This window comes from Amphritea opalescens (assembly GCF_003957515.1).
Classification (GTDB): Bacteria; Pseudomonadota; Gammaproteobacteria; order Pseudomonadales; family Balneatricaceae; genus Amphritea; species Amphritea opalescens.
On sequence record NZ_RQXW01000006.1, the window covers coordinates 1 to 57671 of the forward strand.

At 44.7% G+C, this 57671-nt stretch carries 61 protein-coding genes and 4 pseudogenes; 21 read left to right on the forward strand and 44 right to left on the reverse strand.

Annotated elements, in window-relative coordinates; all coding sequences use genetic code 11:
- Nucleotides 1-585 (forward strand): annotated as a pseudogene (locus tag EH243_RS07940) (IS5 family transposase); the annotation flags it as partial.
- A 132-nt stretch (nt 586-717) separates the two neighbouring features.
- Here the strand turns inward: EH243_RS07940 and EH243_RS07945 are convergent.
- From EH243_RS07945 to EH243_RS07980, 9 genes are all read right to left on the reverse strand, one after another.
- Nucleotides 718-1383, reverse strand: coding sequence for a DUF4336 domain-containing protein (locus tag EH243_RS07945; RefSeq protein ID WP_126158124.1), 666 nt, complete (start codon nt 1381-1383; stop codon nt 718-720).
- Between the two features lie 121 nt (nt 1384-1504).
- Nucleotides 1505-1693 carry a hypothetical protein gene (locus EH243_RS07950; protein ID WP_126158125.1) on the reverse strand — a complete coding sequence of 63 codons (189 nt, stop codon included), beginning with the start codon at nt 1691-1693 and terminating at the stop codon, nt 1505-1507.
- A gap of 75 nt (nt 1694-1768) precedes the next feature.
- Entirely contained in the window at nt 1769-1912 is a 144-nt protein-coding gene (locus EH243_RS18515) for a hypothetical protein (RefSeq protein ID WP_164549069.1), read from the reverse strand.
- Nucleotides 1909-2403, reverse strand: coding sequence for an alpha/beta fold hydrolase (locus EH243_RS07955; RefSeq protein WP_126158126.1), 495 nt, complete (start codon nt 2401-2403; stop codon nt 1909-1911). Before EH243_RS07955 ends, EH243_RS18515 begins: the two co-directional genes overlap by 4 nt.
- A 20-nt stretch (nt 2404-2423) precedes the next feature.
- Nucleotides 2424-3146, reverse strand: coding sequence for a DNA alkylation repair protein (locus EH243_RS07960; RefSeq protein WP_277600706.1), 723 nt, complete (start codon nt 3144-3146; stop codon nt 2424-2426).
- Nucleotides 3147-3198: 52 nt separating this feature from the next.
- The gene (locus tag EH243_RS07965; protein ID WP_126158128.1) at nt 3199-3843 is read right to left on the reverse strand and encodes an SDR family oxidoreductase; all 645 of its coding nucleotides are present in this window, start codon (nt 3841-3843) and stop codon (nt 3199-3201) included.
- Nucleotides 3844-3922: 79 nt separating this feature from the next.
- Complete coding sequence (locus tag EH243_RS07970; RefSeq protein WP_126158129.1) at nt 3923-4663, reverse strand: SDR family oxidoreductase; 741 nt, start codon at nt 4661-4663, stop codon at nt 3923-3925.
- Between the two features lie 10 nt (nt 4664-4673).
- Entirely contained in the window at nt 4674-5585 is a 912-nt protein-coding gene (locus EH243_RS07975) for a haloalkane dehalogenase (RefSeq protein ID WP_126158130.1), read from the reverse strand.
- Between the two features lie 66 nt (nt 5586-5651).
- The gene (locus tag EH243_RS07980; protein WP_126158131.1) at nt 5652-6032 is read right to left on the reverse strand and encodes a hypothetical protein; all 381 of its coding nucleotides are present in this window, start codon (nt 6030-6032) and stop codon (nt 5652-5654) included.
- Between the two features lie 153 nt (nt 6033-6185).
- Here EH243_RS07980 and EH243_RS07985 point away from each other — a divergent pair, with 153 nt between their 5' ends.
- Both EH243_RS07985 and EH243_RS07990 read left to right on the forward strand, forming a co-directional pair.
- The gene (locus EH243_RS07985; RefSeq protein WP_126158132.1) at nt 6186-6788 is read left to right on the forward strand and encodes a TetR/AcrR family transcriptional regulator; all 603 of its coding nucleotides are present in this window, start codon (nt 6186-6188) and stop codon (nt 6786-6788) included.
- A 199-nt stretch (nt 6789-6987) separates the two neighbouring features.
- Nucleotides 6988-7493, forward strand: a pseudogene (locus EH243_RS07990) (IS5 family transposase); the annotation flags it as partial.
- 262 nt (nt 7494-7755) lie between these two features.
- Here the strand turns inward: EH243_RS07990 and EH243_RS07995 are convergent.
- Together EH243_RS07995 and EH243_RS08000 are read right to left on the reverse strand one after the other, a co-directional pair.
- Entirely contained in the window at nt 7756-8313 is a 558-nt protein-coding gene (locus EH243_RS07995; RefSeq protein WP_126158133.1) for a carboxymuconolactone decarboxylase family protein, read from the reverse strand.
- 67 nt (nt 8314-8380) lie between these two features.
- Nucleotides 8381-9022 carry a DsbA family oxidoreductase gene (locus EH243_RS08000; protein ID WP_126158134.1) on the reverse strand — a complete coding sequence of 214 codons (642 nt, stop codon included), beginning with the start codon at nt 9020-9022 and terminating at the stop codon, nt 8381-8383.
- A 241-nt stretch (nt 9023-9263) separates the two neighbouring features.
- On the opposite strand from EH243_RS08000, the gene EH243_RS08005 reads away from it, so the two are divergent.
- Nucleotides 9264-10217 (forward strand): LysR family transcriptional regulator, encoded by a 954-nt coding sequence (locus tag EH243_RS08005; protein WP_126158135.1) that lies wholly within the window; start codon nt 9264-9266, stop codon nt 10215-10217.
- Between the two features lie 113 nt (nt 10218-10330).
- Here the strand turns inward: EH243_RS08005 and EH243_RS08010 are convergent, their stop codons facing one another.
- The 6 genes from EH243_RS08010 to EH243_RS08035 all read right to left on the reverse strand — a co-directional run bounded on the left by EH243_RS08010 (nt 10331) and on the right by EH243_RS08035 (nt 13830).
- A complete protein-coding gene (locus EH243_RS08010; protein WP_126158136.1) occupies nt 10331-10732 on the reverse strand; it encodes an SMI1/KNR4 family protein in 402 nt (133 codons plus the stop codon).
- A 51-nt stretch (nt 10733-10783) separates the two neighbouring features.
- Nucleotides 10784-11257, reverse strand: a complete 474-nt coding sequence (locus EH243_RS08015; protein ID WP_126158137.1) for a peroxiredoxin — start codon at nt 11255-11257, stop codon at nt 10784-10786.
- A 204-nt stretch (nt 11258-11461) separates the two neighbouring features.
- A complete protein-coding gene (locus EH243_RS08020; protein ID WP_126158138.1) occupies nt 11462-11704 on the reverse strand; it encodes a hypothetical protein in 243 nt (80 codons plus the stop codon).
- 95 nt (nt 11705-11799) lie between these two features.
- Entirely contained in the window at nt 11800-12120 is a 321-nt protein-coding gene (locus EH243_RS08025; RefSeq protein WP_126158139.1) for an AzlD domain-containing protein, read from the reverse strand.
- Nucleotides 12113-12868 (reverse strand): AzlC family ABC transporter permease, encoded by a 756-nt coding sequence (locus EH243_RS08030; RefSeq protein ID WP_241235023.1) that lies wholly within the window; start codon nt 12866-12868, stop codon nt 12113-12115. Before EH243_RS08030 ends, EH243_RS08025 begins: the two co-directional genes overlap by 8 nt.
- Complete coding sequence (locus EH243_RS08035) at nt 12865-13830, reverse strand: bifunctional helix-turn-helix transcriptional regulator/GNAT family N-acetyltransferase (RefSeq protein ID WP_126158140.1); 966 nt, start codon at nt 13828-13830, stop codon at nt 12865-12867. The genes EH243_RS08030 and EH243_RS08035 overlap by 4 nt, the downstream gene beginning before the upstream one ends.
- 646 nt (nt 13831-14476) lie before the next feature.
- On the opposite strand from EH243_RS08035, the gene EH243_RS18520 reads away from it, so the two are divergent.
- Both EH243_RS18520 and EH243_RS18875 read left to right on the forward strand, forming a co-directional pair.
- A complete protein-coding gene (locus EH243_RS18520) occupies nt 14477-14644 on the forward strand; it encodes a hypothetical protein (RefSeq protein ID WP_164549070.1) in 168 nt (55 codons plus the stop codon).
- Nucleotides 14645-15113: 469 nt separating this feature from the next.
- The gene (locus tag EH243_RS18875; protein ID WP_126158320.1) at nt 15114-15368 is read left to right on the forward strand and encodes an EAL domain-containing protein; all 255 of its coding nucleotides are present in this window, start codon (nt 15114-15116) and stop codon (nt 15366-15368) included.
- Between the two features lie 217 nt (nt 15369-15585).
- On the opposite strand, the gene EH243_RS08045 is transcribed toward EH243_RS18875, so the two are convergent.
- The 5 genes from EH243_RS08045 to EH243_RS08065 all read right to left on the reverse strand — a co-directional run bounded on the left by EH243_RS08045 (nt 15586) and on the right by EH243_RS08065 (nt 19872).
- Nucleotides 15586-15999, reverse strand: coding sequence for a c-type cytochrome (locus tag EH243_RS08045; RefSeq protein WP_206441555.1), 414 nt, complete (start codon nt 15997-15999; stop codon nt 15586-15588).
- Between the two features lie 40 nt (nt 16000-16039).
- Nucleotides 16040-16612: a c-type cytochrome gene (locus EH243_RS08050; RefSeq protein WP_126158142.1), complete on the reverse strand. Its 573-nt coding sequence runs from the start codon at nt 16610-16612 to the stop codon at nt 16040-16042.
- A gap of 74 nt (nt 16613-16686) precedes the next feature.
- Nucleotides 16687-16986 (reverse strand): hypothetical protein, encoded by a 300-nt coding sequence (locus EH243_RS18585; RefSeq protein ID WP_206441557.1) that lies wholly within the window; start codon nt 16984-16986, stop codon nt 16687-16689.
- A 49-nt stretch (nt 16987-17035) separates the two neighbouring features.
- Nucleotides 17036-17899, reverse strand: a complete 864-nt coding sequence (locus EH243_RS08060) for a copper resistance protein B (protein WP_164549071.1) — start codon at nt 17897-17899, stop codon at nt 17036-17038.
- Nucleotides 17896-19872 (reverse strand): copper resistance system multicopper oxidase, encoded by a 1977-nt coding sequence (locus tag EH243_RS08065; protein WP_206441559.1) that lies wholly within the window; start codon nt 19870-19872, stop codon nt 17896-17898. The genes EH243_RS08060 and EH243_RS08065 overlap by 4 nt, the downstream gene beginning before the upstream one ends.
- Before the next feature lie 208 nt (nt 19873-20080).
- Here EH243_RS08065 and EH243_RS08070 point away from each other — a divergent pair, with 208 nt between their 5' ends.
- A complete protein-coding gene (locus EH243_RS08070) occupies nt 20081-20773 on the forward strand; it encodes a heavy metal response regulator transcription factor (RefSeq protein WP_126158143.1) in 693 nt (230 codons plus the stop codon).
- Nucleotides 20760-22148, forward strand: coding sequence for a heavy metal sensor histidine kinase (locus EH243_RS08075; protein ID WP_206441561.1), 1389 nt, complete (start codon nt 20760-20762; stop codon nt 22146-22148). The genes EH243_RS08070 and EH243_RS08075 overlap by 14 nt, the downstream gene beginning before the upstream one ends.
- A gap of 653 nt (nt 22149-22801) precedes the next feature.
- Here EH243_RS08075 and EH243_RS08085 read toward each other — a convergent pair.
- On the reverse strand, nt 22802-23914 hold the full coding sequence (locus EH243_RS08085; protein ID WP_126158145.1) for a GlxA family transcriptional regulator: 1113 nt from the start codon (nt 23912-23914) through the stop codon (nt 22802-22804).
- Nucleotides 23915-23976: 62 nt separating this feature from the next.
- Here EH243_RS08085 and EH243_RS08090 point away from each other — a divergent pair, with 62 nt between their 5' ends.
- The gene (locus EH243_RS08090) at nt 23977-25050 is read left to right on the forward strand and encodes a LysR substrate-binding domain-containing protein (RefSeq protein WP_241235029.1); all 1074 of its coding nucleotides are present in this window, start codon (nt 23977-23979) and stop codon (nt 25048-25050) included.
- On the opposite strand, the gene EH243_RS08095 is transcribed toward EH243_RS08090, so the two are convergent.
- From EH243_RS08095 to EH243_RS08115, 5 genes are all read right to left on the reverse strand, one after another.
- Nucleotides 25000-26259 carry an MFS transporter gene (locus EH243_RS08095; protein ID WP_126158146.1) on the reverse strand — a complete coding sequence of 420 codons (1260 nt, stop codon included), beginning with the start codon at nt 26257-26259 and terminating at the stop codon, nt 25000-25002. The two genes, EH243_RS08090 and EH243_RS08095, sit on opposite strands and share 51 nt — an antisense overlap.
- Nucleotides 26260-26273: 14 nt before the next feature.
- Nucleotides 26274-26819 (reverse strand): ACT domain-containing protein, encoded by a 546-nt coding sequence (locus EH243_RS08100; RefSeq protein ID WP_126158147.1) that lies wholly within the window; start codon nt 26817-26819, stop codon nt 26274-26276.
- A 180-nt stretch (nt 26820-26999) separates the two neighbouring features.
- Complete coding sequence (locus tag EH243_RS08105; protein WP_126158148.1) at nt 27000-27767, reverse strand: creatininase; 768 nt, start codon at nt 27765-27767, stop codon at nt 27000-27002.
- Complete coding sequence (locus EH243_RS08110) at nt 27767-29365, reverse strand: BCCT family transporter (RefSeq protein ID WP_126158149.1); 1599 nt, start codon at nt 29363-29365, stop codon at nt 27767-27769. The genes EH243_RS08105 and EH243_RS08110 overlap by 1 nt, the downstream gene beginning before the upstream one ends.
- Nucleotides 29366-29531: 166 nt before the next feature.
- Entirely contained in the window at nt 29532-30737 is a 1206-nt protein-coding gene (locus EH243_RS08115; protein ID WP_241235024.1) for a M24 family metallopeptidase, read from the reverse strand.
- Between the two features lie 753 nt (nt 30738-31490).
- Between EH243_RS08115 and EH243_RS08120 the strand changes: the two are divergent.
- Nucleotides 31491-32246, forward strand: a pseudogene (locus tag EH243_RS08120) (IS5 family transposase); the annotation flags it as partial.
- A 181-nt stretch (nt 32247-32427) separates the two neighbouring features.
- Here the strand turns inward: EH243_RS08120 and EH243_RS08125 are convergent.
- The 7 genes and pseudogenes from EH243_RS08125 to EH243_RS08150 form a co-directional block, all read right to left on the reverse strand.
- Nucleotides 32428-33747 (reverse strand): cytochrome c, encoded by a 1320-nt coding sequence (locus EH243_RS08125; protein WP_206441563.1) that lies wholly within the window; start codon nt 33745-33747, stop codon nt 32428-32430.
- Nucleotides 33744-35513, reverse strand: coding sequence for a GMC family oxidoreductase (locus tag EH243_RS08130; RefSeq protein ID WP_126158151.1), 1770 nt, complete (start codon nt 35511-35513; stop codon nt 33744-33746). Before EH243_RS08130 ends, EH243_RS08125 begins: the two co-directional genes overlap by 4 nt.
- 3 nt (nt 35514-35516) lie before the next feature.
- Nucleotides 35517-36218 (reverse strand): gluconate 2-dehydrogenase subunit 3 family protein, encoded by a 702-nt coding sequence (locus EH243_RS08135; protein WP_126158152.1) that lies wholly within the window; start codon nt 36216-36218, stop codon nt 35517-35519.
- Nucleotides 36219-37013: 795 nt separating this feature from the next.
- Entirely contained in the window at nt 37014-37370 is a 357-nt protein-coding gene (locus EH243_RS08140; RefSeq protein ID WP_126158153.1) for a hypothetical protein, read from the reverse strand.
- 104 nt (nt 37371-37474) lie between these two features.
- Nucleotides 37475-37683, reverse strand: a pseudogene (locus EH243_RS18685) (IS5/IS1182 family transposase); the annotation flags it as partial.
- A gap of 645 nt (nt 37684-38328) precedes the next feature.
- A complete protein-coding gene (locus tag EH243_RS18770; RefSeq protein WP_277600704.1) occupies nt 38329-38454 on the reverse strand; it encodes a hypothetical protein in 126 nt (41 codons plus the stop codon).
- Between the two features lie 534 nt (nt 38455-38988).
- Nucleotides 38989-39225, reverse strand: a complete 237-nt coding sequence (locus EH243_RS08150) for a hypothetical protein (RefSeq protein ID WP_126158154.1) — start codon at nt 39223-39225, stop codon at nt 38989-38991.
- 77 nt (nt 39226-39302) lie between these two features.
- Here EH243_RS08150 and EH243_RS08155 point away from each other — a divergent pair, with 77 nt between their 5' ends.
- A complete protein-coding gene (locus EH243_RS08155; RefSeq protein WP_126158155.1) occupies nt 39303-40280 on the forward strand; it encodes a ChaN family lipoprotein in 978 nt (325 codons plus the stop codon).
- A gap of 3 nt (nt 40281-40283) precedes the next feature.
- Here the strand turns inward: EH243_RS08155 and EH243_RS08160 are convergent, their stop codons facing one another.
- Nucleotides 40284-40565 (reverse strand): peptidylprolyl isomerase, encoded by a 282-nt coding sequence (locus EH243_RS08160; protein WP_126158156.1) that lies wholly within the window; start codon nt 40563-40565, stop codon nt 40284-40286.
- 112 nt (nt 40566-40677) lie between these two features.
- On the opposite strand from EH243_RS08160, the gene EH243_RS08165 reads away from it, so the two are divergent.
- Nucleotides 40678-41580: a LysR family transcriptional regulator gene (locus EH243_RS08165; RefSeq protein WP_126158157.1), complete on the forward strand. Its 903-nt coding sequence runs from the start codon at nt 40678-40680 to the stop codon at nt 41578-41580.
- 121 nt (nt 41581-41701) lie between these two features.
- Nucleotides 41702-42298, forward strand: coding sequence for a LysE family translocator (locus EH243_RS08170; RefSeq protein ID WP_126158158.1), 597 nt, complete (start codon nt 41702-41704; stop codon nt 42296-42298).
- 104 nt (nt 42299-42402) lie between these two features.
- Here EH243_RS08170 and EH243_RS08175 read toward each other — a convergent pair whose 3' ends face one another.
- Complete coding sequence (locus EH243_RS08175; protein WP_241235025.1) at nt 42403-43008, reverse strand: LysR substrate-binding domain-containing protein; 606 nt, start codon at nt 43006-43008, stop codon at nt 42403-42405.
- Nucleotides 42950-43318 (reverse strand): LysR family transcriptional regulator, encoded by a 369-nt coding sequence (locus tag EH243_RS18690; RefSeq protein WP_241235026.1) that lies wholly within the window; start codon nt 43316-43318, stop codon nt 42950-42952. Before EH243_RS18690 ends, EH243_RS08175 begins: the two co-directional genes overlap by 59 nt.
- Before the next feature lie 99 nt (nt 43319-43417).
- Between EH243_RS18690 and EH243_RS08180 the strand changes: the two genes are divergently transcribed.
- Genes EH243_RS08180 through EH243_RS08190 form a run of 3 tightly spaced genes read left to right on the forward strand, consistent with a single transcriptional unit; the run spans nt 43418 to nt 45182 of the window.
- The gene (locus EH243_RS08180) at nt 43418-44002 is read left to right on the forward strand and encodes a flavodoxin family protein (RefSeq protein WP_126158159.1); all 585 of its coding nucleotides are present in this window, start codon (nt 43418-43420) and stop codon (nt 44000-44002) included.
- A 50-nt stretch (nt 44003-44052) separates the two neighbouring features.
- The gene (locus EH243_RS08185) at nt 44053-44619 is read left to right on the forward strand and encodes a cytochrome b (protein WP_126158160.1); all 567 of its coding nucleotides are present in this window, start codon (nt 44053-44055) and stop codon (nt 44617-44619) included.
- Nucleotides 44616-45182: a YceI family protein gene (locus tag EH243_RS08190; RefSeq protein WP_126158161.1), complete on the forward strand. Its 567-nt coding sequence runs from the start codon at nt 44616-44618 to the stop codon at nt 45180-45182. Before EH243_RS08185 ends, EH243_RS08190 begins: the two co-directional genes overlap by 4 nt.
- A gap of 107 nt (nt 45183-45289) precedes the next feature.
- On the opposite strand, the gene EH243_RS08195 is transcribed toward EH243_RS08190, so the two are convergent.
- Nucleotides 45290-45676: an acyl-CoA thioesterase gene (locus tag EH243_RS08195; protein ID WP_126158162.1), complete on the reverse strand. Its 387-nt coding sequence runs from the start codon at nt 45674-45676 to the stop codon at nt 45290-45292.
- 28 nt (nt 45677-45704) lie between these two features.
- Nucleotides 45705-46262, reverse strand: a complete 558-nt coding sequence (locus EH243_RS08200) for an LOG family protein (RefSeq protein WP_126158163.1) — start codon at nt 46260-46262, stop codon at nt 45705-45707.
- A gap of 228 nt (nt 46263-46490) precedes the next feature.
- On the opposite strand from EH243_RS08200, the gene EH243_RS08205 reads away from it, so the two are divergent.
- Nucleotides 46491-47048, forward strand: coding sequence for a DUF2058 domain-containing protein (locus EH243_RS08205; protein WP_126158164.1), 558 nt, complete (start codon nt 46491-46493; stop codon nt 47046-47048).
- 616 nt (nt 47049-47664) lie between these two features.
- Nucleotides 47665-47871, forward strand: a complete 207-nt coding sequence (locus EH243_RS08210; RefSeq protein ID WP_126158165.1) for a cold-shock protein — start codon at nt 47665-47667, stop codon at nt 47869-47871.
- Between the two features lie 67 nt (nt 47872-47938).
- Here EH243_RS08210 and EH243_RS08215 read toward each other — a convergent pair whose 3' ends face one another.
- Nucleotides 47939-48559: a DUF938 domain-containing protein gene (locus tag EH243_RS08215; protein ID WP_126158166.1), complete on the reverse strand. Its 621-nt coding sequence runs from the start codon at nt 48557-48559 to the stop codon at nt 47939-47941.
- A gap of 389 nt (nt 48560-48948) precedes the next feature.
- Between EH243_RS08215 and EH243_RS08220 the strand changes: the two genes are divergently transcribed.
- The gene (locus tag EH243_RS08220; RefSeq protein ID WP_126158167.1) at nt 48949-49164 is read left to right on the forward strand and encodes a hypothetical protein; all 216 of its coding nucleotides are present in this window, start codon (nt 48949-48951) and stop codon (nt 49162-49164) included.
- A 954-nt stretch (nt 49165-50118) separates the two neighbouring features.
- Nucleotides 50119-50433 carry a hypothetical protein gene (locus tag EH243_RS08225; protein ID WP_126158168.1) on the forward strand — a complete coding sequence of 105 codons (315 nt, stop codon included), beginning with the start codon at nt 50119-50121 and terminating at the stop codon, nt 50431-50433.
- 105 nt (nt 50434-50538) lie between these two features.
- Here EH243_RS08225 and EH243_RS08230 read toward each other — a convergent pair whose 3' ends face one another.
- Nucleotides 50539-51780 carry a multidrug effflux MFS transporter gene (locus tag EH243_RS08230; protein ID WP_126158169.1) on the reverse strand — a complete coding sequence of 414 codons (1242 nt, stop codon included), beginning with the start codon at nt 51778-51780 and terminating at the stop codon, nt 50539-50541.
- A 394-nt stretch (nt 51781-52174) separates the two neighbouring features.
- Between EH243_RS08230 and EH243_RS08235 the strand changes: the two genes are divergently transcribed.
- Nucleotides 52175-53368 (forward strand): multidrug effflux MFS transporter, encoded by a 1194-nt coding sequence (locus tag EH243_RS08235; RefSeq protein ID WP_126158170.1) that lies wholly within the window; start codon nt 52175-52177, stop codon nt 53366-53368.
- 827 nt (nt 53369-54195) lie between these two features.
- On the opposite strand, the gene EH243_RS08240 is transcribed toward EH243_RS08235, so the two are convergent.
- On the reverse strand, nt 54196-55707 hold the full coding sequence (locus tag EH243_RS08240; RefSeq protein WP_126158171.1) for an acetyl-CoA hydrolase/transferase family protein: 1512 nt from the start codon (nt 55705-55707) through the stop codon (nt 54196-54198).
- Between the two features lie 326 nt (nt 55708-56033).
- A complete protein-coding gene (locus EH243_RS08245; RefSeq protein ID WP_126158172.1) occupies nt 56034-57545 on the reverse strand; it encodes a sensor domain-containing diguanylate cyclase in 1512 nt (503 codons plus the stop codon).
- Between the last annotated feature and the right edge of the window lie 126 nt (nt 57546-57671).

Genomic DNA, 57671 nt, shown 5'->3' on the forward strand with positions numbered 1-57671 from the left:
ATCTAAAAGAAGGCACGATTGTCGACGCCACCATTATTGAAGCGGCCAGTTCAACCAAGAATAAAGCGAAAGCACGGGATCCCGAAATGCACCAGACTCAAAAAGGTAAGCAGTGGTTTTTCGGTTTTAAAGCTCATATTGGTGTAGACGCGAGAACAGGCCTGACGCACAGTTTAAGTACAACGGCCGCCAACGTACATGACATCACAGAGACAGAAAATCTGCTTCATGGAGAGGAAAGCTTTATCTCGGCGGATTCAGGTTATCGAGGCGCACAAAAACGAGAGGAATTAAAAGACATCAAGGCGGATTGGCTGATTGCACTGTTTATAAAAAGAAAGGGCCAAGCAAGGTCCGCCTTTTAAATAAACACCCGAGAATCAACAAGCAACCAATCCGAACAGAATACCTCAAAGCCAGTATCCGAGCAAAAGTAGAGCACCCGTTTCGGATCATAAAGCGACAGTTTGACTTTAGGAAAGTGATCTATCGAGGGCTGGCGAAAAACGACAACAAGCTGGCGATGCTGTTCGCCTAGCTAATGTGTTTAGAGTTGACCAGATGATACGAGCGGCAAGGGGATAGTCCGTTCAAAATCCACTAAACAAGGCTAAATAAGCTTGTTTAGTGGTGAAAAGCATCAAACAGGTGGAATCCTGTGCTTTTTATTTGAAAAAGAGAGGTTGAGTGTTTTGCGTCTTCTTAATCGTAGTTTCCCTAGCCAAGTTCGAGTATTAAATTCCGAATCTGATTAGCTAGCTCTGGCGTTTTAATTAAAACACCATGACAAGGTAGCAAAACTTCAGGTGGGGAAATTTCAATAAGTCTCATTACTTCGTTAGCAAATGCTTTTCGATCTTTAATACCAAAATCAGGAAATACTTTACTCATTTTTACAATGTCACATAGGGGGCCTTCGGTATACTTTTGGCCAGAAAAGGCATCAACAACATGCCAAATATGCCCTATCTGCGCTGATTCGATGAGCCAAACCTCACCATTTTTCAAACCACTGGGTTCTTCCAAGGTAAGCCCGTCTGGTAGTGCACTGGCTAGCGATGATAACCCTTTGAACGTTAGTCCTGTCTTGCTAGTCAAGCGTGCATGAGCACTCTCAGATGCCACCAGATGCGCTTTTGGGTAGGCTTTTGAGTACTCTACCAAACCAGCATTATGGTAGGTATTGGGGGCGAGTAAATATTGGACTTCGCCTAATTCGATTAGGCTATCTTTAGCCTCTTCACTGAGGCCTGACACTGGACTATATAAACAAACGCCACCTGTTCTTAGTTTAATAGCCGTGCATCTAAGGCTATTTTTGGTGGCAGTATATAATGTAGCAGAGCCATCAACTGCTTCAAACTTGGATAATTTAGCTGCCATTGGTACTTCCTTTGTCGTGGTCAAATTATAGTGGTCAAATAAATCTGCTCATGGTTCCGTAGTCTACCCAATATAACGCTTAAGCATTTTTCTATTTGACCACTAGCCCTATAATTAGTGTTTATTTAATAACTTTTTTATACCAATCGACAATACCTTCACCAATTTCGTGTGGATGCGACTCTTGTAGATAATGCTTTCCTTCACCTAAATCTACTGCAGTAATATTTTTCCACGTTTCAGCGATATGCTCACCTAATTCTCGATTAATGATTAGTCCTGGCTCTGCATAAAATAACAACTTAGGCACATCTGAATTTTTGTGGTATTCATTATATGAATTAACAATGTCAGTGGTAAATTTTGGAACGCCATCAAACGAAATTTAACCAGGCCACATAAGCAGTGGTTTATGGCTCTTTTCTTCCAAATAAGGGGCTCGGTAATGGTCCATTTCTTCTTGAGTTAATTCTCTGCCCGCCATCATGGGTAGCATAGCTTCAATAAAGAAGTTGTTTTTAACAATCATTTCATGCCCTTCTGCAGGGTCACGAAATTTTTTAAATAATGTTTCTGTCTCTTTAGTCGTATTTTTCCAATAAGAAACTTGAGACATAGCTTCAAAAAAACAATCCCTTTTATATTTTCTCTATGCTGATTGGCATAATTAAAACCTAAAGCAGAGCCCCAATCTTGAATGACTAGAATGATGTTTTTCAGCCCTAAGTTTTCAATAAACGCATCCAAATAGGTAATATGGTCTTCAAATGTATAATCTATATCAGGCTTGTCAGACTTACCCATTCCAATAAGATCAGGAACAACCACACGACCTAAGGCACTTACATACGGAATGATGTTTCGCCATAAATAACTTGATGTAGGGTTTCCGTGTATGAGTAAAAAAGTATCTTTAGAATTTTTGTCTCCTTCATCGACATAATGCATTTTAGAATCTAATACTGCTTGAAATTTAGATTCAAAAGGAAACGCTGCTGATATTGGTTTGTTGTTTAACATGCTTATTCCTTTTCAAATATTTAAATTGAATTTTTGCGATTTAAAACTCTTGCTGCTTTTCTAATTTGCTTCAGTTTTTCCCGTTTTGTTTTATCCCACTTTTCTGTACCCGCGCTATATCCATAAGCACATATTTTAGTTGCGTTTTCCAATAGAAATTTTTCCTGCTCTTTAGGGTATATATTTCCTATTTCTCTAAGTGTCCAACCTACTGCTTTTTCGACATAATAAGCTTTGTCAGAAATTAAAGGTGCTACCAAATCTATAAGTACTTGAAAAGGTAAATAGTGTTTTCTATGAGCGCTGTAATAAAGTAAACCTACTATGCTTTGTCTTCTATGCCATGGGTTTGTAGATGTATTCCATTTTTTATACGTTGGCAAAATTAGTTCTGCATCATATTCTACTAATTGAGCGTATATTTTTGAAATACTATCGCTTGTTTCCCATCGATTAATTTTGTCTTGCCATAATTTAATCGTGGGCCAAGCGGCCAGCATTTCATCTTTGTTTTTAATATGCTCCTCCAAGAAATACAAACAAAACATTTCTGCTCTATACATTTTTGTGTTCGTCCAGATATAACTCCATATCGCTAGTTGTTCATAAAAAGACATGTGCTTAAAAGAAAAACCTCTTTCAAAAGCTTTCCTTTGTAAAGGAACGGTTTCTCCTGCTTTAGAAGTGATTGTTTCTATTTCTTGAAGGTAGTTTTGCATATTATTTAAAACTCTACTATTTATGGCTTCTTTCGCTAATGCTGATTTAAAGAAATGACCAACCGTTCCTTATAAATTAATTGCTTGCGGTTAATGCAGTGATAATCACTTCATTACCATGATAAAGTTGAAATATCTGGTTACTGACTTCGTCGCGATTAATGCAATACTCTATTGATTTAGCGACATCTTCTCTGCTAATGAATAAATCATTTGTAGAAGTTGAACACGTGGTTGTTATGAGCCCGTTGCCTTTATCATTAGTCAGGCTTCCCGGTCTAAGAATAGTGTAATTTAGGCCACTGGATAATAGGTACTGATCGGCAAAATACTTTGCCACCAAATAGGGTTTTATTTCTGATTCAAATTCGTCAGGGTCTTGTGCGCCTAAACCACTTACCATTACAAAATGTTGTATGCCTACCTTTAAAGAATAATCAACTGCTTTTTTTGCTGCCCATAAATCTATTAAAAGTGTTTTATCGTAGCCTGTATTACCGCCAGAACCAGCACTAAATACTACTTTATCGCAGTCCTTAAAAGCGTGTTCAAAATCAGTTTCAAGATCGCCAACAACAACCTCTACACCCATATTTTCTAACTTCTCAGCTTGTTGTTTGCTACGAAACATTGCGACAACTGGGCGATCCTGATTGTGAAGTAGATCAACCACTATTTTACCAATCTGACCATTAGCGCCAATAACGAGTGTTTTTTTCATTTGTTATACCTTTGAAAGCAACTGTTTCAAGTTGACCTGCCAAACGATATATAAAAAGGCAGGATCAACTCACATTAGATTAGAAATCTTGAATAGTGGGTCTGATAATAATTTCGTTAATATCGACATCATTTGGTTGTTCAATCGCATAGGCGACAGCTTTGGCAATAGATAACGCAGGAATGGCGTCTTTATAAATATCTTGAACAAATTGAGAGGTGGCTTCATCCGAACTACCGAATTTTAATTCAGAATCAATTAAGCCAGGTGATAATAGCGTTGTACGTATATTGCCACCCACTTCCGCTCTCAATCCTTCTGTTATCGCTTTAACCGCAAATTTTGTACCGCTATAGACAGCCGAACCCGGTGAAACTTTATGTGCAGCAACGGAAGCGAGATTAATAAAGTGACCACTATTTTGTTTGGTAAACACGGGAAGTGCAGCGGCGATACCGTAAAGGACCCCTTTGATATTAATGTCGACCATGCGATCCCATTCATCAACCTTAACCTCAGCCATTGGGGCAATCGACATCAAGCCGGCATTATTGACCATGACATCTAAGCGTCCAAAAGTCTCAATCGCCTTGTCGACAAGCATTTTAACCTGATCGGATTTGGTGACATCCATCGTGACATATTCAGCTTCGCCACCCTGAGCACGAATATCGTTTACGATAGCTGCTAGTTTTTCACTACGACGCGCACCCAATACGATTTTAGCGTCTTTTTGAGCCAGAAAACGCGCAGTTGCTTCACCTAAACCACTGCTAGCACCCGTTATAACAATGACTTTATTTTCAATATTTGTATTCATTGGATATAGCCTATTTATTATTCATTTCTAAGTGAACAAGCGCTTTTTCTGCAATTTCAACACCGTATTCCTGAACAAAGTGTCCTGCCTCTGCAATTTTTAAGGGCTCAGGGCAGCCTTTAATAAAGCTTCTTAAGTACTCCATCGGGCCTTCGCCTAATGCCGTATCTTTCATGCCAATAGCCATGAAGCTTTGACCGTTCCACTCTTTTGACCAAAACTCTCTTGCGCGTTTTCCAAGTTCAACACCATCCATTGTTGGCTCTACAGGCACCATGGCAGGAAAGCGTCTTACGCCTGCTTTATAGCTGTTATCTGGAAATGGCGCGTCATAAGCAACAACATCCATCACGGATACGGCTGGCCCTGCGTCACATGCAAATAAACCACCGATAGGTATTTCGGGCAGATTAGCGCACATATCTCGCCACTGATAAAACCCTTCCGAAGCGCTTTCACCCACCGCTATTGCCGTGTTCATAACAATCAAATTTTTGAATCGATCTTGCATATCCATTGGGATTGTTAACCCTAGAATTCCGCCCCAATCTTGACAGACCAGCGTAATGTTTTTCAGATCAAGGCGTTCAATCAATTGCATTAAACTGTCACGGTGAAAATCAAAGGTATAGACCGATTCATCAACAGGTTTATCTGAACGACCAAAGCCAAACAAATCAGGCGCAACAACACGATGACCAGCTCCCGTAAATACTGGGATCATTTTTCGATATAAGTAGCTCCATGAAGGCTCACCGTGTAAACATAAAAAAGTGTTTTCGGATGATGAATCACCCTCGTCGATGTAGGCCATACGTAAAGACTCAAAACCCGCTAAATCATCAATGTAGTTAGGTTGGTAAGGAAAAGCCGGTAATACAGAGAATCTTTCTTCTGGTGTTCTTAGTGCTTTAATCGTCATAATATTTCTCCTGAAAGTAGTTTGCTTAAGTTAATGTTATCAATGCTAAAATTATTAATTTATAAGCTACTGGGTTTTGCCTAAAAATAGCGATTTAAAAGACAGTCCAGATACGCGCATACTGCCAATGATGTAAACAAAGGCGGTAATAAGATCCATGACTGAAATAAAGATAAATACCTTTGGTGCCAAGCCTAATGAAGCGGCATATGTAACTATGATAAAGCCGACCATTCTTACCAATCCGTTCCAAACAATAAGAGGTGCACGGGTTTTAATGTCTGAAGTAGCCCAAAGTAACGTAGCGCCCATAAGCATAAAAGATACGCCCAATACCACCGTGATAATTAACGTGTCTGCTTGAGGTGCCATCAGCGCTGAAATAATCATGCCTAGTGCGATTGGAAAGTTGAATAGCGCCGTAATTTGTACGAATTTTTTAAACATTTCTAGTTCACTTATTTTACACTTATGAAGCGATCGCTTCAGAATTGAGTTAATTGTGAAGCGATCGCTTTGTAATGTCAATAGGGTGAATTGACATTTTGAAGTGACTGCTTCAAAATAGAGTTAATTAATATTATTTTTAAGGGCCACAGAGTGAAAGCAGGACGAAAAAGAGCGTTTGATAAAGAGGTCGTTTTAGATAAAGCGATGCGGTTATTTTGGGCCAATGGGTACTCGGGTACTTCTGTTGCTAATCTTTCTTCTGAGCTTGGCATTAATACGTCGAGTTTGTACGGCACGTTTGTCAATAAAGAGCAATTGTTCAAAGATGCTTTGGCACATTATCAAAAACAATATGTAGAAGTTAACTACAGACACCTAGTAGAGCCATCAAATGCAACATTAAAGGAGCGGTTACAAGCTTGTTTCTATGGGCTTATTGAGCTATTCACCAGCGATGAAACGCCTCGTGGATGTTTGCTTGTAAAGAGTCTTAATGAATCAGATAGTGTTGCGTTTCCAGAAGATGCGGTTGTTTATATGAAGAAATTAGGAACAGAAACTCAGCAAACATTGACAGGTTTATTCGCGTCTGAGATTGCGAAGACGGATATGCCCCAAGGCCAAACAGCTCAAAAACTTGCTACGTATCTATTGTCAATTAGTTATGGCATTGCCGTTCAAGCAAAGGCTGGTAAATCGGAAGAAGAGTTAAAGTCAGTCCTTGATCATAGTTTGAATTCTATCCTTGGTTAAAATTGATTAATAATTATGTCGAACTAATGTTGGATATAAATTTATAGTTTAACAAGGCGCTGGCGTACCCGCTTCGGCTTGCTTTAGGATCGCCATGATTTGGCTATCGGTATAACGTGACTTTTTCATGCAGAACCTCCTGCGTATAGATTACGAGAAAATTCTACTTTTAAGCACTATTATTTTTCGGGGGGATTACCCAGAGATGCACCAGACTCAAAAAGGTAAGCAGTGGTTTTTCAGTTTAAAAGCTCATATTGGTGTAGACGCGAGAACAGGCCTGACGCACAGTTTAAGTACAACAGCCGCCAACGTACATGACATCACAGAGACAGAAAATCTGCTTCATGGTGAGGAACGCTTTATCTCGGCGGATTCAGGTTATCGAGGTGCACAAAAACGAGAGGAATTAAAAAGCATCGAGGCGGATTGGCTGATTGCACTGTTTATAAAAAGAAAGGGCCAAGCAAGGTCCGTCTTTTAAATAAACACTCGAGAATAAACAAGCAACCAATCCGAACAGAATACCTCAAAGCCAGTATCCGAGCAAAAGTAGAGCACCCGTTTCGGATCATAAAGCGACAGTTTGGCTTTAGGAAAGTGATCTATCGAGGGCTGGCGAAAAACGACAACAAACTGGCGATGCTGTTTGCCTTAGCTAATGTGTTTAGAGTTGATCAGATGATACGGGTAGCAAGGGGTTAATCCGTTCAAAATCCACTAAACAAGGCTAAATAAGCTTGTTTAGTGGTGAAAAGCATCCAAACAGATGGAATCTTGTGCTTTTTTATTTGAAAAAGAGAGGTTGGGTGTTTTACGACTTATTAATCGTAGCTTCGTTAGCTGAAAGCTAGAGCCATACTGTATCTGTTAACAATACCAGTCAGAGGTCAGCATGATTAACAGTAGCATAGGTTAATGGCTCCCAGTGCGACTGGGATTATTTGAGATCATTTTCTGTAAATACTTATGATGTTTTCTTTCGCCACGCCAATTTTTGGAATGGGGTATCAAGTGGTGTTTTTGCAATGTGATTCACGTAGTTACTGATCACCTTCTGAGAAACGCCTAAAATAATGTCCAATATTTGACGCTGCGCGTAACCTGCTGCTAAAAATTCAGCGACTGCCACATCATCCACATTGCCGCGATTGCGCACGATACTCAGCGTCATATCCTGTAAGGCTTGTAACTTTGCTGTGGGCATTGGTTTTTGATCTCTCAGTGCTTCGGTCAACGCCGGATCAACCTTCATCATGCCTGCAATGACCGTATGCGCAGGTACGCAGTAAGTGCAACCATGCTCGACATTAATTGTCTGCCATACCACCGTTAGCTCCTCAGCATCGAAAGAGGAAGCAACGAATAGGTCATTGAGTTCGCGGTAGGCGATGAGTAATTCTGGCGACTCAGCCAACACACCATGCAAGTTAGCAATCATGCCATTTTGTTTAAGTGATGCTTCCAGTAGCGGTTTGCTTTTTTCTGGTGCTGTTTCAAGATTATGGATAGTAAATGTAGTCATCTTTAAAAATCTCTTAATTTGTTTTGTTGTAAGTTTGCTGAAGTAGCGACCATTGAGCCAAGTGGGCCTACTGACCCATAGCTTCTGTTAATATTTGCTTATAGCCTTCAATGGTTTGGCTACCGTTAACCCTTAATTTCTGATTGAAAAACATCGTTGGTACAGAAGAAATCCCCATGGACTGCCACTTTGAAACCTCGGCTTCAATGTAGCTTTGTATTTCAGGGTTATTAAATACATCTGCCGAGTCATTCATTTTTATGCCAACAGCTCGCATTTCCTGCTCCAGCACGTCTGTTTTTGAGATATCTTTTTTCTCCGTAAAAAAGGCATTAAACAGACGCTCCTTCAATACAGTTTGCTTACCAAGCTGTCTGGCATATTCCAGAGCAGCATGTGCTTTATAGGTATTAATGACCCGTGTGTTGTCATCCAGGTTAAACGTCAGTCCATTGTCTTTAGCCATCGCAGCAATCCGCTCACGGTTAAGACGACTTTCTTCCAAGCTACGGTGGTATTTTCTAGCACCATAGTCGTTATTGTTTTCACCTTCTTCCGGCATATCAGGGTTTAGAAAAAACGGATGCCAAACAATCTCCACATCGTCTTGTAAACCCGTTTCAGCCATTGCTTGCTCCAAGCGTTTGTAGCCAATGGCGCACCACGGACAAACCACATCAGAGACAAAATCAATTCTAATTTTTTCCATTGTTAACCGCCTCTCTACAGTGAGGAAAATTCATCATGGAGCTTATTGTGGCGTAATGACTCCAAGAGATAATCAGAGTTTTTCACCTATCATTGAGGCAAAAAAGGAAACAATTAGATTTTGTGGTGTAATATGATCATCCTGAATTTGAGCTTTAATCACACTCTCAAATGAATGTTGGAATCATGGCTGTCCAGACGACAACCCAACAGAAATAATAGACTTAAGCAGGACGACAGAGATGGATATTGCCAGAAGACTAGATCTCTTCTTAGATGTTGTAAAACAGGGCTCTTACACTAAAGCAGCCAATCTGAGACAGATAGATCGCTCAGCCCTGTCAAAGCAGATTATGATTCTGGAGAAGGAGCTAGGGATTCGTTTGCTAAACCGTTCTACGCGCTCATTATCGCTCACTGAGGCCGGAAAAGAAGTGCTAAAACAGGCCGAGTCGGTCAGGCAGACCGTTTCAGATACTTACCGGATTGTGGAAAATTTTCATAACGAACCGAAGGGCTTGCTACGGATTACCAGTCCCACCTTATTTGGTAAGTTGTACGTGCATAAAGTGGTTAAAAAATTCATGCGTACTTATCCTGAAGCGCATATTCACCTGACGCTGGATAATCAAAAACTAAACCTCATCGAAGATCGTTTTGACCTAGCGTTTAGAATCGGTAAGCTCGATGATTCCAATCTAATCGCTAAGAAGCTCGCGGATAATCATCCCGTGTTATTAGCGTCAGAAGACTTTATTAAAGAACACGGTCAACCAGAAACGCCAGAAGAATTAGTGAAGCTGCCTGCGGTGTTTTATGCCAGTGATGGCTTGGTTGTGAATCGCATTCCGATCGTTGAAGACCTTAGCAGTGGCGAGACCAAGTCGTGGGAGTTTCAGGGACATTATCGGGTGAATGAGCCAGAGTTGATTATTGATGCGGTGCGTTCGGGGCTGGGCTTTGCGGTGGTGGGACGTTATATGTTGGATAAACCGCTGAGTGAATTAGGTTTAGTGCCGCTGTTAACGAACTATCAGTTTCCGGATTTCTTTGGTGGTATATATGCCATGTATCCGCATCGTAATCCCACCCTGCTAGTCAATAAGTTTATTGAAATGATGCAGGATGAGATTAGGGATACTCCGGTGCTTACACCTCGTGCTTTATTCAACGATGGCTGCAATCACCAATGTTGACAGTGTCGCACTTATTATATGAATCCCCGCGGGCCTTTGTCTAAAATTTAAATACCCTGACACAAAAAAAAACGGTTCCTAGGAACCGTTTTTCGTCAAAAAATCTTTATAAATCAACTAACTAGCCAAACTTCTCTAGCCCACTCCCAAACCGTTGTCCATTCCTCTATCTCACCGCTTTCGGGTGTCCAATAGACCACCGCACCATCGATCGTGACGGCATAAAAGCCGCCGTCATGGGCACAGATCGGCGTCTGTTCACGGGACAAACCGATAGACCAGGCATAAGCTGCCACTTCGGGTAGGTGGGTATGGGAAGATGGATCGGCTACCGTTACCGGCTCAAGAGAGCCGCAGATGACATCACTGACCGTCAACAGAAACTCTTTGAAGTCTGGATAAAGCGGCACACAGATATCTTCCTCTGCGGCCACGACGTCATCAAAGTCGGGCAACTCTAACGGTGTTACAACATCAATATTAGCGTCACGTATCGCATCAATTACATCTTGCATAACTTTTCCACAAACCTTTTATGTATTGACCACTGACTCAACTGAATCGTTTCAGAGCAGTTCAAGTATAGCTTCAGCACTACTGACTTCAAAGGTTTTAGGCTCTTCAACATTGAGGGCTGTTACCACGCCATCTTCGATAATCATGGCATAACGGCGCGAACGCACACCACCAAAGGAACCGCTATCCATCTCCAGTCCTAGCGCCTTTGTTAACTCAGCGCCGCCATCGGCAACCATGGTAATCTGTTCAGCATTTTGTGATTCGGCCCAAGCCTTCATGACAAAGGCATCATTAACAGAAAGACAGGCGATCAGATCAACGCCTTTGCTGAAGATATCATCGGCTTTAACGATATAACCGGGCAGATGGGATGACGAACAGGTCGGCGTAAACGCGCCAGGTAACGCAAACAACACTACTTTCTTGTCCGCAAACAGTTGCTCGGTACTCACCGCTGCGGTCTCACCCGCAAAGATAGTGCTAACACTGACAGCTGGAATTTTATCGCCTACTTGAATCATAACCGTTACCTATAAAAGATGTGATCGAATGCTGAGTTATACAGATATTACATAAAAGCAGATCATCCAGTATTTCATGCGATAAAGAAAGCGAAACAGCGCCTCACTCACCGATAATTAAAGCGCCGATGGCCGCTAAAATACATGGCCTATTCAAGAGTACCGTCTTCAGAACCGTTAAGCAGAGAGATCATAACCACAACCTTACTGCTTGGTGGCCGCTTCCATCGCCTCTACCCTTTTCGCCATCTCATCTTGGATATATTGATCCATATCTTGACTAAACTGCTTAATCTCATTGGGACGGGTCGGTACAGCCGGTATGGTTGAATCTTCCGCAGCATCATGAGGTTCAGTTGATACCGAAGGCTCGTCCTTAGGCGCCATCTGTTGAAGTGTCAGCAAGCCAACAATGAGTACCACAACCATTAATACGATTAATCTCATCACCCACTCTCCCTATGAACTTCGCCAAATACAAATTGATGCTTTAAGGATAGCAGAACTACCTTCCACTGATGCGATAAGCACGTTCCTCAATGTTATAACCCAAACCCGAAACGTAACAACATAAAACAAAACATCCCCAGCACAATGGTGGTCAATAGATCCCGACGCCAGAAGGCGACCAGTGCCGCAAACACGCCGGCCAACAACCAAGGATTATCGAACCTTAGCCACAGTTCGCCTCGGGGCAATAGCACCGCAGGCACAATGATGGCGGTTAACACCGCGGGCGGCACAAAGCTCAATCCGGTTGTTAACCAAGGGGGAAAACGCACCTTTCCCGCAACGGCAAATAACACATAGCGCACACTAAAGGTGGCCATAAACATACCGGCGATCAACAACACTTCAGTCATGGTGAGTCTCCTGCGCAGAACTGCGTTTCAGTAGGAGATGAAATGATAAACCGGTTGCGATGCCGCACAACGCCGCTACGATTAAACCGAGCTTGTGGGGCATGCCGAAGGTGGCCATGGCAATCGCCCCAGAGACAATCACTGCCCCCCACATCGGTTTGGTTTTCAGATAAGGCACCACCATGCCGATAAAAGTCACGGACATGGCAAAATCTAATCCCCAGTCGGTCATATCCGGAAACAGCTCACCTAAGGCGATACCCAACCCCGTGCAGAGTATCCAGTTACCATACATCGCCAACCAAGAACCGAGATAGAACCAGTGCGCATGTTCGGTGTTTTGCTGCAGCATAAAACGGTTACTGACGGCAGCAAAGGTCTCATCGGTCAAACCAAAGGCCATCATCACCCGCCAACGATGGGGCAGATGAGCCACCTTGGGCACTAGGTTAGCGGCATAGAGAATATGCCGTAGATTCACCACAAAGGTCGTGGCAATAATCACCGGCACTGCGGCACCTGCCGCCATTAAGCCCAACGCAATAAACTGAGCAGAGCCGGCAAACACAATGACCGACATCGCCAATGCTCCCCAAGCCGATAAACCGCTCGGGCCGGCCAGAGTGCCAAAGATAATGCCAAAGGGGATTGCGCCAATAATCAAGGGGATGGTGGCCTTAGCACCACCTAGCATCTCTCGTCGCTGAATGGCACGTAGATCCTGCTTGATCTCGGTATAACTAGTCACAAACTTAACCTCATATAGATATCGGCTCTGGGGTAATAGGAGTCCCCAGCCGGATGATCGGCCTGTCTAAAGCCCAGATTGCGATATAACTGCAACGCCCTTTCAAGCTTACTGGAGGTTTCAAGGAACACCTCTGTAGCACCCAGTTCACGCGCCTTATCTAACGCCGTCAGCAATAACCGCCGCCCCACACCGACCGCCTGCCAGGCATCATCCACACCCATTTTAGAAATTTCATACTGACCATCGCTATGCCGTGCCAGTGCCACGCAACCCATCACCTTGTTATCCGCTTGATTGCGGGCAAACCAGATATAGCCCCCCCGTGCGAGGTAATAACCTTCAGGATTATCCAGTGCTTGGCGATCCCTATCGGTGAGTTCTCCGGCAAAATAATGGTTTAACCAAGCCAGATTAAGCGTCTTAAAATCATCGCGATATTGATCATTCCAGCCCGTAATCGTTACCTGCTCACTGTTATGACGTCGTGTTAGCTGTTGTAACACCGGCTCATAGAATCCCTGCTCGTTGAGCAAGGTTTCAAACTCGGCCAACGAATCCAATAGCGGGTATTGCTGAGCACCGATCAATCCGTCGAGATGGTTTTCAATCGCCTGCCATACGGGCGCTATCTGCTCGAATAAAGCGTCACTCTGCGGCGTTAACGCCAATAGCTGTCGCCTTTCATCATCGGGGTCTACTGTTTTGCTCAACCAGCCCTCCTGCTGCATCTTACGGGCGAGTTTACTGATTGCCGGATGACTCACCGCCAGCTTTTCAGCGGCCTCGGTGACCGTCATCGCGTTCTGCTGATGCAACAGGTTAAACAGTGGGAAAAAACTCGGATTAAGCTCAATACCCTGACTTTGATAAAGCCGGATAACATCCTGCACTAGGCGGTCCGACAACCGTTTTAACCGACTGCCAAGGGACAGGCTGCCAAAACTCTTCATGTAATCCATACCACCTCAATCCAAATAACTGACATCTATCGGTAAAAAAGCTTTAACAACACTAATTACGTAACTGGTTACGGATTTTACAATAAAAAAGGAGGGTATGAAAACCCTTGATGATTTCAATTAAGATTGAGATTCGATCTCACTCTTGTTTAAATCGCTACAGACCTTATACACCAAGGACTACAGCTAATTTATGATGATCTTTCAAAATGAACCTTTTAAATTTAACGTGAGACTCTTCTCTAAAGACAGGTAAAACTTAAGTACGAACAACAACGTAATCATGCATCATTGCCTTCTCTGAAAACACGTTATGGAGGATCTATCTGATTTATTATTCCAATTATGATTTATTGCGAAACCAACCAAACGAAAAAAGCTAATACGACCAAGCTATTACGCTTACATGTTACTGACAAGCTACCCCTTCTTGAAAAACCTCTCTAGCACTGAATAAGTCACAAATATCTTAGAGGCAGGAAGATACAAATTTATGTCTAAGCGCGTCGCCAAGACTTTCTATGGAATGTCTATGCTGCATGCCGTGAATACAAAACATCGTTGATAGCGGATCAGGTCTCCTTCCTTTCCCTGCTTTGGGATAGAAGGGTTAATAACAGCTTCAAGTTGACCCCAAGGCATGATAATGGCTTTTATGGAGAAGACTGATTATTACTTTCCTGAAAAAGTGAGCCGTACTGATGTACAGGTTGTCGATACCCATTCAGTTATTCTGAAAAAAGCGGCCAGACACGAGTTTAATTATGATGATGTTGAGTTTTTCTTTGATGAACCGCCGTCAAAGGGAGCTTAAGAAATGTGTCCGGAAAACTGTTGCCAGATTACAATTATACGCATGAAGCAATTATCGAAAGGTGTCTTCTGGCTACCTATATCCAAGGCACTTTCTTGGTCTTAAATTCAATCGTTTCTCTGCTTGTCGCACACCTTCATCCTCGTATTAACAACTCACCGAGATGCCCCGGTAATAAGGCTGAAGGCACAATATTACGAGACCCAAAAACACCTCCAGCGCCACTTTATCATCCCTCAAGCCTTCCCGTGTGATGAAGCGAGCTAAAACACTGGCGAGCAATTCATCTTCGTGAGCTAATGGAAACTGGAGTATCATCGGTGCTCCACTAGAATTGAAGATCTAAAAATCACCAAAGCCTGAGCTAATCCTAATTTCCCGAGCCTCAGGGGAGTATGGTGTGCTAGATAAGTTTTTCATCTTCGGTATTTATCTAAGTACTCCTTCATAATAGTCGCTCATGCTATAACTGCTAAATACCCCAGATGAGCAGGCCACCGTTAAGGGGGTAATTGGTCTAGCTTCAGCTTTCCACCGACAAGTCATAGCTGAAGGAGTCGAGACCGTTGCGCATGCAACCCATTTACTTTCAATGGGCTGCGAGTTAGCGCAAGGATACGGTATTGCTCGTCCAATACCTGAGGCAGAAGTGAAAAAACGGATCGAACAATGGAAGCCAGATCCTGCCTGGGAAATGAAAAGTAGTTCTACTTCCTCTGAATGACTTGCCGTGAAATTTTCATTTTTGGTTTGAATAGACCTTGCCACTTTAAAGTGGTGGGCAGTTTTAGTTGACCACTACATTGCCTATTCCAACGAGTGCCTGGAAGAGCTCCACTGTATCCGACAGATGTAAAGATTGCGCGTGAATTAGGTTTGATGGTGTGACTTTCAAAAAGAAGGCCATATACAAGAGTTTAGCTTAAATTCCAGCGTTACTATTACATTTTATGTTCCTGAAGTACGATACCATTTTGCTGCTGGACTTCACGTACGAACTGTATAATCGCTGCCATCTCTGAAAAAGCAATCTCTTTTTGAGCGGGCATATCACCATAGGGCCAATGATGTTGTTGCACGCCATTTCGTACAGCGGAATAAAACGACTGATTAGAATGATGTCCAGGATTATAAATACTGTGAATTAAAGGAGGCCCTTTAAGGGATCCTTCACCATTATTACCGTGGCAGGCTGCACAGGTACGATTAAAAGTTATTTGTCCCTTTTCGGCGGCGGCCGACAAAGCGCCGACCTTAACATCGACATGACCATTAAAGTGCTCTGCCAATGTAACCTGGCTATTCAGAACAAAGCCCATAACAATTATCCCGAGTGCCCATTTTATCTTATTCATTGTCATCAACCTTTTTATCCGGCCTTGTTAATCATGTTATTTAATGATGTCCGGTATCATTTTTTCCACGAGCAGTAAGGATCTGATATTGAGCTGCCGTCAGATCAGGCAAACGCTTGAGAAACGCTACCATGTTCCAGATACGCTCATCATCATGCCCTGGAGCCCAGGCGGGCATCCCGGAAGCTTTAATCCCGTGTTTAATAATCCAGAAATTTCGCTGATCTTCAGCCTTTTCATTACCATCAACACGTGAAATATCTGCTAAATTTGGCGGCACTGGATACAAACCTAAGGTGAAATCGCTTTCGCTTTTATCCGGTTTGAGGTGACAGCCTGCGCACATATCATTGTAGTCCGCACCGCCTTTGAGTAAACGATCAGCTGAACTAATATTCGAAGGTACTACGATGTTCTGCGATGCCCGAGCAATCGAGCTTTCACGTAATGTTTCTAGTGCCCAGGTTGTAACGTCATAGTGAGGATCGTCTGCCCCCATCGAATATAAACCTGAATAAAGAAATACCACGCCCCCTATCATTATTGCGCCTATAGTTGCACCAGCCATAACTAACAGTCGCTTGAAACAAGCGTCTTTTTTTAAAACGGCCATCAAGTAACCTCCGCCGAAAAAACCTTTACCGGTCGCGGTAAAGGTCAATTCAAATAGCTGTTTTTATAATTTATTTACTGAGATGACGCTTTATCATGATGACCCGGCTTTCCCTCCTCAGTCATCTGACCATCATGGCCATGAGATGCGCTTTCTGCTTTGACCGGCTCATGCTGCATGGTGCTCATGCACTGCTGCATCATTGCCATCAAGACAGGATCATTCATATCCATTTTGCTATGATCCATTGTACTCATAGCCGCACAGTCAGGATTCTCTGCTGTTTTCATATGCTCTTTTTCACTATGAGCCTGTGCAGCGAACGCCAGCATAAGTGCAGGTGCAGCGATTAATACGCTAAGTTGTTTCTTCATTGTTAATGCCTAATTTATTTTTAATAGTATGTGATCTTTTAAAGCGCCCTTAGAACCAGAACTTCACACCGACGACATAACGGGCATCACGAACGGAGTTGTCCGCGGCCCGAGCGATATCAGCAGTTTCACCAAACTTACTTGTCCATTCGACACCTATATAAGGTGCAAATTGACGAGTAATTTCATAACGTAACCGCAGCCCTAAAGCGGTATCAGTAAGACCACTGCCTAACCCGTTTTCGATATCATCCTGCCCATAAAAACTCATCTCAGCGCGTGGTTGTAGAATCCACTGCTGACTCAGTAATAGCTCATATTCCGCCTCAAGTGAAAGAGCAGTGCGCCCACTCTCGCCAAGATAGGCGGTCATGTCCAATTCAAACCAGTATGGCGCTAGGCCTTGTAGTCCAACAGCAAGCCATTGTCGATCAATACCTTCATCGTACTGATCAAGCCGTATTCCAAGTTGTGTATCAAAATATGCATTGTACGCATGGCTCCATAAAATATCTGTCTGGCTTTCTTCCAGACGGCCATTGGCAATATCACCTTCCAATTTGATCGTCAGGCGATCATAGGTTGTTCCATACCAACCCAGAAGATCAAATACGCCGGATTCACTCTCGTCGTTATACTCAATCCTGTCTCCCTGAATCGCCCAGAATTTATGCTCGTCAGCCAATTTAAGCTGGCGTGGCCCTGCCAATGCATAGGGGCCTTTTTCTAGAGTATAGCCATCCGAGTAGGCATGTGGGTCGCGAGCATTGGCCGGCGCTTCACCGCCCTGCGCTTTTGCCTCAGTTTGTGTATCAGCACTGGCAGCAGATGCCAGTATTGGGCTCGCACTCATTGCTATAGTGGTAATGATCGCCAGCGGTTTTAACATCTCAATAAAATTAATTGATTTCATGACACAACCACCTCGCGGAACATACCCGCATCCATATGAAAAAGAAGATGGCAATGCCACGCCCAGCGACCAAAGTCATGTGGTGTTGTCAAAAAGCTAACACGCTGTGCGGGTTGTACCGAAATAGTATGACGACGCACTAATAAATCACCCTCTTCAGATTCAATATCGCTCCACATACCATGTAAATGCATCGGATGGGTCATCATCGTGTCATTCTGTAAAATTACCCGTACTCGCTCACCATGATGCAGCGATATAGGCGTACTCTGACCAAACTCTAATCCATCAATAGACCAGCTATACCGCTCCATATTTCCGGTCAAATGCAGTTCGATCTCGCGTGTTGGTGCACGATCATCATCCAACACGCCCGTCGCGGAACGCAGGTCCGACAGTGTTAATACTCGACGGCCGTTGTTACGCAGTCCAATACCCGGATCATCCAGATTAGTACGCGGTGTATCCACTCGCATATCGACAGACGGCCCATATTCAGTACTGGCATGTCGGACCGTTTGTGAAGGCTTAGCCAAAGAATTCGAACGATTGCCATGTCCCATCGTACTGTGATCCATGCCTTTCATGGCACTATGGTCCATGCCTTTCATGGCACTATGATCCATGCCTTTCATGGCACTATGATCCATGCCTTTCATGGCACTATGATCCATGCCTTTCATGGCACTGTGATCCATGTCTTTCATGGCACTGTGGTCCATGCCTTTCATGGCACTATGATCCATGTCTTTCATGGCACTATGATCCATGCCTTTCATCGTACTGTGGTCCATACCTTTCATGTCATGCCCCATCGCACTGTGATCCATGGCTCCCATCATGTCGGTCATGTCGAGCCATTCAACGGGGTCAAGCTCCGGCACCGCCGCCACGATTCCCGGACGCACAGATAAGGTACCGCGTGCGTAACCTGTTCGGTCCATGCTTTGTGCAAAAATACAGTATGCATCCTCTTCAGGTTCGACAATTACATCATAGGTTTCACCGGGACCAAATCGAAACTCATCTACGCTTACCGGTTTAACACTCTGACCATCGGCCTGTACAATATTGAGACTCAAGCCTGGAATGCGAACATCATAGAAGCTATTACTGGAGCCGTTGATGAAGCGCAGACGCACCTGTTCACCTCTATTGAAAAGCCCGTTCCAGTTACCGGCAGGCGTCATACCGTTCATCAAATAGGTAAAGGTTGCTGCTGAAAGATCCGCTAAATCCGTAGGGCTCATCCGCATCTGATTCCACATCTTGCGCTTTTCAAGCGCACCGGTGGTTCCAAGCGTTGATGCATCTTTTAAAAAGTCACCGACTACTGGCTGATTGAAGTTATAAAAATCACTTTGCACCTTCAATTTGGCAAACACAGACATCGGGTCTTCATCGGTCCAGTCTGATAGCAGTATCACATGATCTTGACCTGCTTTAATTGATTCGTCTTGACGTGGCTCAACAATGATTGCTCCATACATACCGGTCATTTCCTGAAAGCCGCTATGCGAGTGATACCAGTAGGTACCGCTTTGCTTCAATGTGAAACGGTAAACGAAGGTCTCTTGCGGCGCTATACCACGAAAACTGATACCTGGCACGCCATCCATCTCGTAAGGAAGAATAATTCCATGCCAATGAATTGAGGTAGGAACCATCAATCGGTTAGTAACACGAATAGTCACCTCGTCACCTTCACGTAAACGAAGTGTCGGGGCCGGAATGGAACCATTAATAGTAGTAGCCGTGCGTGTAACACCCGTAAAATTTACAGGGGTTTCTGCTATCACTAAATTTATTTCCTGGCCGCTTAGTACAGGAGCTGATCCCAAGCGAGTATCATTAGTGTTAGCATAGAGCAGCTTTGGCATCGCTGATAAGATACCGCCCGCTGCGAGGCCTTTTACAAAAAGCCTTCTAGAAAAACGCTGGCGGGACATAAACGCAGATTCGTCTTGTTTCATCTTATCGAGTGCTCCGTAGTAGCCGCCTATTATGTAGATAATGGGTGGCCGCTATGTTTTATAAATACTAATTTTTAATTTCATTACTCTACCTCACCCCAACTAACGGCAGCATTACCCAAAGATGACAAAGCTGTAATCTTTGGGTAATGCTGCTGTGAGTATGCATCCGTTACACTAATGACTATATTAAGACAGGAGCAAAGCCGTGAAACTTTTAGTGGTAGAAGACGAAACTAAAACCGGTGATTATCTGCACCAAGGGCTGACAGAAGCAGGGTTCCTGATCACATTGGCGCGAAATGGTCTCGATGGATATCATCTCGCTATGACGGAGCGATTTGATATCATCATTCTCGACGTGATGCTGCCTGATGTTGACGGATGGCGAATTCTTAAGTCGTTTCGCGAAGCGGGACATCAAACACCAGTCTTATTCCTCACTGCTCGCGATAGCGTTGATGATCGCGTTAAAGGATTAGAGCTCGGCGCTGATGACTATCTCGTCAAACCTTTTGCCTTTCCTGAGCTGCTAGCCAGGGTTCGTACCTTATTGCGTCGTGGCGCCACATCTAGCGCAACAATCGAACTAACCATCGCCGATCTTATACTCGACTTACCTCGTCGCCGAGCTACGCGTTCCGGTAAAAAAATACCACTAAGTCAGAAAGAGTTTGCGTTGCTGGAATTATTAGTACGCCGCCAGAGTGAAGTATTGCCCCGTACTATCATTGCTTCAGAAGTATGGGACATGAATTTTGATAGCGATACGAATGTAATCGATGTGGCAATTCGCAGGTTGCGAGCAAAGGTCGATGATGATTTTGAACTCAAACTTATTCACACAGTTCGTGGTATGGGCTACAAACTTGATGTAGAGGATGATGATGCTTGTACGTAAAATTCGCCTGAGATCACTTACTCTACGAGTACTGCTATTTGCCAGCATCGCCATAGGATTAGGTCTTTTCCTTACCGCTTCGCTGGTCATATCATCGGTCAATCACCATTTTCTTGAACAAGATGCGGCTGAGCTAGAAGTCATTACTCAATCAATAGAAACGGTTCTAAAGCAATCGAACGATGCAATCCAGTTAGAAAAGGCGTTATCCCAGGCGGTTTCAGGTCATCATAGTGTCTATTATCAAGTGAGGAGTCGCCAAATACCTCTGCTATTTCGCTCCAATAACACAGATTTCACTCAAACAACTGAATCTTTTCAACCAAGCCAAAATATCGATACTGATAATTTGCGCACTTGGAAAAGTGATGGAGTAACTTACCGTGGTGCCATCATCACGATATCTGAAAACGGCATTTCTTTTCGCGTTACCGCAGCCGTGGATATGGGGTTTCATTTGAAGTTTCTCAATGAATTCCGTGAGACTTTATGGTTCATCATGCTCGGAACCAGCATAGCGACTGTACTCATTACCTGGTTAGGTATTAGACAGGGACTTTTACCACTTCGTGGTTTAAGTAACAGCATGCGTGAAATTGAAACTAACCACCTCAATGTACGTATCGACTTGGTAACTGTGCCCATTGAATTACAGGAGCTAACACAGTCCTTCAATTATATGATTGGCCGACTGGAAGAAGGATTTGAGCGCCTATCACACTTTTCATCAGATATTGCCCACGAATTACGAACCCCACTTACCAACCTGATCACTCAAACTCAAGTAACACTTAGTAAAACTAGAGAACCAGACACCTACAAAGAGCTTATCTATTCCAACTTAGAGGAGCTTGAGCGTTTAACCAAAATGGTCGGGGATATGCTGTGGTTAGCTAAATGTGATAATGATCTAGTCAAGCCTGTAATGGAACAATTAGACTTAAAAGAAGAGATTGTTGTGCTATTAGATTTTTTCGAAGTACTGGCAGAAGAAAAGAAAATTTCACTGATCGTAGAAGGGCAAAAAACCAACATAATGGGAGATCGGTCGTTATTAAGACGCGCCTTTTCTAACCTCCTGTCCAATGCTATTAGGCACACCCCTCAGGGTAAAAATATTCTCGTCAGGCTTGAAACTACTAATAATATAGCGAGTATTTCTATAATAAACCCGAGCAGTGATGATATTCCTTCAGAACATTTATCTAGGTTATTCGATCGATTTTACCGGGTAGACCCTTCTCGCCAACAACAGAGCGAAGGAGTAGGACTTGGGTTGGCGATTACTAAATCTATTATTGAATCGCACGGAGGTAATATTATTGCTCGCTCTAATAGCAATACAGTCATTTTATGTGCTTCATTACCGATGTGAGTAAACCCAGTCTGGATGCAAGATATACGTATATGAAATACCCAACTGCTGCTGGGCAAACTATCCAGCTCATCTGGGCTCCCACATAGAGCGCGACTACTTTAGTGTTAAACGAAAAAAGCCGCCTAGCTAGGCAGCCTTTCAACTTCCAGCTTGAAGTCACCATTATCCTCTCTCATGCAACGGCGATATGCTAAATCTTGCCAGATTTATTATTTATGGTATATTATTAGTAATTGTTAATATTTATATATCAGACCTGTTTTGTTCTAATGCTTCTTACTTAAGAAGATCTCATCTTAAGCCTACATTTTTAAAAACCTTAATGTTTAAGCTCTTCCTAAGTCATTGAAAAGTAATACCGGAAGATCTCATCGTAAATTGAAATCATCAAAATGAGGCTGAGCTCATTCCGTGTTCACGACAGAGTTCGGGTACTGGCGTACCCGCTTCGGTTTGCTTTAGGATCGCCATGATTTAGCTATCGGTATAACGTGACTTTTTCATGCAGAACCTCCTGCGTATGGATTACGAGAAAATTTTACTTTTGAGCACTATTATTTTTCGGGGGGATTACCATCATCTTCAGAGGTCTGTTCAACAGCGGTTCTTAGCAGACGAACTAGCGCTGTATCCATTCTGAGTTGATTACCTTAATTTAAGCTTCTTCTGAAATTCTCTCTAATTTGAATGGGTGACGAACCGAAATAATCTTTGAAACAATTGCTGAAATGACTTGAAGTAACAAAACCACAGGCCAATGCAATATTGGTAATGCTTTCACTGCTTTGTAATAATAAGCGACGGGCGTACGTGATACGTAGCTCTAAGTAATAACGAGAGGGCGATGTATTCAGATGGGTTCGAACAAGCCTTTCTATCTGTCGTCTTGAAATTCCGAGACAGTCTGCCAGTTCATCAATACTCAAGGGGTCTTCAATATTTGCCTTCATGAGTTGAATAATATGTCGAAGATTATCCGGCATGACGGGATAAGTCATACCCGTAAGCTGATTAACGCAGTTATCTTCTGCCTGATCACAACTGAGAATATCTCTGACAGCCCGCATAATTTCCCTCCCCTGTAGTTGTTTAATCAGTTGTAACATCATCGTTAGGGCGCTAGCTGGACCTGCACTAGTAACAATTTTGGATTCTGTCTCTAGAGTATTTTCAGTGACTGCAACTTTCTGAAAGCGTTCTCGCATAAAGGCATGATTATCTGGATGAAGTGCACATCGGGCATCATCCATCAGCCCAGCATAAGCGAATGAAATAGCGCCATTCCAGATACCAGCAAACATCGTTTTACTCTTTGCCGCCGCTTTCAATACGCTACTAAGAAGTTTATTTTCTGATGTTGAACACCGGTAGCCGCCACAAACAATAATCAGATGGAATTCATTTAGAAACGGTTTTTGTAGTACGGCTAAACACCCATCAGTTGAAATTTCGATACCTAAATCACTTTTAACTTTTTCAGATTGAATACCGTAGGTAGAAACATCAAATAAGCGATCACTGTGTACAAGATTCGCTGTAACCAAAGTATCCACAGCAGCAGCATAAGACATGAGAGAAAAATTTTCTGGCAGAATAAAAACGACCCGTTTTATTGCTAATGCCACGTTTGATCCGGGCAAAAAAGCCTTGTTTGTTTTTTGCAAAAAATGACTAAAATGCTTCTTACTTTCCTGCGACGCTGGTTTGATATGATTTTGTAAAACGCTTCGTGCGCCATCGGTATAATCAATATTTTTTTGCATTATTATTCTCCTGATCAAAACCAGTTAGATTGTGTATCGTCTAGATACCGATAGTGAAAAAGATGAAGCGCCACTATCACTCACAGAAGATAAATATTAGAAAGACCGTCATCATTAGTCTAGCCAATAGTTTTAATAGCATCATTTGCATTACTTATGACTTGAAGGTATGTTTAGATACGCCACAAACAACAATAAAACGATGGTCTACTGTCATGAAAAACCTTCCCATGGATTTACTACGCACTTTTACTACTATCAATGACCATGGAGGTTTCACTCAGGCTGGTGAGCTATTAGGCCGTTCACAACCAGCCATCAGCTTGCAAGTGAAACGACTGGAAGAATTGTTGGATACTCAGCTCTTTAACCGGGTAGGTGGTTTAAAACTCACAGAAGATGGACACTTGCTATATAGCTCTGCCCGTAAAATTCTTGATATGAATGATGCTATTGTTTCACAACTATCAAGCCCCTCAGTTAGTGGTATTGTTCGACTAGGCACACCCAATGATTTTGAAGCGTCATTCATACCCGTCTTACTATCACAGTTTTGTAAAGCTCACCCTGATGTAACCCTCGACGTCACATCTGATATCAGCGTAAACCTACGTGAAAGCTATAAAAAAGGCTCTTATGATATAGTGATGTCGATGGATGAATATCAGGGTCACCAATTTGCTGAAAGTGATTATATTGTCGAGGATCTATCCTGGATTGCCGACCCCAGTTTTAATCTAAATAAGGGTCAGCCAATACCCTTAGTGCTGTATCCTGAAGGCTGCCTTTACCGTAAACATATAACACAGGCGTTAAACAAAGCGGGTATTCCTTGGCGAGTGCTCTATTGTTCGTCAAGCCTATTAGGTATTCAATCAGCAATCAAAGCAGGATTAGGTATCAGTGCTCTGGTTCTCAACACCATCCCTGAAATTTTTCAGACTGAACAGACCAATAATCACCTCCCAGAATTAGAAAAAGTGACGATAGGTTTTAATTACGACTCCAATAGCCTATCCCCAGCAGCAACACTGCTACTCGACTTTTTGAGACGCGGACTAAAGCATAGTACGGATTACCCGTCATCACTTCAGATATCCTCTGCTACAAATAATAGTTTCCTTTCTTCCCGCTAATATCCTCGTTACTGGCTGATCTGCTTTTCCGTTACGACGGCTGAAACCATAAATCAGCGTAGCTGACAGCAGCATTACCGCTAACATGATAAACAGTAATCGATATTGCTCTGCTGACATCAGTTCCGCTCGACCAGCCCGATCCAATAACAAACCACTCACCGCTTGTACCAATGCAACCCCAGCAATACTCACCGCCGTCAGTACTGCCATGCCTCGCCCCATATACTGAGGCAACAAGAAAGTACGTGAATGAGACATCAATAATGGATAATTAAAACCAAATAAACCAAGAAGCACAAAAGAGCACATCGCCAACCAGACACTGGTCTCGGGATAAATAGACAAGGAGATTAAAGGCAAAACGGCTAGTAAAGCACTAACCATCACCACCGCTTTTGTATTCTTAAAACGACGATCGAACCACCCCAGCATAAAGGTTCCCAAAGCCATAGCGAGAGACATGGCCATCAATACTTTACCTCGTTCCGCTGCTCCTGAGTGGTAAAGATCAGCCAGGTAAGGACCACTCCAAACACCCCGAATCGTCATGAGTACGGCATAACTAAACAAAAACATGGGGAACAACAACCACAGCTCCTTGATCCGAAGAATGCTGAACATGCCTGTTATCATCGTTAAAGGTGATTCAAAATTATGCGTAGGTTTATCACTACTCAGACGATAACAGCACAGCAGGGCCACTAATGCCGTTAGCATGGCAATCAATCGCATCGAATCTCGCCAGCCAATAGTTTCGGCCAGCATAGCGAGAGGCATAGTGCCCAGCAAATCACCAATACTGCCGATGGTGATCACCAGCGCAGCAATATATCCAAACCGTGAAGCTTCAAAACAACGCCCGATAAACAGCATTGCTCCGGTAAATACAGGAGCACAACCCAGCCCTATTAACAGTTGGCCCAGTAATGCCCAATAATAACTTTCGGTAAAGCTCAGTAAGAGGGCCCCCGATACTGCAAACCACAAACAAGACGCAATCGTTACACGCCCTCCGAAGCGGTCCAACGCAATACCGCAGGGAATTTGGGCGACAGCAAAGCTAATAAAAAAAGCTGATGACAGTAATCCTAATTGGCTTTCATTCAGCAATAACTCAGTCGACAACTCTGGAGCAATCACTGCCAACATTCCTCGATAGAATAAACTGATAGAGTAAGCCGCACAGAGTACTGCCAGTTCAATCATGTGCTGAACTCCTTTTAACAAGCCAAGACATTAGCTGTTTCAAAAACGTTCAGCTGAATACTTAAACTAGGAGACAATCGATACAATGCCTGTAACAAATCATCCTCAGATATCGAACGACTCAGCCTAGCCCTGATTCTCGAGTTAAACTGTGACTCACCGAGGACCGCATCACCAAGATAGTGTTGGTTTAACTGTTCAATAATCCCACCATGGGATTCCAGAATCATGCGAACATCATGATCTATGCCAAAGCGGTATTGCCCCTGTAAATCAAGTATTAGGTACCCCCCCCTGTTAGACCGATCAGCTTCTTTTAAGCTAAGCTCATCAAAAATAAAAACCCTTAAACCTTTAAGCTCAAACTCAGCAAACATTTTCCTGATAAATACGATATGCAGCGCAGGAAAACAGATTTTATACGTCGCAAATACTCGTCCATCGATAACTGTCTGCCGGTTGTCTAGAAAAACCCCTTCCATTAATGCTATCGTTTCACAGAATTTATATAACTGTTCGGGTCGGTCCTTCCCTGTTACCGATATCAACCAAGTCACCATAAGATTCCCCCGAGAAAACGAACAGATAAAGATAAATGCCGAGCGGCTCTGTCCGTATACTTGCGCCTATTATTTTAAAAACTCCCGGAGTCGGAAGTTTTTAGTATGCCTACGACTGAATAAAATTGAGCAGTAACAGGAAGAAGGCCTCACTGCTACCACTGAAAAGAAAAATCATAATTATGAAAATTGCCCTTTGATGCTCTCAGCAATTCCCTCAACGCAGACATCAAAAAGTAGCTTTCCACTCTCAACGGTTGCCTTACGTGCAGAAGATAATGTGCCACTAGCAGGAACCCAAGACGGATCTGAAGGGAATATATCATAAGGTGGAAAGGTTGCTGGCTCATGATCAACCGCCTTATCCAGATTAACCAGACCAGGATGAAGATGTAGCATCAAAGAAGTCTCTAACACTCCACCATGCTCCACATCCCAGCCGGTAAAGCCATCCGGAAATACTTTTCCAATGGTGTCCTTATTCACATAATCCCAATATGACAACAACATCACATTAGCGTTAATACCATCATGGCGTAACCGTTCAAGGGCAAGATCTATCCCCTCAACGATGAACATCGAATTTTCATAATGACCATTCACCAGCACAAATTTCCGATTACCATGCCGAGCATAAGCAACGATAACATCACGAATCATGTCTATCAGAGTCTTTCCATCGATACAGGTCGTACCGGGAAAGAAATTACCTCCACCCGATTTCACTTGAGACTTATAGCCATATGAAATTGGATGTGCCACTAAGCCATTTTCAAGCAACCCTGCCACCCCTTCAGAAATTGCCTCTGGGATTAACACATCAGGATTCATCGACATATGCGGTCCGTGTTGTTCAATCGCCCCGATGGGAAGTAGAATTACAGCATCTCCACCAGCAACACGCGCCTCATAAGTTTTCCAATCAAGATCAGCGAGTCTGACCATCATTAAGCACCTCTTCCAGACATTGCCAAACGCAATGTTGTTTCTTTTAAACGAGTTTCTGCCCTTACACCTTTAGCTAGAGCGACACACATAAGAACCATTAGTATTGAGAATGGTAAGGCGGCAGTTATCGATGCTGTCTGTAAGGTACTCAGAGCAGCACTTCCACCAGTGACCAGCAATACTGCGGCCATTGCTCCTTGAATGACGCCCCACATAATACGGTGGCGCTTCAGTGGGTGCTCTTCACCTTCACTCATAATGGTAGTCAATACCAATGTGCCTGAATCAGATGAAGTAATAAAATAAGTCGATACCAACAAAGTACCTCCTATTGATGCCAAATACCCGATGGTACCTGTATCCATACCCGCTATCGTCGCATATAAAGCATCAGCCACATTACTCTTAACGGTCTCAGCAATTCCAGCAGAACTCGTAAGATCAATATTTAAAGCGGTACCTCCATAGGCTGCAAGCCAAACAAAAGACAGCATAGAAGATACCCCAACGACACCAAAGATAAATTCACGGATAGTACGGCCACGGGAAACCCTAGCAATGAAGACACCAACAAAAGGCGCCCAAGACATCCACCACCCCCAATAGAATACAGTCCACCAACCCTGCCACATACTCTTCCATGTCGCATCCGCATCTCCCCAAGACTGAGTTTGCGGTTCGATATAAGCATTCATCGGAACTAGGTTTACCATATAATCGACCGTTGTACTGACAAGCAACTTAACGATATAAACGGTGGGCCCCAGTATCAAAAAGAAAGCTAATAGGATAAATGTCAGCCACATATTGGTGATTGATAGGTACTTTATGCCTCGCTTCAAGCCTGTTAATACTGAAACTAGAGCACAGGCACTGATAACAACAATCAAAATCAGCTGTACTTTCAAATTCTGAGGGATGTTCCAGATTGCATTGAGGCCCGCATTGATCTGCTGCACTCCAAGCCCTAGAGAAGTCGCTATGCCAAATAAAGTCGCAAATACGGCAATGACATCGACGGTTACGCCAATCCAACCATTACACTTTTCGCCGATCAATGGATAAAGGGTATAACGGATACTTAATGGTTTTTTTAAGCGATAACAGACAAAAGCTAAAGAAATACCTACTACACAATAAATTGCCCAAGCATTAAGCCCCCAATGAAAGAAGGCTACTTTCATTGCATCCTCAGCAGCCGTTGCCGTTCCCACGGCATCACCAAAAGGAGTACCATTAGAAAAATGAAACATCGGCTCCGCGATAGACCAAAAAATAATACCGATACCCTGACCTGCGGCATATAGCATTGCAAACCAAGCAAAATAACTAAATTCAGGGCGTTCATCATCGTCACCTAAACGAATATAGCCATGCTTGCTGAACGCTAACCAGAGACAAAATACTAAAAAGAACCCTGCCAACCCGACATACCAGGCATTTGCAGATAGGGTGATAAAAGTACGAGTCTGATCTATCAGTGAGGCAGAATACTCAGGAGAGACCAGTGTGAACATAGTGAATGCAGCAGTCACTGCAAGTGAAATAAAGACAATATAGGGATTAATCCCTTTCATTGGCCCGCTATTCAGAATCATTTAAGTCACCTCTAAGGGTTGATCGTAACAACCCCTATTATTTTTATTTGAGTCCCCGCTGGCCAAGTTCTACAAAGGCGGTATTCAGATGCGCGACACAATGACGGCAAACTGAATACAACAAAACCAAATAGACTTAAACAGCGGGCGAGTGCAACTGTTGAAATTAACCTTTCACGATATTGTGTTCTGGACCGAATGGGAATTTAGTGATATTTTCGACACTGTCCTCACCTACAACCAAAATATCGTGCTCACGGTAGCCTCCGGCACCAGCTAGACCTTCTGGTAGCATTAGCATTGGCTCCATAGACACCACCATTCCCGGCTCAATTACTGTATCAATATCTTCTCGCAACTCTAGTCCAGCTTCACGGCCATAGTAATGACTCAAAGTGCCGAAAGAGTGGCCATAACCGAAGGTCCGATACTGCAACACATCATGTTCAAGGAAGATTTCATTAAGCTCAGCAGCAATATCACAACAGCGAGCACCCGGACGAATTAACTCCAATCCGCGACGATGGACTTTGCAGTTGATCTCCCACAACTCAAGATGGCGATCCGAGGCAAACTCACTAAACAAAGTCCGTTCTAGTGCGGTGTAATATCCCGCAATCATAGGGAAAGTATTCAAACTAAGAATATCACCCGACTCGATTTTACGACTGGTCACAGGGTTATGTGCGCCATCAGTATTGATACCTGACTGGAACCAGACCCAAGTATCCATTAACTCACCATGAGGGTAAGTCTTAGCAATCTCACGCACCATTGCCTGTACCCCTGCTAATGCCACTTCATACTCAGGCACACCTACGGCAATCGCATCGCGAATGGCAGCACCACCAATATCAGCAACCCGCGCACCATTTTTTATAACGGCAATCTCTTCATCTGACTTGATCATGCGCATTTTCATCGTCGGCACACCAATATCCGTAAACACAGAAGATGGAAAAGCAGCTTTCATTTTTTCCAGATTCTGTAGTGGCATATGGTCATATTCAATACCGAATTTACCACCATCTTTAACCAAATTTTTCAGTGCATAAAAGAAGTTATCTTTCTGCCAATCAGTATAAACAACGTTGTCCCCTAACTGATTGCGGCGATACGGCTGACCACCATCAATATTTGCAGAAACGGTAGTATAAGAATCTTGAGTAACCACTAATCCGTAGTCACGACCAAAGCGACAGTAAACGAAATCACTGTAGTAATTGATATTGTGATAAGAAGTAAACAACACTGCCTGTAAGTCATTTTCGGCCATATAGCGGCGTAATTTTGCAAGACGAGCACTGAGCTCTTCTTTAGAAAACGTAGACTGCACCTTTTCGCCATTAGGAATCAACAAAGTCTGTGGCATCTGCATATTTAAAATCCTCTTATATTTTTTTTGATTTCACACGTTAACATTAGGGTGCTGATACGGTTCTAAACGCGATCTCAGCAAGCTATGTAATGCTGTAAGATCACACTAAACCTCAAAACAACATAATAGAAATCAATAGTTTTTATATAAGCATTAGCATTACAAATACAGAGACAATAAAAGCCACACAATTCAAGCCTGTAAAAAAGGCGGTAAAAAGCAATGGCCCCCATCAACGGCACGCTTCCGCTGAGTAAACTCGGCTTCGTTAAGAGCTTTCGACATGTACGAATCAGAGATTCACAGCGTGAGCCGAGGGGCATCAATTCTAGAATGTATGATCGATTTACCATTTTTCTTCTGAATTCTTAGAAGAAAAATGGATTTACCTCGTGTTTATGCACCAACATCAGGTCGACGAGTTGTGCGTTCACAAATCGTTTTTTCACTGAGTAGGCGAGTCCTTACGAATACTGATCTTTTGCATAACATGCTTATTTACCATTTTTTAATTATTCTTTCCGCCCGTTGGGCGAATAAAACCAGTGGTGATTAGTCTGCATCGCAGGAAGGTATTAAGCTATTCTGGATCTATTTCCGCCGCAGGCGGGCTAATACAAAAAACGAAAAACTACCCGTTGCTCAATGTTCTTATATAAAAGAGGAACGGGTAGTTTTAGCGAAATGGGATGGACTCCGCCAACCCCGACATCTTGTGCCACGTTAAAGCTGTAATAATCAATCGAAAGCCTGAGTGATCCTGCAATGGAAGATGCGTTATATGAAATTGCTTCCATGCGCCTGTTTGCTGGATTATCTCTGGACAAAGCCATTCCTGACCACACAACCATCATGAACTTTCGTCATCTACTGGAACGAAAAGGGTTAACGCGAAGGCTATTCAAGGAAGTGAATCAGTGGCTGACTGAAGCGGGCGTTCTTCTAAAAGAAGGTACGCTGGTTGATGCAACGATTATTGAAGCTCCGACTTCAACAAAGAACAAAGCAGGTGAGCGTGATCCAGAGATGCATCAAACCAAAAAAGGCAATGAATGGCATTTTGGACTGAAAGCCCATATCGGTGTCGATGCCCGTACGGGAATCACACACAGTTACACCACAACTGCCGCCAATGAACATGACCTCAATCAAGCGGGTAATCTCTTGCACGGAGACGAAGATTTTATTTTTGCTGATGCGGGATACCGAGGTGCAGAAAAGCGTTCAGAACTACAGGACGTTGAAGCTGATTGGTACATTGCAGAGCGACCGGGAAAAATGCGTGAGCTCAAGAAGCATCCTAGAATCAATAAGCTGAAAATTCGAACTGAATATATTAAAGCGAGCGTCCGCGCCAAAGTTGAGCATCCATTTAGAATTATTAAGTGCCGGTTTGGTTTTGTGAAAGCACATTATCGTGGTTTGATGAAAAACGATAGCAAATTAGCCATGTTATTCACGCTAGCGAACATCGCACGAGTCGGTCAGATGCTGAGAGCGTAGGATAAATCCGTCTGTATTCTGGGAAATCATGATACAGACGGTTAGATAAGAGAACTGTTTGGCTGTATTTTGATCATTTTTGCTTGAGCCTGCGAATTAAGCAAAACTTGAGCACTTAATCGCAGGTTCCCTAGAGTTTAGCCAGACAAGAAGTGACACAGATCGGTGATAGCTTTCAGTATCACTCAATTGTCGATGCCCGCACCTCGCTAACAGCCTTTGCCGTAATGGGTTGAGCATTGTTACCCCATGCCTGTCGGACAAAACTAGCCAATGCAGCTACTTCATCATCAGACAAGCGGTCGCGGAACCCAGGCATCCGAAGGCGAGCAGGTCTCGTTGCTGTCGATGGCATTTCAGCACCATTCAAGATCACATCGAGAAAACCGCCCTGCTCATTTGCCAAGACCATTGAATTACCAACAAGCTCTGGGAATACACCATCGGCTCCCCGACCAGTGCTAAAGTGGCAAGCGTTGCAGTTATCTAAATACAGCCTTGCGCCAAGTTCCATCTTAGGTGATGCTTCTAAAAGCATCGCCGCAGTACTCTTTTCTGCTTCCAGATTATCCCGATGTTGTGACTCGGTATCGGCTGATATATGACGTAGATACTTCGCAACCGCGTTTAAGTCCTCATCGCTAAAATATTGCAATGAGTGCTCAATAACAGCCGTCATTTCACCAGCAACACCGCTATGCGCATTACGTCCAGATCTAAGGAAGGCAACCATCTGAGCTTCGTCCCAATAAGCTGATACGCTATTAGAGCCTCGTAATGGTGGCGAGTACCAACCGCCGATAACTCCACCCGTCAAAAACTCACTATCCTCAGCGGTATAGCCAGATTGAACAAAAAGCGCTGTACGAGGGCTATGACATGCACCGCAATGACCGGGGCCTTCTACTAGATAAGCACCCCGATCAAGTACTGAGTCATTGTAACGTGGTTCGAAACCCGGATCTTTATAAGCAATCCAATCCCACAACCGAAGCCCCCAACGCTGATTAAAAGGAAAAGGCAGCTCTGTTTTGGGCACTTTTACAGCGACCGGTTCTACCTTGTTCATTAAGTAATCATAAAGACTAGCGATATCAGCTTCACTCAACTTACGATAGTTAGCCGAAGGCATCGCGGGATAAAGAAGATGCCCCTCTTTATTCACCCCGTCGTAAAGAGCCGCTCGAAAATCACTCAACGTCCAATTACCGATACCATACTCAGGGTCCGGTGTGATATTAGAGGCATAGATTGATCCCAGCGGACTATCGATGGAATACCCTCCCGCGAAGGGTTTTCCACCTTCCACAGTATGGCAAGCCAAACAGTCACTTAACCGGCTCACATATTCTCCATTCCCTGCAACGGCAACAGCATCTGATGCAACCTGAGTCTGTACAGGAGTCCGCTGAATAGGCACGAACATAATGGCCAAAATAACAATACCTCCCAAAATAATGAGGGCCCCAACCAGCCTTAAACCTTTACTCATAATACTCATACCAATGGCCCCGGAGCAGATAGATAATCGCGGCGAATAGCATCAAGCGTCCAATAAGTAAGCCCGCCTAACGCGCCCGTAGGATTGTATTGTATGTTCTGGGGAAACGATCCAGCGCCTAAAATGAAAACATTATGGACATCCCAACTCTGTTGATAGCGGTTAAGTACCGACGTTGCAGGATCAGTACCCATCACCGTTCCACCAACATTATGCGTCGACTGATAAGGACGAATGTCATAGTGCGCACCTGTATCTTTATAGGACGATTTAAACGATGTAGGATTTAGCTCCGCTACTACGCGCTCTATCTTTTCCTTCATAAACTGCGACATACGAGTATCGTTATCTTTCCAATCAAAGGTCATCCGTAATAGCGGTCTACCATGGCGATCGGTATAAGTCGGATCAAGATCTAGATAACAGTCCCGATTAGCCATATTAGAACCATGTAGGCTCACCCCCATAGAATGGCCGTACCAATCCTTAATACCTTTTTTCCATCCAGCACCCCAGCTGGGCACATCCGCAGGCAAAGGAAGATTCCGAATGGGTTGTCCGTTTAGCTGCGAGGCATGAATATAAGCTCCACCGATAAATCCTTCGGCAGCAAAGTCTATCTGATTGGTGCCGTAGTCATTGATAACATAGGCAGACGATCCTGAACCCACAAATGGATTGAATTCAATATCCTCAAAAAAAGCCTTAGTGCCGCCAGTCATTTGATAGGCATAGTTTCGACCAACCACACCTTCCCCCTTGACGGGGTCATAGGGTTTACCAATTCCCGATAGTAGACACAAGTGTGTATTGTGTAGAGAGTAAGCCGCCATAATGACAATATCTGCTGGTTGAAAGACCTCTTCCTGCGCGGCTTCATCAAAATAGGTCACACCCGTCGCTGTTTTCCCATCGGCAGCTAACTCCACCTTAAGCACCTCACAATGCGTGCGATAATTAAAGTTGTCATAGCGCTTCAAGGCATCAAGAATGCAGGTTTGTGGTGACGCTTTGGAATAATTCAAGCAACCATATCGCTCACAGAATCCGCAATAATTACATGGACCAAGTTGCATCCCATATTCGTTGACATAGGACTCGCTCGCTATGGCCGCAGGCATAGGAAAAGGGTGTAGCCCCATTTCCTCAGCCTTATCACGGAACATACGTGGCGCAAGCTGCATTTGAAGTGGCTGCATAGGAAATTCTCGCGCACGCGGTGCTTCAAAAGGGTTCCCACCGGATACAATCTTGCCGCCAACATTTCCTGCTTGGCCGGATATGCCCAGCATATATTCAAAGCGATCAAAGTATGGCTCAAGCTCTTCATAGGTCACGCCCCAGTCCTGAATCGTCATATCCTCGGGAATAATGCCAGCGCCAAACTCTTCAGTAACATATGACTTGAGCCTTAACTCTTCGGCCTGAGGCCGCCAAGTATTAGCGTTCCAGTGCATCCCCGCGCCACCAACACCGTCTCCCGGCAAAAATGAGCCAAGATGACGCATAGGCAACGCCGTCTCGTTCTGTGCATGTCGAAATGTCACTGTTGATTTAGCAGGCTTTTGCATGAAACCGTAACGCACGCCGTAACGCAATTCATCCGCTACATTGGGATATTGGAAATCAGGTACCGTATCCCGATCAGCCCCGCGCTCAAGCGCTAAAATATCTAATCCTTCTTTCGCTAACTCGATGCCGGCAATAGACCCAGTCCATCCAAGCCCAATAATAACAACATCTTTTTTAGGATCTGTACGTGCCATTGTTTAAGCCCTCTCTCCAGAAATTGATACAGGACCTAGCGGATATTCAACATTATCCATCGCCGGATCGTTCCATTCGAGAAAGCTTGCTCGGGCACCAGGAAAGCCGATATAGACCCAAGCAGCCATGCCATGATTACCACCATAACGTGGATCACTAAAATAACCTTCTTTCGTGTTTTGCAGTAAAAGGCCAAAGAAATCTCGCAGGTTGTCAGGCAGACCCACATCACCTTTTTCAAGCGCTACCAACGCAAGATCCTGAGCATCGTCGTCAAGACTGACAAAATCAGAATCATTAGTCTCTTTACACCAATCATCAAAGAAACTAATACCCTGACGATAAACTTCGGCTGGGGTTAATGGGCTTTGAAAACCCTTAAGTGGACTTGCACCGGCATCGTGAGGTTCCGCCATATACCAATCAGCAGCAGTACCGAAATCACCGGCTAGCTGAAGATCGATAAACACCGGCACACGCGCTTCCAGTGCGCCCGGCCCCTCACCATGAGAGGGTATAAGTCGAGATGTTGCGGCATTAATGAAATTCCACTCATACTCTGAGAAGAACACTGGTACATAATCTGCGAGATCGGGAACGGCTGCATGAGCAAAAGGGTGACGAGTAAGCGTTGCGAGCGCTGTCCCTGCCATTCCTGCTGCCATGAACCCACGTCGCGATAACTTAAAAGTTCGTGTCGACATATATAGTTCGCTCCAGCATCTACCTCGCTCATATCCATAAGTGAGGAAAATGTGTATTAGTTGTATCGGTTAGAACTAGTTACCTAGCCCTCATTAAGCTAATAAAACGAACCAATGGGAGCGCGCTAACTATTTGACAGCAACAATGATTTTTAACGTTAATAACAAAGACTATAGATACGGTAAGACCGACAGCACCCAGACTGATGGCTGTACGTAAAAAACTGCGTCAGACACATAGTCTACTCCTGATCAATAATAATTTTAAAGCCCCTTATAAAACTAAATTCTTTAATATCTGCACTACCGAGGTTTTAAAGACATCCTGATCTGCTGTTGAAATCGATTAAAGATTATACTTGAGATCATTGAAACCACCGTTCCTGAACCCAAGTACAGTACGCTGTGACCCATCAAGTTCACAGCCAACCCAGCATACTGATGAAGAAGTACCAGAAGATTTTTATCGACGATTTAAGCGATGTATAAAGTTGACAGCAAAAAAGCATGCATTCAGAGATTTCCAAAAGCCGCTTTAAGCTGCAAGATTACTTGCCACAATTGATCACTAATATCACAGTTCTGTCATTTCAAATACGTCTATCGTAAATCGAGCGTTTAGTTTTAGGAAAGTAATCTATCGAGGACTGGCGAAAAACGACAACAAACTAGGGAAGGTACGAATAAGTCCAATATTAAGTTTCTACCTCCCTATCTACAAGGTCTGTAGAGTAGTTAAAATTGCTTGTTCGCAGGCCCCTATCTCTTGTAAAAAAGTAAAACCTATTAAATACTTTACCGCTTGAGCTTGTACTCGTTGAGTAATAAATTAATGAAGCGAACCTTGCCAACAACGTAACCAGTGGCACTGCTGCTTCTAAATGCCTTAAACTTAGCTTCAGCCTCAGGCTTTAGCCGGCTATCCATTTGCGTTGCTACACCTGTCCCTTTTGTAATAAAGTAATACAACTGACGCTCTGCTATATACATTGCATCCCGCTCGTCTTCGGTAAACACATCAAACGGCAACCCGTTATGCTCAGCCATTATTTCTGCAAGTTCAGCCACTAACTTATCTACAACCTCGCTAAGCCTACCTTCATTTCTTAGTTTGTGTACAAAACCACTTTCTCCGGCGACTTCAGCAACCATCCTTGCTCCCAGGTCAAATTTCTTAGCACCTTTTATAACGCCTAAAAACTTCCCGCTTTTGCACCGGTCTTACCCCATGTGAGATAATCCGACCCTATGAATAATTCTCTCATGTTGTACCAATGCTGCATGCAACATTGTCGACGTGGATACCGTCTTCTTCCTTTTCCAGCCTTTGGATAGAAAGGCTCAATCACCACTTCAAGCTGAACTCAAGGCATCATCCATCCATTCGAGCCAAGACCATTTCTTTACATGTTTGACGACGTTTGTTGTTGAATTTGCTGTCTGTAAAGGTGAGTTGATGTGACATCGTCAGGCTCAAAGATTAAAAGCGAATTGTCTCATGGGAATAACTTGTTCGCATCTTCCCTCGATGCTAAGCAAGTATGGCTTTAATCGCGACGAAGACGTCGCTCACACAACCCGCATGATGATATATCGTATCATGGTGTGACTCATGTTTCGCCGACACCCTTTCACTTATCTGCTTGCCTGTTTGTTCGGCTGCGCTGATTAAGCAATCTCCCCAGAAGGGGCTCCCACATAGAGCGCGACTACTTTAGTGTTAAACGAAAAAAGCCGCCTAGCTAGGCAGCCTTTCAACTTCCAGTTTGAAGTCACCATTATCCTCTCTCATGCAACGGCGATATGCTAAATCTTGCCAGATTTATTATTTATGGTATATTATTAGTAATTGTTAATATTTATATATCAGACCTGTTTTGTTCTAATGCTTCTTACTTAAGAAGATCTCATCTTATGTTAAAAAAACTAGTGAAGATCTCATCTTAAGCCTACATTTTTAAAAACCTTAATGTTTAAGCTCTTCCTAAGTCATTGAAAAGTAATACCGGAAGATCTCATCGTAAATTGAAATCATCACTCCCAAATAGCTGATCTTCATCGTCGGAAGAAGTCAGTACTGGCCAGTCGAGCAGGACTCGCTTTAAATCGCTTAGGACACCAACATGATGACCTGTACTAGCATCGGTGAAATACCAACCACCAAACCGGCTACCACCATCAAAATAGTGGCGGTAACACCGAACATCTCAACATTTTGCTCTTCTTGATGTGCCATGAGTCATTCTCCAAATATATTTCTGTGCATTACTTTGCTTTACTTTGTAGATAGCACAAACAGGGCCAAAACTAATAAACCTATTAATATCAATAAATTATAAAAAATAAGCCTTTTTATTGGAGAGTTTAAACCATAACGCCGTGCCGCAAATGACAGCGCTAATTGTCATTTATGGCACACGAAGGAAAACCCAAACGAACGTCCATGCTGATGAAGAGCCTGACAGTGATTTGTGTGCAAGGCACAGCCTCACAACAAGGTAAAACTAGAGAAGGAATAGAAAGAAAAGAAAAAGAAGGAAAAGCGCGAGGAAGTAAGGCCAATAGTCAATAAACGCTCTTAAAGCTGAACACTAAAGCCGAATACTAAAACCGAACATTTGCCTCGCAGACATAACTGCTACAATAAACGTCACGACAAATCACAGAGAACAATCAAGAAGACGGCCACCATATCAGCATGAACAGGCAGCCATTAAACGGGCTCGACCCACCGATCAACGATGAGTCGTCATCACCCTAAATCAGCCTGTTAAATCTGATGTTGAGCGATAAAATCTTGCAGTGAATCATAGCTCCAGTCACTGCCATCAGGATGTTTGTGGTCATGCTCGTTGAGCTTTTCCATCATCTGCTTTACATTATCGCCCTTCTTACGCAGCCCATGAACGAAATGCACCGCTTCATCAACCCGTTGTTGCAGCTCAGGATCAACACCCTCAACCTGCTCACCTTTCTTACGAATACTCACTTTAATGCCTGATTTCATGCTATGTTTCTCCTTCGCACTGTACTTTCCTATAACGTTACCCCAGCACTAAGCGGCTGAAAAGGGGACAGATCAAAATGTATCTAAAACAACGCATTAAAAACCAAATAAAGTCACTTTCGTTGATCGGTTCGGTACTGTTAAGCAGCGGTTGCCTGCATAACACCCAGCCTAGCTCATCGACTGAACCGGCCGCGCCTGTGCCGATGGCAAACCACCCTCTCAACGGCACAATCGTCTCGATGGTCACCGGCCAGCCACTTAGCTATACCGAGATGTTAAAACAATTAAAAACCCAGCGTTTTATCCTCTTAGGCGAAAAGCATGACAACCCAGAGCATCACCTGCGAGAGCTGCAACTGCTCAAAGGTCTACAAAACGGCGACAATACTCGTCTCGTATTAGAGATGCTCGATGAACAACAGGCCGAAAACATTGATCAGCTAACCCCTGACAGTAGCGAAGCCCAGATACAAGAAAACCTCCATTGGAATGAAAACAGTTGGCCCTGGCAGGACTATGGCCCGCTCATCAGCGCGGCACTGGCAGATCACAATCAACTTAAAGCCGGTAATCTCAGCAAACCGGTCGTTATGCAGATTTACCAGCACGGGATACCCGATGAAGCGCGTCTAACAACCGTCAAGGCGATACCGGAAACGGTTAAGGCAACGATTCAACAGCAGGTTTATGATAGCCACTGCCAAGCGATTCCTTTCGATCAGATGGGCCCGATGACAAAGATTCAGCTAAGCCGAGATGCCAGCATGGCTTATTCATTAGCTGATAATCTAGGGGATAATCGACAAGCAGTTCTGATCTCAGGCAGCTTTCATAGCCGTAAAGACACGGGTGTCCCCTTACATCTACAGCAACGCAGTTTAGAGTCTGTTTCTATTCTACTGATTGAAACCGATGCAGCCATTGTTAGCATTGATGAGGCGATTGCCCCCTACTCAAAAATGGCCGATTACATCTGGTTTACGAGCCGATCCGCGGAAAAAGACTACTGCGCATCGCTACGTCAGCAGTCTCATCAGCAAAGCGATGACTAAAGGTTAGTCTTCGCGGCTGGTCACTTCTAACAGATGGTAACCAAACTGAGTTTTAACGGGGCCTTGAACTTCACCAACCGGTGCAGAGAAAACCACCTTATCAAACTCAGGTACCATTTGACCTGGACCAAAGCTGCCCAGTTCGCCACCCTGTGCGCCGGATGGGCAGCTAGAGTGTTCTTTCGCCAGTGCTGCAAACTCAGCACCTGCTTCAATTTGTGATTTAAGATCAGCGCACTGAACTTCATTACTTACCAAAATATGACGGGCCGATGCACGTGCCATAAAAAAAATCCTATCTCTATGTTAATTGTGCCGACAGGATCTCTTTTTTCGTGATTCACTGCAACCCCAGCGATAAGATTGACGTTATAACGATTACTGATATGCTTAGCCGATGGAACTATCGCGCATCAACCTCAACCTGCTTATCTCGCTGTATTATCTGCTGCAACTCAAAAGCGTCACCGCGGCGGCCAATGCTCAGCATATAACCCAACCTGCGATGAGCCGTAACCTCAGTCAGTTAAGAGAGATCTTTGTCGATAAGTTAATGGTGCGAGTAGGCAATAACATGCAGTTAACCCCCAGAGGCGAACAGCTCTGGACCCAACTGCCCGATGCCCTTAACCACCTCGAAAGCCTATTGATTCCGAGTCAGTTTGAACCGGCGGGATATCATGGTGAATTTAATATCGCCACCACCGACTTCATTACCCATGACCTAATGCCACCCCTGCTGGCTCAACTACAACAGGATGCACCGGGTCTCAGCCTGCATTTTCATCTCTGGCATCCGGGCATGATGGAAGCTCTGCGTCAGGGGCGTATCGATCTGGCGGCTTGCATTCTCGACACGATTCCCCATGATATCTATGGTAAGCAGCTCGGTTGTGACGGCTATAGCTGCTTAATCAATAAGCATCACCCTTTGGCAAGCCAGCCGATCACACTCAATGACTACACCAAAGCCGACCATATTGGTATCAGCGCCGGCGGTGATAAAATCAGGGCGGTAGACGAAGCCCTGAGTCAGCTAAACCGCCAACGGACGATGAAACTCACCGTCCCCTTTATCCACTCCGCCATGGCCATCACCCGTCAGGCTAATTATGTTTTGACACTGCCCACCCATATCGCCCTGCGGCTCGGGCCTGAATACGATCTGATCACTCAACCACTGCCACCACAGATTAAGATACCCAGCAGCCACTACTATCTTATCTGGCATCAACGGTTACAGGGTGATCCCGCGCATCGCTATCTACGCGAACGGATGCAGAGTAGCCTTAGTAATTAACGGACGTCGACACCCGAAACAGGTCATACCAAAAACTGATAACCTTTATCTATATTCAGCATTCGCCCTTATCCTTAACCAAGAATAGAATCCCTGCCGTTCACAAAGGATGATCAATAACATGACTGAATGGCTAATCTTCGCCGGTATCATGCTGCTAGGCGCAATGCTGCCCGGCGCTAATACCGCTATTATCTTGCGCAATACCCTGCAAGGCTCTCTGTCCACCGGCTTCATGACCGCACTCGGGCTGGCTACTGCGCTGGCGATCCATGTGTTTCTATCGGTGATCGGATTAGCAGCCATCATTGAGCAAACACCGGCGCTCTACAGCGCCATCCGTTGGCTAGGTAGCGCTTACCTTATCTATCTGGGTATTGTTTATCTTATTACCCGCGCCGCTGACCATACCGAAGAAACACCCAACAACCACCACCACCCTTTTATCGCAGGCATGATGGTTAGCTTATTCAACCCCAAAATTCTCATCATGTTCGTCGCTATCTTTAGCCATATCGTCGAGGACGTCTCCAACCTTTGGATGCAGTTACTCTACTGTGCAACCCCCGTATTGGTGGAGTTTTCTTGGCTCAGCGCACTGATTCTGCTGTTAACACGGCCATCGGTGCAGGCCACTCTTCAGCGTTTACGCAGCAAAATAGAACGGGTTATTGGCGGTGGTTTAATACTGCTAGGGATAAAACTGGGGTTAGGCTAACCCCAGCTATTGGGAAGCGTTAAAACAGCTTAATTTCAGCGACTGCATCATAGGCGATGTTCAGCCACGGTACTTGGCGGCTAGCGAAGCGCCATTTGGATTTGTTATTCCGAAAGCACCTGCAACACCCGCTGTCGAACCCAGCGACACATAGGGTCCTGGTGGTAACGCTCATGCCAGTAGAGAAAAAAGTTAATCGGCGACATCATCAGCTCAATAGGTACCTCTTTCAGCACGATATTCCGACCTAGTGCGACCCGCCGAGCGACAATCTCAGGCAAAACAAACAGCAGATCAGACGTATCACAAAAATCGGCGGCGGTCATAAAGTTAGATAGGCGCAACGCTAAATGCCGCTGATGCCCCAACTCGGCTAACCGTTCATCAATATGCCCCGGCCCTTTACCGGTCATCGATACCAATCCATGACTGGCCGACAGATAACGTTCGAGAGTTAGCTCGCCCTCCGCCAGCGGATTATCCGCCGACATCATACAAACAATACCGCTCTGCGCGATCAGCAATCGTCGATACTGTCCCTCTGCCGTGGGCTCCATCCCCGTGAGTGAAAAATGCACCTCGCCGCTGGCTAATAATTCAAAGTGATTACGGGGCTCGGTTCTCACCTCAAGCCGCATCTGGGGTGCTTCACTACGTAAAACCTTTAACAACGGAGCAACAAAAACAGACCACTTCGAGATCCAAGCCATAGACGCGTACCACATCGACCGCGCTGGCCGGATCAAATACCGGTTCAGCAATCAGCTCTTTAACGCCATCGGTTAGGCGCTGCAAGCGGGGTAAGATATCAGCACCCCGTGCGCTCAGGTCAAAGCCCTGCGCTGTTTTTACCAACAGGGGGTCATCAAAGGTACTTCTCAACCGCTGCAACGCTCGGCTCACCGCCGGCTGACTCATGCTTAACTGCTCAGCCGCATGGGTAACGTGTCGGGTCTCTAACAGTTTCTGCAATATCACTAACAGATTGAGATCCACCGACCTTAAATTCACTTCACGCATAATAATCATCACAACAATGCATTAGATGAATGCATTATGGACGATTATAGTACGTCTCACCACCGAAAACCTTCGGCATTTACATTTAGGGAGTACAACATGTCAGATCAAGTAAAGGTCGCAGTCGCTTATCACAGCGGATATGGGCACACTGAAGTATTAGCTAACGCGGTTGCAGCCGGTATCGAAAACGCAGGCGGCAGCGCCACCATTATCTCGGTAGCAGACTTGGAAACGATCAACTGGGATGCCCTAGCCGAAGCCGATGCGATTATTTTTGGCTCGCCTACCTATATGGGCTCTGTCAGTGGTCCGTTTAAATGCTTTATGGATGCCACCTCGAAGGTTTGGTATACACAGGGCTGGAAAGATAAATTGGCGGCGGGCTTTACCAACTCCGGCAGCCTGAGCGGTGACAAGTTAAACAGCATGATTCAGATGTCTGTTTTTGCCGCACAGCATAGTATGCTTTGGGTGAGCCTAGGCGTAATGAACGGCAACAACAATAGCAAGGGTGATCCACAAAGCCTTAACCGGGTCGGTGGATATCTTGGCGCTATGGCCACCAGCAATGCGGACGAAGGCCCTGATGTTGCACCACCACAGTGTGATCGCGATACGGCTCAAGCACTCGGAGCGCGGGTGACCACAGCGGCTAAGCGTTGGCAGCAAGCATCCCTATAATCGGACGATAAAACGGGCGGCATGACCGCCCTTTTTTAGAGATAAACCCTATGGCGTTACCCCTAAAAGATAGTCCTCATTCATTTGGCGTAGGCAGCATACTGCTCCACTGGATTGTTGCGCTCACCATTATTGGTATGTATCCATTAGGGCTCTATATCGGTACCCTGACCTACTATGATCCGGAATACCAAACCATTCCGTCATGGCACAAAAGCATCGGTATGACCTTAGCGCTGTTCGTGATATTAAGGCTATTTTGGCGAGCCTTTAACCGAACACCTAAACCGATCCCTCAGCCGCAGACGCTACAATCGATCACCAAAATCGTACATGCATTACTGTACCTCTTACCGGTTATCACACTGCTATCCGGTTATATGATATCCACCGCCGATGGCCGCCCCATCTCAGTCTTTAACTGGTTTGATGTGCCTGCGCTTCCGGCCCTTATCGAGAATCAAGAAGACCTTGCGGGAGAGATCCACTACTGGGTTGCCACCTTGATGGTGAGCCTCGCAGGTTTACACGCATTAGCAGCGTTAAAGCACCATTTCATCAATAAAGATAAAACACTTATCCGCATGATACGTATATCAAAGGAAAATAACTTATGAACCTAAAAACAATCATTGCTGGCGCACTACTGGCGGGCACGATCTCCTCGGCGCAAGCTGCTGACTATGTAATTGATACCGGCCACGCTTCGGTCAATTTCCGTATTCAACATTTGGGATACAGCTGGTTAGAAGGCCGTTTTAACGATTTTAGCGGCCAGTTTAGTTATGATGCGGCTAACCCTGAAGCGGCACAGATTGCCGTCACCATCAAAACCCCCAGTATCGATTCCAATCATGCCGAGCGCGACAAGCACCTGCGTGGCGATGACTTTTTAGCCGTTAAAGCTTTTCCAGAAGCGACCTTTGAAAGCACTGCGTTTACCCCCGCTGCCGATGGCAGTGCTGTCCTCAGTGGTAACCTAACGCTGCACGGCGTCACCAAAGCGATCGATATTCAGGTATCAAAAGTGGGAGAAGGTAAAGATCCTTGGGGCGGCTACCGCGCGGGCTTCAATGGCACGACGCAACTCAATCTGAAAGACTTTGATATTAACTATAATCTGGGGCCGGCTTCAGATAGTGTTTATCTCGATCTGAACGTTGAAGGCGTGCGTCAGTAAGCGCCTCGCCTAGTTTCCATCATGAATAACTAGCTTCAATGAATAACGCGCTAACGCTCAGCACCTCACAGTGTGCTCACTGAGCTTAGCGCGTTTTAGCAATGCGGTTATTTCTCGACAATATTCAGCGGCCGAGGACGCCCTTCGCCATCGATGGCGACAAAGGTAAACCGTCCTTCAGTCACCTTTTCGACCTGCTCACTGTGGTGGCGCTGCACCCAGGTTTCCACCAACACCACCAGTGACGTATTACCATAACGAACCACTCGACAATAACAGCTCACATCATCGCCAATATACACCGGCTTATGAAAGGTCATCGCATCGACCGCCACCGTTACCACCCGCCCTTTAATCTCCTGTGCAGCAAAAACACCGCTGGCCAAATCCATCTGTGACATAATCCAGCCACCAAAGATATCACCATCAGGGTTAGCATCGGCCGGCATCGCAATGGTTCGCAATGAAGGCTTAGCCGTTGGCATTTGTGACATATTTTCTTCCATTATTGATTACCTAACTTCATGCTGTCTGCACATCCACCCGCTCAGAAAGCCGGGACAGTAAATTGTCGGCTTGATCGTCGACCATCAAAAAATCACGATACTCACCGCGAATAAAGGCTTCCTGAGAGGCATGTTCGATAAATGCCAATAGGTGATCGTAGTAACCATCAATATTCAACAGACCAAAAGGTTTATGATGGATACCGATCTGACGCCAAGCCCAAACTTCAAATAGTTCTTCCAATGTCCCCGTACCACCGGGGAGCGCGATAAAGGCATCGGCGAGTTCCATCATCACCGCCTTGCGCTGATGCATATCCTCCACCTCATGTAGCTCACTCAGACCGATATGCACCTGTTCACGCTCAACTAACACCTGCGGCATCACGCCACATACATGGCCACCCGCATCCAAAACCCCATCCGCAACACTGCCCATTAAGCCGACACTTGAACCACCGTAGACTAAGTCAATATTATGCTGTGCCATCAGCTCCCCGAGCTTGCGAGCCTCCGCCGGATAGGGCCCATCCGCGCGACCGGATGATGCACCACAGTAAACCGCTATCTTCATATTAATCATCGCATCCGTGTTAGTGATTGATTATCCCCTGCCATAGACACTATTCAACAACAGTCCGCAGCGAGATTAAAGCAAAAATCCAGAGAAGCACCATTATCTCACCCCAGCAACGTCCTTGAACCTAAGATCACTCGCATCTAATCGTCATGGCGTATGGAGCTAATCGCCAATGTTCGCTATAGTTCGCACCCAGTATGCGACTGAAGCGGGATAAACATCATGGCAGGATCTCTACAGGACCAGCTTCTTAAAGCGGGTCTGGCAAATAAACAGCAGGCAAATAAAGCCAAAGCTGAAAAACGTAAGAAAACCAAGCAAGCAAAAGCCGTAAAAAAAGGCGAAGTATTTAAAGACCCCGAAGAGCTAGAACGGGAACAGGCGATCGCCAAAGCGAAAGAAGAAAAGCTTGAGCGTGACCGTGAACTCAATCGTCAACGGGAAGATGAACTCACCCGTCGCTCTATCGATGCCTCCTGCTTACAGATGCTGCAGCAGAACGCGATTAATATGCCCGACGATGGCGATGTGGAATACAACTTTGTCGATGGCACGACCATCAAAAAGCTCTACGTCAGCAAAACATTGCAGGAACAGTTAGCTAAAGGCAACCTAGCCATCGCCTCAAATAAAGGCCGCTATCTGTTGATTCCCGCAGGCGTCGCGGAAAAGATCAATGAACGTCGACCTGAGTTGATTATCAGCCAACAAAAAGCGGAAGAGATCGATCCTGACGATCCTTATGCTGATTTCCAGATCCCAGATGATCTGATGTGGTAACCCACCCAACCGGCCCTTTGTGTATCGAACACAGGGGCCGACTTATTCACCAAAGCATCAACTCCCCTTTCCACCAACCGACCAAAACCGCTATTCGCCTTAACCTCAATGCTGCGCTAAGGTCACTCTCCTCCTAAACTCTCCTCCTAAACTCTCCAGCCAAACATTCCAGCAAAACACTCTAGCTAAACACTCTAGCTAAACAGTCGACAGCCTGCGCTCAATATTGACCCACACAAACCCATCGCCATGCTCACTGAGACAATGATACAAAGTGTTTTATCGATGTAACCCCTCTGTCAAAAACGACAGATAAACTGATTCTGGCCCATAGCGGCATATTAAAAAAAAGCGATGAAATAACAATAAATCTTTAAATAACAATAACTTAAAAAAATAAAAGCTTTTTTAAATAACGCTTTTACTCTGTCAATAAATATCTTAGAATTAAATTAGCTTGAAAGTAAGACCTGTTTTTTATGCACCAAAGAGTCCAACAGATCAACCTGTGTGTCCCTTCGTCATAAATGTAGTTCCTGCATTCTTAGCTTAACCCGTGTGCAGACCTATCTCTGTGCACCATAATTTTAAAAACACTATTGTAGGGAATACAATTATGTCTACATCTACTGGTACCGTTAAATGGTTCAACGCCGATAAAGGCTATGGCTTTATCGAACAAGATAACGGTCCTGACGTATTCGTTCACTTCCGCGCTATCAACTCCGATGGCTTTAAAACTTTGAATGAAGGACAGCAAGTGTCTTTCGAAGTCACTGATGGCCAAAAAGGCCCTCAGGCTGAGAACGTTACTCTGCTGTAATGTTGACTGCCCGGCTGCGGCCTCCGGGCCGCGGCCAGTTTCACCAGAACCAACAAATCCCCGATCACTATCTCGCCTTTTGCCACACCAATAACTGATTATTCGCCGGCATCACGATATCATCCTTGAGTAATAAACCGGCCTCCACAGCTAATGCATTCACCGCCTCAAAATCCCGAATTCCACTCATGGGGTTACGCGCTTTCAGCCATTGATCAAACTCCGCATTACTGTCACTGGTAAAATTCTGACCATAACGGAAAGGCCCATACAAAATAACCTGCCCTTGGGGAGCCAACACCTGATCAAGATGGCGAAACAGGGAGACCACCTCAGCCCAACCGATAATATGCAACGTATTGGCACTATAGATTAGATCGACGGGGTCTAAACCGGTATGCCAGTCGCTTTGTTGCAAATTCAACACCCGTGAAGCGGTGATATTATCGCTACCATGGCGGTCAAGGTTTGCCTGGAGTAACGGCAGTTGCTGCTCAATATCGGACGGAAGCCACCGTACACCGGGCAGGTTTCCAGCAAAATGCACCGCATGTTGCCCTGTACCACTGCCGACCTCTAACACCTTTTCATCCCCTGCCAGTAAACCGGTCAGTCGCTGCAAGATAGGCGCTGCATTACGTGCCGATGCTGGGGAAAAGCCCATAAAACTATTTTCATCAATGTTCATACTTTGGTATTTCCCATCAGTACCTACGGGATACTTGAATTAAATGAGGTTGAGTTGGATTCGTTGCTTTGCCAATTTGCTAGCGAATAGGGTTATTCGAACCCTACCCTGAGTAAAACACTATACGACAAACTGAATAGTGGTGAAAAATAGAATGAATAACCACTATAGAATACGGTAAAACCAATCAAAACATAGAGTTACTATTATGGTGAATTTTACTCATCATTCATCTGAAAATTGATCAGCTATCATCCGTTCGACTAAAGTATAGAATACTTAAACACGTTGAGGTGACCCTCATCATTGTTTTCAATTCAGGCCTGGTGGCGAGTCGAAGCGCTGAACATGGTTCAGGCCTGAATTAATTTTATACTTATGGGTAAAACATGATTCCTTCTGGCATACATCGCGATATTTATACTCAGGCGGCAAACCTGCGCGCTGAAGTTCAGGCTGAGCTGGTGCTGAGTGCGTTTGCGCTATTTAAAACCACGCTGAAAACCAATACCCCTATCTTTGGCCCACTGATGCTCCGGGCAAATGCCAAAATGAACATGGCATCACTGAATAAACCTCAGCTGAAGCAATCTGCCGCTGCGTAATGACTTCTCTCTAGAGCTTTCCTTCCATAGGATCGATTAAGCTCTTTTTTTACAGGCCGCTATGGCCTGTTTTTTTTGCCTTAATTTAGCCGCGTCACCATCAACAACCCATTCAAAACCCCATCTACGGCTCCATACAAAAGCGCTTAGAATCATCGCGCTTAGAATCATCGTACTTCTCATCAGCTCGCAGCATCGATGCCAGCGATAGCATAACGAGAGACAAATCTGACATAAATCAAAACAGTCACAGCTCTAAAAAATCCAGCTAAAACAAGCTTTTATCTTATCCCGGTTAAGCTTTAGCGCACTTTGTATCCAATCAGATACAGATTAACCTATTGATTTACATAGGTTTTATAAAAAATAGGAAAATAAAGACGCTAGATAGCGACACATTTCAGCAAGATAGATGTAAAAAACGCCTCAAATAAAGACCTATTATTTATAACTCATTGATTAATAACAATTTAGTAAAAAAAGGCATCAAACTTGTATATAAGTAGTTATTGTTTCGGCGAATGCCTCTGAACTTTAAGTCCCCCCCATAGAATCTAAAGATCAGGGGTGTTTCAGCCGAGCAATAGATTCATAAAGAAAACCGCTTCGGCGGTTTTTTTATGCCTGGCAAAAAGTATAACCTCAGCCTCTACAACTCCCACAGGGCTTCAAACAGAGTGAGGACGCTCATTTACACGGACCTATGGATGCCATGATCGCAAAGAAGCCACGCTCGACTTATACTGTTATTTACGCTCTACCTGTTCATTAGTGGGTCGACCCTACCGACCTTCAACAATACCCCAATGATTAATCGGCCCTGACTGATGAATATCCGTTAATAAAACGTTCAGTAAACGCCTTTTACAGTAGAGCCTAACAATTACTTGATAATATCGATCAAAGTCATCAAGCGGCTAGCACTCGATGCCACACACTAAAGGATTAAACGTCATGAAAAGCAGCCCGATCAAATCAACTCTTTTAACCGCCGTTGTTACCCTGATGGTCTCCGCCATGACACTCCCTGCTTATGCACAACAAGATAGCCAGGCAAAGCTTGCAAATGACTGGGCTGTATCGAAGCATAATGGCGAAAATGCAGGGGGATCAAGCGAAGCGAAACAAAAGGGTAATGGTGGCGGCAGCGGTAAAGTTGAAATACAAGACGTCAATCTCCATATCCCCAGTAAACAAGTCCCTGACATAAAACCGATGAAAAAAGGCCAAGCGTCTATGAAAATGGATGGGGTCGAAGCTGAATTTTAAGCATCAGTCACCTAACGCCTCCTTCATTCGGCCCATAAACTAGCAATAAAAAGCCGAGTATCGCAAACATACTCGGCTATTAAACCTCTAACGACTCACTCCCGTTTAACCTGGCTCCGCTTCAATCAAGCCATCATCTTCGATTCGCCCCTTTTCGGCCCAATACATCACCCCTAACGCCACCGTGCCAAACACAGCAAAACCAGTGGTCATCGGAATAAGTGAATTATCGTACATCTGGCCGATTAGCGTGCCGATCAACATCGACATAATCGAAGAAACAGAGCCAATAACCGCAGAGGCAATACCCGCAACATGCCCCATCGGCTCCATCGCCAAGGCATTCACATTACCAAATAGAAAGCCAAAGCAGAAAAAGAAAACCCCTGCATAGCATAAGAACATCCAGAGCGTAATGGCCATTAACGCATGCATACTCAAGAAAATAAACGACGCAAACACCACGGCTAAAATGGCACGAAAAGCAATATGCTTCGCCCCATGCTTCTCTACAATCCGAGAGTTGATCAAAGATGAGGCCCCCAATAGCAACGCCAATCCACCAAAGTAAACTGAGAACAGATTGCCGGTATTAAATTGCACCTGAAATATTTGCTGTGCAGAATTTAAATAGCCAATAAAACTACCGAAGAACAACCCCATGCAGACGGTATAGCTGGCGGTGATGCGATTGGTTAGCACCTCTTTAAAGCCATCGTAGAAACCTTTTTGGGTAAACGGAATACGGTGCTCTTTTGGCAACGTCTCTTTTAATCGCAACAAGATCCACAACATCAAGACCACCGCATAAACCAGATACATTTCAAAGATACCGCGCCAATCGGCAAAAAACATAATCGCTTGCCCAAGGCTCGGCGCGATCGCCGGTACGAGTACAAAGATCATCATCACCAATGACATAACCCGTGCCATCTGAGAGCCATGGTATAGATCACGCACGAGTGAGATCGCCGAAATATAAGGCCCCGCTACCCCTAGCCCTTGGATAAAACGACCGATCATCATCATCTCTAAACTATCGGCTTGATAGCAAACAACGGTCCCCACCAAGTAGAGCGTAAACCCCCCGAAAAGTATCGGACGACGTCCCAGAGCATCCGATAGCGGCCCACAAATCAGCTGCCCTATCGCCATGCCTAGAAACAACATACTCACCAACAGTTGAGGCTGATTCGCCGTCGTCGCCCCTAAGGATTGACCAATAACGCCGAGAGCCGGCAGTAGTGCATCAATCGAAATAGCAACAATCGACATAAGCAAAGCGACCAGCACCGTAAACTCTTTTGCAGACATGCCGGATGCAGCACTGCTCTGATGATTTTCCATAACGTATCCATATAAAGACATTGATGACATACCGCGAGAAAGCAGCTGTGGATGATAAACACTCTGCACTGGCCTTTAGTGCGGCAGGCATATTATTTTGGGCTAACCATACTTGTAGAAACCGCTAAGAGCCAACCATTTATTCACTGCGTTAAACAGCTTTCGACTTAGCTTATACCCCGATCAAATAGGCCTGCAGCGATCATCGAGAAATAAGGGGAAACGGCTTTACGCCATCAGCAAACGACCAGGCAGTAACCGATACCATTGCCCGTAAAACTCGACAGAATGAGCCACAACATCCTTATTTTTTTATTATTTCATCCCAATTTTATCGATAGACCTTGGTATAATTGCTCGCCTTCACACAGCGCATTATCACAACGAGAACTTCATGAAAGAGAGCACTCGTCCGATCCCCGGACTCATACTCATGCTCGCCGGTCTGACAGCCATGGCTCCTTTTGCAACCGATGCCTACCTACCGGCTATTCCTTCGATGGCAGCAGCATTGGATACATCGGTGCATAAGGTCGAATTATCGATCAGCCTATTCTTAGGCGGCTTCAGCCTTGGGCAATTAATTGGCGGTCCTTTTTCCGATCATTTTGGCCGACGTATTTCCATCTTTATTGGCCTGATACTTTTTTGTACCGCCTCCTTGGCGATCTTATTCACCCCTTCTATCGAGTGGCTCTGGCTGTTGCGAGTGATTCAGGCGATTGGTGGCGGCATGACAGCTGTCAACCCTGCGGCGGTAATCCGTGATGTGAGCTGTGGCATCGAAACCGCTCGTAATATGTCCCGCATGGGACTCATTATGATGTTTGCGCCGTTAATGGCGCCGGTCATCGGCATGCTGATTTTAAAACTAGACGGCTGGCAGTCGATCTTCTTTTTCTTGTTTAGCTATGCCCTCATGATGATGATCACCATCTTTTTCAGGCTGCCAGAAACCCGTGTCAAACAGGCAGAAAAAACACACTTTCTCAAACGTTACTGGCTCGTATTAAAGCATCGACAGGCCCTTAGTTTTATTTTTTCAGCTGCGTTCACCTTTGCGGGTATGTTTGCTTTTATCACCGGTTCTCCCTCCGTTTACATGGAGTTTTTCGGTGTGTCTGAAACACTGTTCCCGCTGTTTTTTGGCGCCAATATTATATCGATGTTCATCATGAACCGTATCAACATGCGGCTGTTAGCACGCTACTCCCTTCATACCCTACTCAGTATGGGTCAGGCGATTCAGTTCTTAATCGGTGCGCTGTTATTCAGCTATATCTCACTCAGCGATTCACCATCACTCTTTCTCACCATGTTGATGATCATGCTGTTTGTGGGTATGCAGGGTCTGCTTATGCCCAACTGTATGGCCAGCACGGTTGAGTTTTTCCCAACGAACAGTGCAACCGCGATTGCCTTACTCGGCGCGTTAGGGTTTGCAACGGGCGCACTCACCGGCTCTCTCGTTGGCCTGTTAGGCGATGGAACCCCCTTGCCTATGGCGATGGTCATGTTTGGTTGTGCCATCATGGGGCCGACACTGAGATTTTTACTTTATCAAAAAAGCTCAGAAGTGGTCTCTTAACGCAGGGGTTTGACGGCCACTCAGGACGGTGAAACCTGCCGTAGCCAGTCACACTGTTACCGTCTCTCTTTTTTATCGACTACCTTTTATCGACTACCTTTTATCGACTACCTTTACCGACTACCCCTTGGTAATCCCTTCACACGGCAGAACTAAACCTCACTCATCTCCTCACTAAAACCATCAGAGCCCAGTGTTGCTGAATAGCCATAGCCTATTGGCACAACGCGAAAGTAGATTGAGCCGATGTGGATTGTGGTGACGCACCCGATACGCCACTCTGGTTTAAGCAGGCGCAGTGTAAGGCTTTTCAGCTGTACTTTTAGGGCTGTGCTTTTAGGAATGTACTGATATTGGCGGTTACGATGCCCAGAAAGCAGAACCAATACTGAAGGGTAAGCTCGTGGGTAAGCTCGTGGGTAAGCTCGTGGATATGATCGGTTTTAGCCGTTCATGAACAAAAAAGATTGTTTAGTGCAGAGAAAGGGCTAAGTGATTATCCCGTATATCACGGATAAACAGGCATCTCGGGATTACCAAGGGATGATACGCTATACCGCCTCTATAACTGGAAACTGTATAGCTAGAGGCTGTCTAGCTAGGGCTGTATAACTAGGGGCTGTATAGCGTAACAATAAGACGGTAAAACAGGGTCTCGACGGCTAAAGAGGTCGAGCATCAGATACGGCATATCAACTCACCATTTGACGCTCACACTCCCTTTATCTGACAACATCTAGCCTATGACGAGGGTTGCCGAATTAGCAGCAGTATGACGGCAGATAGACGCCTACTGATCTGCCGAGCTTATATGCCGAGCTTAGCCCTTACATTTTTCCTGTTGTTTCATAACTTTCATGCCAGCTTAATGCTTCATTCAAGATATGCGGTGTGTGCATGCCCCGCTTACTCGCACAGGCACGTTCGTAATAATCGGTTAGACGATCTTTATACATCGGATGGGCACACTTCTCGATGATAACCTTAGCCCGTTGACGCGGAGACAAACCTCGCAGATCGGCCAAGCCTTGCTCGGTAACGATCACCTTCACATCATGCTCGGTATGGTCAACATGGGACGCCATCGGCACAATCGCAGAAATAGCCCCATTCTTAGCGGTAGAAGGCGTCATAAAGATAGACAAAGAGCCATTACGCGCGAAATCACCCGAACCACCAATACCATTCATAATACGAGAACCCATGATATGGGTAGAGTTCACATTACCATAGATGTCGGCTTCGATAAGCCCGTTCATGGCGATGATGCCTAAACGTCTAACGATTTCCGGGTGGTTACTAATATCTTGCTGACGCAGAATGATTTTCTCACGATAAAAATCGATATTTTCATTCAGGTCGTCCAACGCCGTCGGGCTTAAAGAGAAAGCCGTTGCAGAGGCCACCGATAAAGTACCGGATTTCAGCATGTGAAGCATGCCGTCCTGTATCACCTCGGTGTAAGCGGTCAGGTTTTTATAACCGCCCTTCTCCAAGCCACTCAAAACAGCATTAGGGATATTGCCCACGCCGGATTGTAGCGGTAACAACTCTTTAGGTAGCCGCCCCTGTTTAATTTCATGGGCAAAGAAATCAATGATATTGTCGGCGATTTGGGTGGATATTTCATCCGGCAGTGCAAATGCGCTGTTACGGTCAGGCGCAGAGGTTTCAACCACGGCGACAATCTTTTCGAGAGGAATATCTAAGTATTGCTCACCAATGCGATCGGCCGGCGTATTAATCAGAATGGGTTTACGGTGAGGCGGTAGCGCAGTGCCATAATAGATATCATGCATGCCTTCTAACTTGATGCTTTGCTGGTCATTGACCTCGAGAATAACGAGATCAGCCTGCTCTACCCAGGTTTTATTATTACCTACCGACGATGACGGAATAATACGGCCATCGGCATGTATACCTGCCACCTCAATCACCGCAACATCTAGCTTGCCGAGAAAACCAGACCATGCATATTGGGACACTTCCGATAAGTGCATATCAACATAATCCATCGAGCCTTCGTTGATCTGTTGACGACAAACAGGATCGGATTGATACGGCAAGCGCATATTGATGCCATCGACTTCGGCGAGTACGCCGTCTAACTCCGGCGCTGTTGATGCCCCTGTCCACAGGTTAATTCTAAATTCTTTGCCCAATTCTTTCAGCGCCTTGGCTTTTTTAACCAGCGCAGCGGGAATAGACTTAGGATAACCTGCCCCCGTGAAACCACTCATACCGACAGTGTGTCGATCCTGTAAGAAAGAAACGGCTTCATCAGCGGACATAATTTTTTTGCGTAGGATAGGACATTCAACACGCGATTTAGAAAACATGCATACTCCAGATAAAACTTCATTGAACCGACAAACGGGGTGGCTAGACGTATATTCTAGGGATAAGTGGCAAACGCACCTAAAGCCTAACGAAACGACCCTAATTTAATTGCGGTGTACTTTACCTCACCGAAAATAAGTCGATATAAGACCTAGGTTGTAGATACCCAGTCAGCTAACGATGTTATGAACAATAATTATGAAAGCTCGGTAATGATACTGAACGCCCTACCCTTGTTGCAATGCACCAAAAGTAGCGTGGTAGCAGAGCGCTTTCCCTTGAAAGGCTCGGAGTGATTATCAACCATGCTGCGAATACCGTCGCGTTAAAGCATCTCTTTAAAATAACACGCGCTATGGTGCCCTTTGGTTTTAGCGCAGTACATCGCTTGGTCAGCTTTTTTAAGTAAATCATCGATACTCAACGCATCATGGGGATAAAGTGCGACCCCGATACTGGCGGTACAAAAAACCGGTTTCTCTTGAATCATATAGGGCTGCGCAAGCACACTCGATAAGTTCTCGCAGACATGATCGATATCTTCACGGCTTGACGTGCCCACAAGCACAACAATAAATTCATCCCCACCTAAACGGGCAGCAATATCATTGTGCCTAATGTTCTCTTTAATACGTGCTGAGCACTCAATCAAAACAGCATCGCCGGCCCCATGGCCAAACGTATCATTAACCGCTTTGAATTTATTCAGATCTAACATCGCAATCGCGAGCTGTTTTTTATCACGTTCGCTGTTGGCGATAGCCGTCTTCAGATGTTCGTGCAGTAAATTACGATTCGGTAAATTGGTTAAACTATCGTAATTCGCTTGCTGCCATATTAATTGATCGGCTTTTTGCCGCTCTATAGCGATACGGGCCAGATTAACGAACTGCTCTATCCGTTGAAATTCCGTGATCGTCGGCGTGGTTATTTTTCGATGATAGACCGCAAAAGTGCCCAACACCCTGCCTTGGTTATCAATAATAGGTTCAGACCAACAGGCAGCAACATTCGCTTTTTTAGCCAATGGCGCCCAATCAGCCCACTGAGGGTCCGTGGCTATATCAGACACAACAACGCGCTTACCGGTATAAACCGCTTCACCACAAGAGCCCTCGCCGACGGATAACCCATCGACCGCTTCTGTGTAAAAACCAGGCAGATTAGGCGCCGCACCAAGCATCAGGTGCTTGCCCGTTTTATCGAGTATTAACACACTACAGAGCGTGTTCGGAATCTCACTCTCAACACCTTTAATAATAACCGTTAATACTTTGGACAACTCGCTGGAACTGGCAATTAATTCGAGAATAGTATTACGAATCTTATTTCTATTATCTTCTTCAGATAAGCGTTTATTTTGACTTTTCATGAAAACAGAAAATATTAACGAAAAAATATTCGTCACGATAAACGCCGCCACAATACGAGACAGCGTAAAACTGTCAAACTGTTCATATGTAAACAAACAAGCAATCGTAATTAAGGCAGAATTAAATAAAATAGCAACGAGCGTTGGCAACAAATAAAAGCTACCAATGATGATAGGGAAAAGCCAATAAATTAACCCCGGCCCTTTGATATAAATACCGATCAAAATATTCACATGCGCAAGAACGGCGAAGATACCGCTATAAAGCTTAACTTTATGGGTAAGCCAAACTCCCAAAAATATCGAAAAAATCCCCCCTACCGCAATAAAATCAACAATAATATGCGGTATATCTTGGGCAATAATCCGCGCAATCAGGAAAGGAAACAGAATCAATGTAGCGGCTGCAGTGATACCTAGTAGAATTTTCTCTTCTAACGTACGCTCGGTTATTTTAACGGCCATAGTCGATTAGCTTCCTTCCCGTGACACTGATCTCTTGCAACACGCCTGCATTACGAACTAACCATAACTAAAAAATAGACAAGTGAAAACAATAACATAGTGAATAGCTAGAAAAACACACCAACT

Bases quoted from the DNA above. Each gene is read 5' to 3' on its own strand.
- EH243_RS08210 (WP_126158165.1), top strand. From the start codon at position 47,665: ATGTCTACATCTACTGGTACCGTTAAATGGTTCAACGCCGATAAAGGC.
- EH243_RS08170 (WP_126158158.1), top strand. From the start codon at position 41,702: ATGACTGAATGGCTAATCTTCGCCGGTATCATGCTGCTAGGCGCAATG.
- EH243_RS08225 (WP_126158168.1), top strand. From the start codon at position 50,119: ATGAAAAGCAGCCCGATCAAATCAACTCTTTTAACCGCCGTTGTTACC.
- EH243_RS08205 (WP_126158164.1), top strand. From the start codon at position 46,491: ATGGCAGGATCTCTACAGGACCAGCTTCTTAAAGCGGGTCTGGCAAAT.
- EH243_RS08160 (WP_126158156.1), bottom strand. From the start codon at position 40,565: ATGGCACGTGCATCGGCCCGTCATATTTTGGTAAGTAATGAAGTTCAG.
- EH243_RS08220 (WP_126158167.1), top strand. From the start codon at position 48,949: ATGATTCCTTCTGGCATACATCGCGATATTTATACTCAGGCGGCAAAC.
- EH243_RS08100 (WP_126158147.1), bottom strand. From the start codon at position 26,819: ATGGTGACTTGGTTGATATCGGTAACAGGGAAGGACCGACCCGAACAG.
- EH243_RS08060 (WP_164549071.1), bottom strand. From the start codon at position 17,899: ATGAAATCAATTAATTTTATTGAGATGTTAAAACCGCTGGCGATCATT.
- EH243_RS08095 (WP_126158146.1), bottom strand. From the start codon at position 26,259: ATGATTGAACTGGCAGTACTCTGTGCGGCTTACTCTATCAGTTTATTC.
- EH243_RS08130 (WP_126158151.1), bottom strand. From the start codon at position 35,513: ATGGCACGTACAGATCCTAAAAAAGATGTTGTTATTATTGGGCTTGGA.
- EH243_RS08105 (WP_126158148.1), bottom strand. From the start codon at position 27,767: ATGATGGTCAGACTCGCTGATCTTGATTGGAAAACTTATGAGGCGCGT.
- EH243_RS18515 (WP_164549069.1), bottom strand. From the start codon at position 1,912: ATGATTGTTAAAAACAACTTCTTTATTGAAGCTATGCTACCCATGATG.
- EH243_RS18770 (WP_277600704.1), bottom strand. From the start codon at position 38,454: ATGGCACATCAAGAAGAGCAAAATGTTGAGATGTTCGGTGTTACCGCC.
- EH243_RS18690 (WP_241235026.1), bottom strand. From the start codon at position 43,318: ATGCGTGAAGTGAATTTAAGGTCGGTGGATCTCAATCTGTTAGTGATA.
- EH243_RS08215 (WP_126158166.1), bottom strand. From the start codon at position 48,559: ATGAACATTGATGAAAATAGTTTTATGGGCTTTTCCCCAGCATCGGCA.
- EH243_RS08085 (WP_126158145.1), bottom strand. From the start codon at position 23,914: ATGCAAAAAAATATTGATTATACCGATGGCGCACGAAGCGTTTTACAA.
- EH243_RS08135 (WP_126158152.1), bottom strand. From the start codon at position 36,218: ATGTCGACACGAACTTTTAAGTTATCGCGACGTGGGTTCATGGCAGCA.
- EH243_RS08075 (WP_206441561.1), top strand. From the start codon at position 20,760: ATGCTTGTACGTAAAATTCGCCTGAGATCACTTACTCTACGAGTACTG.
- EH243_RS08035 (WP_126158140.1), bottom strand. From the start codon at position 13,830: ATGGATTACATGAAGAGTTTTGGCAGCCTGTCCCTTGGCAGTCGGTTA.
- EH243_RS08190 (WP_126158161.1), top strand. From the start codon at position 44,616: ATGAACCTAAAAACAATCATTGCTGGCGCACTACTGGCGGGCACGATC.
- EH243_RS08125 (WP_206441563.1), bottom strand. From the start codon at position 33,747: ATGAGTATTATGAGTAAAGGTTTAAGGCTGGTTGGGGCCCTCATTATT.
- EH243_RS07945 (WP_126158124.1), bottom strand. From the start codon at position 1,383: ATGGCAGCTAAATTATCCAAGTTTGAAGCAGTTGATGGCTCTGCTACA.
- EH243_RS08045 (WP_206441555.1), bottom strand. From the start codon at position 15,999: ATGAATAAGATAAAATGGGCACTCGGGATAATTGTTATGGGCTTTGTT.
- EH243_RS08150 (WP_126158154.1), bottom strand. From the start codon at position 39,225: ATGAAATCAGGCATTAAAGTGAGTATTCGTAAGAAAGGTGAGCAGGTT.
- EH243_RS08065 (WP_206441559.1), bottom strand. From the start codon at position 19,872: ATGAAACAAGACGAATCTGCGTTTATGTCCCGCCAGCGTTTTTCTAGA.
- EH243_RS08235 (WP_126158170.1), top strand. From the start codon at position 52,175: ATGAAAGAGAGCACTCGTCCGATCCCCGGACTCATACTCATGCTCGCC.
- EH243_RS08140 (WP_126158153.1), bottom strand. From the start codon at position 37,370: ATGGTTGCTGAAGTCGCCGGAGAAAGTGGTTTTGTACACAAACTAAGA.
- EH243_RS08050 (WP_126158142.1), bottom strand. From the start codon at position 16,612: ATGGCCGTTTTAAAAAAAGACGCTTGTTTCAAGCGACTGTTAGTTATG.
- EH243_RS08165 (WP_126158157.1), top strand. From the start codon at position 40,678: ATGGAACTATCGCGCATCAACCTCAACCTGCTTATCTCGCTGTATTAT.
- EH243_RS08155 (WP_126158155.1), top strand. From the start codon at position 39,303: ATGTATCTAAAACAACGCATTAAAAACCAAATAAAGTCACTTTCGTTG.
- EH243_RS07995 (WP_126158133.1), bottom strand. From the start codon at position 8,313: ATGACTACATTTACTATCCATAATCTTGAAACAGCACCAGAAAAAAGC.
- EH243_RS08230 (WP_126158169.1), bottom strand. From the start codon at position 51,780: ATGGAAAATCATCAGAGCAGTGCTGCATCCGGCATGTCTGCAAAAGAG.
- EH243_RS08175 (WP_241235025.1), bottom strand. From the start codon at position 43,008: ATGGCTTGGATCTCGAAGTGGTCTGTTTTTGTTGCTCCGTTGTTAAAG.
- EH243_RS08005 (WP_126158135.1), top strand. From the start codon at position 9,264: ATGGATATTGCCAGAAGACTAGATCTCTTCTTAGATGTTGTAAAACAG.
- EH243_RS07955 (WP_126158126.1), bottom strand. From the start codon at position 2,403: ATGTTAAACAACAAACCAATATCAGCAGCGTTTCCTTTTGAATCTAAA.
- EH243_RS08240 (WP_126158171.1), bottom strand. From the start codon at position 55,707: ATGTTTTCTAAATCGCGTGTTGAATGTCCTATCCTACGCAAAAAAATT.
- EH243_RS08015 (WP_126158137.1), bottom strand. From the start codon at position 11,257: ATGATTCAAGTAGGCGATAAAATTCCAGCTGTCAGTGTTAGCACTATC.
- EH243_RS07970 (WP_126158129.1), bottom strand. From the start codon at position 4,663: ATGAATACAAATATTGAAAATAAAGTCATTGTTATAACGGGTGCTAGC.
- EH243_RS08200 (WP_126158163.1), bottom strand. From the start codon at position 46,262: ATGAAGATAGCGGTTTACTGTGGTGCATCATCCGGTCGCGCGGATGGG.
- EH243_RS18585 (WP_206441557.1), bottom strand. From the start codon at position 16,986: ATGAAGAAACAACTTAGCGTATTAATCGCTGCACCTGCACTTATGCTG.
- EH243_RS08185 (WP_126158160.1), top strand. From the start codon at position 44,053: ATGGCGTTACCCCTAAAAGATAGTCCTCATTCATTTGGCGTAGGCAGC.
- EH243_RS18520 (WP_164549070.1), top strand. From the start codon at position 14,477: ATGGCTTTTATGGAGAAGACTGATTATTACTTTCCTGAAAAAGTGAGC.
- EH243_RS07975 (WP_126158130.1), bottom strand. From the start codon at position 5,585: ATGACGATTAAAGCACTAAGAACACCAGAAGAAAGATTCTCTGTATTA.
- EH243_RS08000 (WP_126158134.1), bottom strand. From the start codon at position 9,022: ATGGAAAAAATTAGAATTGATTTTGTCTCTGATGTGGTTTGTCCGTGG.
- EH243_RS08010 (WP_126158136.1), bottom strand. From the start codon at position 10,732: ATGCAAGATGTAATTGATGCGATACGTGACGCTAATATTGATGTTGTA.
- EH243_RS08195 (WP_126158162.1), bottom strand. From the start codon at position 45,676: ATGTCACAAATGCCAACGGCTAAGCCTTCATTGCGAACCATTGCGATG.
- EH243_RS08180 (WP_126158159.1), top strand. From the start codon at position 43,418: ATGTCAGATCAAGTAAAGGTCGCAGTCGCTTATCACAGCGGATATGGG.
- EH243_RS08110 (WP_126158149.1), bottom strand. From the start codon at position 29,365: ATGATTCTGAATAGCGGGCCAATGAAAGGGATTAATCCCTATATTGTC.
- EH243_RS08090 (WP_241235029.1), top strand. From the start codon at position 23,977: ATGAAGCGCCACTATCACTCACAGAAGATAAATATTAGAAAGACCGTC.
- EH243_RS07965 (WP_126158128.1), bottom strand. From the start codon at position 3,843: ATGAAAAAAACACTCGTTATTGGCGCTAATGGTCAGATTGGTAAAATA.
- EH243_RS08245 (WP_126158172.1), bottom strand. From the start codon at position 57,545: ATGGCCGTTAAAATAACCGAGCGTACGTTAGAAGAGAAAATTCTACTA.
- EH243_RS07980 (WP_126158131.1), bottom strand. From the start codon at position 6,032: ATGTTTAAAAAATTCGTACAAATTACGGCGCTATTCAACTTTCCAATC.
- EH243_RS08115 (WP_241235024.1), bottom strand. From the start codon at position 30,737: ATGCCACAGACTTTGTTGATTCCTAATGGCGAAAAGGTGCAGTCTACG.
- EH243_RS08020 (WP_126158138.1), bottom strand. From the start codon at position 11,704: ATGAGATTAATCGTATTAATGGTTGTGGTACTCATTGTTGGCTTGCTG.
- EH243_RS08025 (WP_126158139.1), bottom strand. From the start codon at position 12,120: ATGACTGAAGTGTTGTTGATCGCCGGTATGTTTATGGCCACCTTTAGT.